Raw genomic sequence first — 57,243 nt, forward strand, 5'->3', positions numbered from 1 at the left:
CATGTGGCGGCGACCGGCGCGATCGGGATGATTAAGCTGCTGAAGACCGAGAAGCAGAAAGGGAATGTCCGGATCTTTTTCAAATGTGGATACCGAGCCTTAAGAGAGTTTCAGGAGCAGCAACATATCTTAGGCTCCATCACCGCCAAATTAAGAACAGGCCGGGACAGCATTCTAGAGCGCCTCGACAAATGGGAGGACGAGCAGAAGCGACTGCAACGGGAGTTCAATACGTTAAAAGAAGCGATGGACGAAATGACCGTTCGTGAGTTGCTTACCAAGCGGGAAGGCGGGATCATTGCGCAAATTTTCGCGGACAAGTCCTTGAAGGATTTGCAGAGCCTCGCACAAAAGCTGACGGCGCATAGTGATGCAGCGGTCCTGCTGGCAACGGAAGCCGAGCAGAAGGTGGTGCTGGCCCATAACGGCAGCCGTTCGCTGTCCTGCGGCGCATTCTTCAAGGAGCATCTCTCTGCATACGGAGGCAAAGGCGGCGGCAGCGACAAGCTGGCACAGGCCGGATTCAGCAGCTGGGAGGATGCGCTCACATTTTATGAGTTTGTTAAACAAGGGCTGTAATGAAAAATACCGGGCGTCAACCATGCGGATGCTCACGGATCAAATCGACAAAACGTTGAACCGCTGGAGACAGCGGTTCATTTTTTCGCGTATAGACCGAGATCGTATTCATCAGGTCCACGCCTTCAACGAAGACGCGGCTCAGTTGTCCGCGCTCCACGTATTCCCTCACCACCAGCGCTGAAACGAAGCTGGCCCCGTACCCGGCAATCACGGCTTTGATGGTTTCGTTTAACCCGTTAAACTGCAAGGCGATGCGTGGCGCAGGAGCATTGTAGGTACGGCATAACGCCATAAATCGCTCCCGCGTCGAGCTGCCGATCTCCCTCATAACAAAAGGTTCCTTGACCATGTCGTGTAAGGAGACGCGTTGTCCCGCATACCGGTGTTTTGGGGAGACCACAAACCACAATTCGTCCCGGAACATTTCCTCCGCGTAAACGGATTCGGGGTAGGCTTCCGGCAATCCGCCGTAGATCGCCAAATCCACCTCCAAATTCAGCAGTTGCTTTAGCGCATCCGTCGAATTTGTGGTGTTGATGCTCATCTCCACATGCTCGTATTGCGATTTGAATTTCGCGATCCAGGTCGGGACGAGGAAGTGCGCGGGCAAATAGGTGGCTGCCAGCCGGATATGACCCAGCTCCCCCATTTTGTAATTTTGTAAAAACTGCTCGATTTGCTGCTCTACCGCAAAGAGGCGTCTGCTGTATGTAAACAGCTTGTTCCCGACGTCGGTTAAGGCGATGCCGCGTCCCTGTGCTTTCAGCAGGGGCAACCCCAGCTCTTTTTCCAGCTTTCGGATCTGGGTAGAGATGGCCGGCTGGCTGATGTTTAATAGCTCCGAAGCGCGCGTCACACTGCCCGTCTCTGCAATGACGTGAAACAGCCGTAAAGCATGCAAATTCATTCCATCTAGCCCCTTCCATCGTGGAGGAGCGGCTTGTCCAACACTTGGCCGTCGCTTTGAAATCCGGGGAATGGGACCGCAAATACGGAGCTTACCGAACCATGCCCGCCATGACAGGTTCACTCCGGCTGATCGTTAGCGAATCCAAAGCATGATGAAAAAGTCCATTGTCTTATAAGCCGTCTTCACCGCAAATGCGCGTGAGGCGGCTTTTTTGCGTTTTCTTTACCGTGCGATAACGATTTTGACGCCCCCTTGATCTATGCCTAACGTTCCGCTGACATCCAAGCTATACACTGGCAGAGGAATTCGAACAAACCCACATCAACCTGCACAAAAAAGGAGGCTTCCGTCATGAGCGAGCTGGATCACCAGGTGAGTCTGCCATCTAGGGGCCATTCCGTGCCGTCTGCCTCTGCTGCGACTCGTCGCCCTGCCCATGCCGCAACCTTAAGACAACAGAAATATCGAGAACATGCGCTGGCCTACACGTTTCTAGCTCCATCGCTGCTCCTGTTCGGCGTATTTTTGTTCTACCCGCTGCTAAAGTCGGTGTACTTGAGCTTACACAGCACCGACCCGACTGGCCGGATCGCCTCATTTGTTGGCTTCGACAATTTTACTAGCCTTTTTACTTCCGGCTTGTTTGCCAGCGGCATGAAGGTGACGGCGCTCTTTGCCTTATTCACCGTGCCGACTGGAATGCTGATCGCCTTGGTGCTCGCGGCATTAACGCATCATCTTCGGCGGGGAAAACGGTTTTTCCAGTTCGCCTACTCGCTGCCGTTGGTGCTCTCCGTTGGTTCAGCGGCTGTCATCTGGAAGTTTCTGTTTCACCCTACATTAGGCATGCTTAACTACTTGCTTGGTTTGGCCGGTATTCGTCCGGTACCTTGGCTGATCAGTCCTGACTGGGCTTTGTGGTCCGTGTCGCTGATGACCGTTTGGATGAATATGGGCTTTAATTACATCATCCTGTCCAGCGGGATGCAGGGAGTTCCCGACGAGCTGTACGAAAGTGCCAAGATCGATGGAGCCGGACCGCTGACAACGTTTCGCAAAATTACGCTGCCGCTCCTGTCACCAACGTTATTTTTCCTCTTGGTTGTGTCCATCATCAGCGCTTTCCAGTCGTTTGGGCAGATCAACATTCTGACATCGGGTGGGCCGATGAACCGTACGAACGTATTCGTCTACACGATCTACCAGGAGGCATTCGTGAACTTCCGGTTTGGAACGGGCAGCGCCCAAGCGCTTCTGCTATTCCTGGTAATCCTGCTGTTGACCTTGATCCAGTTCAATTGGGTGGAAAGGAAAGTTCACTATCAATGAACAAGCTGACCTTAAGCCAAATTGTCGTTCTGTTGTTCATGACCGTTGCCGCCGTACTTGTGCTTTATCCGATTGTTTACAGCCTGTTTATGTCCGTGATGACGCCACAGGAAGCCAGCGCCTATCCACCGCATTTGGTGCCGCATTCGCTGCATTTGACCAACTTCACCGAGGTGCTTCGTATCGTTCCGATCGCCGTGTTTATCGGGAATACCTTCCTGGTCTCCGGCATTGTGATGGTCGGTCAACTGATCACCTCCAGCCTGGCAGCCTATGCCTTCGCCAAAATGGAGTTCAAGGGCAAAGGCCTGATGTTCAGCTTGTTTGTCGCCACGATGATGGTGCCTTGGGAAGTGACGATGATTCCCAACTATTTAACCGTACGCAGCTTAAATTGGCTGGACAGCTACCAGGGGCTGATCGTCCCGTTTTTGGCTACCGCCTTCGGGACGTTTCTGCTTCGTCAGTTTTTCCTGCAGCTGCCGAAGGAACTGTTCGAGGCTGCGAAGATCGATGGTTGCGGGCATGTCCGGTACTTCCTGTTTCATGTGCTTCCGCTGGCTAGACCGGCGCTTGGAACGTTGGCGGTGTACTCTTTTTTGAGCATGTACAACAGTTATCTGTGGCCGCTTCTGATCACAAACAGCAAATCGATGCGCACGGTGCAGATCGGTATCTCCATGCTGGAATTCCAGGAGACAACCTCCTGGAACCTCGTATTCGCGGGGATTACGCTGGTCATTCTGCCGTCCTTGCTGCTATTGGTGTTTGGACTCAAGCAGCTCGTTCGCGGGATGGCGGCGGGAGCGCTGAAAGGATAAGGGATATCCAAATCATTTGATGAGGGAGAGATTCGAATAATGAAAAGCTTTCGCTTCAAAAGTATTCTGCTGCTCATGGCAGCGTTGTTGATCGTTATAGCCGGATGCGGCGGGAATACGAATAACGCAGGAAGCAGCACGGCAACAGGGGGAACCAATACTCGCGGTGAAGATTCGGCCAGCGCCAGTTCTGGGAAGAAGCCGGTGCATCTAACCTGGTGGCACTCGATGTCGGGGGCGGGGGAGAAGGCGATTAACGGGCTAGTCTCGGATTTCAATGCCAGCCAATCCGATATTGAGGTCGAAGCGGTATTCCAAGGAAGTTACGACGAAAGCTTAAATAAGTTGAAAGCTTCACTTGGCTCAAAAAGCGGCCCGGACCTGATCCAGGTGTACGAGATCGGCAGCAAATTTATGATCGACTCCAAGGCGATCACGCCGGTGCAGAAGTTTATTGATGAGGATGGCTACGACCTCTCGCAGTTAGAGCCTAACATTATTCGCTACTACACGATCGGCGGCCAATTAAACGCAATGCCTTTTAATACTTCCAACCCGATTCTCTACTACAACAAGGACGCCTTCAAAGCGGCCGGACTCGATCCTAAAAACCCGCCGAAAACGTTCGAGGAGTTTGAAGCGGCAGCTACCGCATTGACCAAGAAGGGGCAGCCAGGCGCTGCGATCGCCGTTTATGCCTGGCTCATCGAGCAGTGGTTTGCTAGCCAAAATGCCGATTACGTGAATAACGGCAATGGGCGTGAAGGGGATGCCACCGAGTCGCTGCTCGCATCGGAGGCGGGCGTGAACATACTGGAATGGTGGAAAAGGATGGTGGACAATGGGGTGGTAGCCAATCTGGGCCGCAAAACCGATGATACGGACGCCGCCTTTGCTGCAGGCCAAGTGGCCATGACCCTAAATTCAACTGCGGCGCTGCGTAACATCGTGGGAGCGGTTGGCGACAAATTCGAAGTAGGCACCGCCTTCCTGCCAAGACCAGCCAGCGCCAAAGAAGGCGGCGTGATCATTGGCGGCGCCAGCTTGTATATCATGAACAACAAATCGGAAGAACAGCAAAAAGCGGCCTGGGAATTTATCAAATATGTAACCTCCCCGGCTGCGCAGGCGAAATGGAGCGTAAACACCGGCTACTTCCCGATTACGAAGGCGGCTTACGACGAGCAGGTGCTGAAGGATAATATGGTGAAATATCCGCAATTCCAAACTGCCGTAGATCAGTTGCATGCGTCGACCGAATCTACAGCAACCTCCGGTGCGTTGATGGGCGTCTTCCCGGAAGCGCGGCAATTCGTGGAAGCGGCAATTGAGGAAGTGCTGAACGGACAAAAAGCTCCGAAGCAGGCGCTGGAAGACGCCGCCAAGCAAATTACCGAGAAGATCAGGCAGTATAATGCAACGGTGCGAAAATAATCTTACATTTAGTAGTCAAGCCGGGAGATGTCCCGGCTTTTTTTTACGTGGGAAGCTTAACTGTAAATCCTACAGCTAATTTCTAACATTCTCCTCGTGTTCAGAAAATAACAGTAAATCCTACCGTTAATTTTGAGGAAATGTGCACTTCTGGGGAAAACCGCCTGAAATAACGTTACTTTTTCCAGTTAATTAAGCTAAAACAGCGGTTTGGCTTCAAAGTAACAGTAGGATTTCCAGTTAGTTGTCTCATTTCCCCGAGCAGAGAGATCGGCAACCGATATTATTCAAACATAAGCCGGGAGGCAGCCTGCAAATCTGCAGCTTACCTCGGCGCCGTCACCTTCGGCCGGGCGTACAGCTTCACGCGCACCCAGAGCATATTAATCAGCAGCAGGATGCCGGAGATCACAAACAAGCCCTCGATGCCGATGTACCCGGCGAGAAAGCCGCCAATCAGCGAGCCCATCATGTTGCCGAGGGCGAGGGTGCTGCTGTTGAAACCAAACGCCCGGCTCTCCATGCCGTCCGGGGTATAATAGCGGATCAGCGCATTGACGCTAGGCAGCAATCCGCCCATGAACACGCCCATCAGGAACCGAACGGCGATCAGCTGCCATACCGTCTGCACGAACGCCTGCGGGATCAGCGTGGCCCCCGCTCCAATCAGGCAATAGGTCAGAATGCGGTGGGCCCCCAGCTTGTCGCTGATTCTGCCGAGAACCGGCGAGGTAATCATATTGGAAATGCCCGTGACGGCGCTGACGAACCCGGCCCAGAATGCCACATCGGCGGTTTGTCCATGCAGCTTCTCTACATAGAGAGGCAGCAGCGACATCGGGCTCAGCATGGCGAACTGCAGCAAGAATGTTACGGCGAACAACGCGGTGAGCTGCGGTGTTTTGTTCAGCTCCAGGAAACCTTGCAACACAGAAGGCTGCGGCGTATGCAGCGCCTCCTCCCGGTCGAACTTCTCGCGTACGAAGAGGAGCGCCAGCATGGATGCGATAAACAGCAGCACCCCGGTAATGTAAAAAATCGGCCGAAATCCAATCCGCTCCGCCATAAGCCCGCCAATCAAAGGTCCGAGGATCGTACCGGCCACGTTGCCGGACTGGATCGTGCCCATCGCAAAGCCCATCCGCTCCTTCGGCGCCGTACCTGAGATCAACGCGACGGAAGCCGGGTTAAAGCCGGAGATCGTCCCGTTCAGGAGCCGCAGGCCAAGCAGGTGCCACGGTTGGGTGGCGAAGCCCATCAACGTAATGACGATGGCCATGCCGAAGCCGGAGCGCAGCAGCATAATTTTGCGGCCGTATTTGTCGGCGAGCTTCCCCCATATCGGTTGAAAAATAAACGAAGTCGCGAAGTTAGCGGCAAAAATCATTCCTGCCCACAGCCCAATCGCCTGCTCTCCCTGCACGTGCAAATCCCGCGCCAGGTACAGCGAGAGAAACGGTGTAATCATCGTCATCCCGGCGTTGACCAGAAACTGCCCGAACCAAAGCACAATGAGATTAATCTTCCAGGTATTCAATTGTGCTTTCACTTCCTTTCGCTGGGATTCTAGGATGCGAGAAACCAGATCAGAGTTATACCAGTATACACCATTGAAAACCGGGTCCGGGGCATTCTTCATAGCATCTTCATCCGATTGTCATAGGTTCGCCACGTTGTGATAGTTGTTACTTATTTTTAAGTAGGGCATAATGTAAATTAGAATGTTTATAGTGTAGCTTTAATAATTTGTTATCAAAATTTGGTTTCTACGAGTATTGGAGGCGTGCGGTTTGGTTTACAATGATCGCTTGATCCGGGCCCTGCGGAAGCAGGAGGTGGATCGCCTTCCGGTTTGGTACATGCGCCAGGCGGGCAGGTATGATCCCGATTACCGGAAAATCAAAGAGAAATACAGCTTATTGGAAATTTGCCGGCAGCCGGAGCTGGCGGCGGAAGTGACCATGATGCCCGTCCGTAAGCTTGGCGTGGACGCGGCTATTTTGTATTCCGACATTATGAATCCGGTTGCTTCGCTGGGCGTCAAATTCGACATCGTCAAAAATATCGGTCCGGTCATCGAACAACCGATCCGTACGCTTGCGGATATTGAGCGGCTTCGGCCTATCGACGTTCACAAGGATTTATCGCATATTTTGGAGACGATCGCGATTTTGGACAAGGAACTGGATGTGCCGCTGATCACATTTGCCGGCGCGCCGTTTACGATTGCCAGCTACTTGATCGAAGGGCGGCCGTCCAAGAGCTACAGCCGCACCAAAGCGATGATGTATGGCGATCCGGAAGCTTGGTTCAAGCTGATGGACAAGCTGGGCGATATGGTAATCACCTACCTGCGGGCCCATGTGGAAAGTGGAGGCAAGGCGTTCCAGCTGTTTGACAGCTGGGTGGGCGCGCTCGCTCCAAAAGATTTTCAGCGGTATGTACTCCCAACGATCACCCGTATTTTTACCGAACTTCAGGATTTGGATGTACCTAAAATTTATTTTCCTGGCGTCAGCTCGGGAGAGCTGCTGCCGACGTTAACGGATATCGCTGCCGATGCCATTGGTCTTGATTGGCGGGTATCGATCTCGGAAGGCCGACGCCGGACGGGCGGAAAGTTTGCAATGCAAGGCAATTTGGACCCGTATGTGCTGACCGCGCCAATGGACGTCATTAAGGCGCAGGCAAAGGAAATTATCGATGACGGCCTGAACGCCCCTGGATTTGTTTTTAACCTGGGCCACGGTCTGTTCCCGGAGGCCTCGCTGGATAAACTGCGCGAGCTGACGGAATTCGTGCACGAATATTCTGCGGAAGCGATCGTGCATCAACCTGTACGGCGTGCGTAAGAATAAGCCGCATTGGATGAAGGACACACAACTTTCAACTTGAGGTGAACTGATATCGTGAAAACAAAAATCGGAGTTTTGGTGATGTCTTACGGCACGCCGCAGAGCTTGGACCAGGTCGAGGCGTATTATACGCATATTCGGCGTGGACATCCCCCAACCGCGGAACAACTTCAGGAACTGGTCAGCCGGTATGAGGCGATTGTAGGCGGAGTGTTCCCGCTGCGTGCCAATACCGATAAGCAGGTCGCTGCTTTGCAGGAAACGTTGAACCGGATGTCTGCGGACATGGACGTCGAATTCATCTGCTATCAAGGATTAAAGCATGCTTATCCGTTTATTGAAGATGGTGTAGAGCAGATGGCGAAGGACGGCATCCGTGAGGCGATTGGCATCGTGCTCGCACCGCATTATTCCGTAATGAGCATCGGCGGGTATATCAAGCGGGCGCAAGCAAAAGCGGAGGAGCTGGGAGTGTCGGCACGCTTCGTGGAGAGCTATCATTTGCATCCGAAGCTGACCGAGGCTTTTGCCCAGCGTGTGTCCGCCAAGCTGGACCAGTTCGAGGAAGCCGGCGCATTGCGGGATGAGGTGAAAGTGCTGTTCAGCGCCCACAGTCTGCCGGAGAAAATCCTGCAAATGGGCGATCCTTACCGGGATCAATTGCTGGAGACCTCCCAAGCCGTCGCCGAGAAAGCCGGCGTGAAGAACTGGCAGTTTACGTGGCAAAGTGCCGGGCGTACCGCCGATCCGTGGCTCGGGCCGGATATTTTGGACACGCTGAAGGAATTAAGCGAGGAGCAGGTAGAGGACGTCCTGGTCGCTCCGGTCGGCTTCGTGTCGGACCATCTGGAAGTGCTGTACGATCTGGACATCGAAGCCAAAACGATCGCCAAAGAGCTGGATATGCGGCTGGAGCGGATCGAATCGCTGAACACCGAACCTTTGTATATGGAAGCGCTCAGCGACGTCATTATCAAATCTTGGGAAAAGAGATGAGAGGGCATGCGTGATTCTTCACGTCAAGTGGTCGTTATCGGCGGGGGGCTGACCGGTCTGTCTGCGGCCTTTTACGTTCGTAAATTCTACAAAGAACGGGGCGTGACCCCGCAAATTACGCTGCTGGAAAAGGGGAACACCCTCGGCGGCAAAATTGAAACGTTGGAGAAGGACGATTTCGTGATCGAGAAAGGTCCGGATTCCTTCCTGGCCCGCAAGACGGCCATGATTGACCTGGCGAAGGAGCTGGGGCTGGAAGGCGAGCTCGTGTCGATGAACCCAGAGGCTAAGAAGACGTACATCGTCAGCGAAGGGAAGCTGCATCCGATGCCTTCGGGGCTGGTGCTTGGCATCCCGACCGAGCTGGGACCGTTCTTGCGCAGCGGTCTTGTCTCTTGGAGCGGTAAAGCCCGGGCGATGTTGGACCTCGTGATGCCGGCACGGCAAAGCGAAGAGGATGAGTCGCTTGGCGCATTTATCGAGCGCCGGCTGGGTGCCGAGGTGCTGCAAAACATCACCGAGCCGCTGCTCGCCGGCATTTATGCGGGCGACACTTACAACCTCAGCCTGCAATCGACCTTCCCGCAGTTTGGCGAGGTGGAACGGGCATACGGCAGCCTGATTAAAGGCATGATGTCCGGCAAGAAGCCCACGGAGACGCACACCGGCACAAAACGCAGCGCCTTCCTCACGTTCCGCAAAGGGCTGAAGACCTTGGTCAACGGCCTGGTCGAGTCGCTGTCGGATGTGGACTGCCGCTTGCGGACCGAGGTGGTGGAAATTCGCCGCACCGGAACTGACGCGTACGAGGTCGTACTCGCCTCAGGCGAATCGCTCCCGGCGGATGACGTGATCGTTACGGTGCCGGCGTTTGCCGCCGCCGAGCTGCTGCGGCCGCATGTGGATGTGGCCGCGCTGGACGCAGTGAACTACGTGTCCGTGGCTAACGTTGTCATGGCTTTTGATCGCAAGGATGTCACCGGCCAGTTCGACGGCTCAGGCTTCCTCGTGCCGCGCAAGGAAGGCATGAACATCACCGCCTGCACGTGGACCGGCATCAAATGGCTGCACACGAGCCCGGAAGACAAAATGCTGCTGCGCTGCTACGTTGGCCGTTCCGGCGACGAGGAGAAAACGTTTTTGCCTGACGAGGAACTGCTGGAGCTGGTGCTCGACGATTTGAAGCGGCTGATGAACATCACGGCCCGGCCGTTGTTCACAGAAATTACCCGCCTGCCAAAATCGATGCCGCAGTATCCGGTGGGCCATCTGCAGCAGGTTGCTGAGCTGCGCAGCCAACTGGAGGAGAAGCTGCCTGGCGTATATGCGACGGGGGCGGCATTTTACGGCGTTGGCCTGCCCGACTGTATCAAGCAAGCGAAAGAGCTGGCGGAGCAGATGGCAGACCAGCTGAAGGTCGCTCAAGCTTAAGCCAAAGGCCGGCTAAACGGCCTGACATAGGACTTCCTGACCCCTTGCCCGCAAAATAGGCGAGGGGTTCTATTTATTTCCGGAGACCTGATATAATAAAATCAAACGGTCGGCTTTTAAGCACGAAGGAATGGAGACAGCGCCTTCCATCGTAACGATAGATCTATGCAAAAAGGAGTCCGTAATGTACCCATCAAGATCGGAAAAATACAAGAAGAAACAGCAGGAAAAAAAGCGGCGTCTAAACCGGATTTGGCTGACGTTAAACTTGACTCTCATCACTTTAATTTTCGTGCTGGGAGCTTACTTTTATTTGGAGGAACGCACCGGGCAGGCTGGATTGGACTCGGGAACGGAGCAGCAGCTGCCAGGCGCATGGAGCGACACCGGATCGGATGTTGGCGATCCGACGACCGGAGAGACGCCGATTGTGCAGCCGGATGATCGCGATGCTGCGTCGACGGAAACGGAAGACGAGAGCGAGCAGAATCCAACGAATACAGGTGAGAACTCATCCGGAGAAAATAACACCGATACAGGTAACGAGGATAAAGATGGAGCAACGAATTTGCCATCCAATGCTGGTGCAGACTTAAGCGAGGCAGGCGGCGATGCGGCTCGGCTGTTGGTTCATTTTGCAGGGGATACGATGTTCTCCGGCAAAGTGGAAGAGCGGTTAGAGAAAGCGGGATACGAGCTCCCGTATGAGTACGTGCGGGGATTGTTCCAGAACGACGATTTAAGCGTACTGAATTTAGAGACGCCTGTGACGACCGGCGGGGAGCCGGCGGAGGATAAAACCTATGTGTTTAAGTCGCCGCCAAAGGCGATTGAACCGATGGTTCAGGCCGGCGTGGACGCGGTGAATTTGGCGAATAACCATGTGTTGGACCAAGGCGTTCCCGGTCTCCTGGATACGATGAAAGCTCTGCGGCAGCAAAACGTGATGTATGTCGGGGCTGGCAAGAACAGCAAGGAAGCGTACGCTCCGGTTTATCTCGAACGTAGAGGAATCAAGATCGCCCTGTTTGGCTTTAGCCGGGTCGTCCCGGAGCCAGGGTGGGTCGCTGGAGCAAACAAACCGGGGGTAGCCTCCGTGTATGCGCCGGAAGCTGCGCTGAACGCCATTAAGGCGGCCCGCAAGAACTCAGATCTTGTGTTCGTGATCGCCCACTGGGGCAAGGAGCGGACGACCAAACTGGAGAAGCACCAGCAAGAGCTGGCGCACGCCTTCATTGATGCCGGGGCGGATCTGGTCATCGGCGGTCATCCGCATGTGATGCAAGGGCTGGAGCAATACAAAGGCAAATGGATTGCATACAGTACGGGTAACTTTATTTTTACGAAATCAAAGGATCCGAAGACGTGGGAAACTGCAGTGTTTGCCGCTTCCTGCACACGCGACGGGGATTGCGATCTCAAGCTGATCCCGTTTCGTACAGAACTGGGCCAGCCCGTGCCGATGAGCGCCGAGGACGGAAACAAACTGTTGAAAGAAATCGAAGGCTTCTCGCCGGGGGTACGGATCTCGGAGGACGGAGATGTGAGCGCCTCGAAGACCGGGCGGATTCAAGAATCCGGTACTTCGCTGTCAGCGGATGACCGGACATAAGTGGAAGGTTCGTTTCCGATAAGAAGGAGGCGAGAGCATGCGTAACCCATGCGTTGCCCATCGCGGTTTCTCTGGAATTGCCCCGGAGAACACGATGGCTGCGGTCCAGCTCGCCATGGAGCAGGAGGATGTCCACTGGATCGAAGTTGATGTACAATGTTCAAAGGACGGCGTGCCTTTGCTGATTCATGATTTTACGCTGAACCGCACGACAAACGGAAAGGGACCGGTCAAGGATAAAACCTGGGCGGAGCTGCAAACGCTGGATGCCGGGAGCTGGAAATCCAAGGCCTACCGTGGGGAACGGCTGCCAAGCCTTGATGAATTTTTGGATGCCGTTGCCGGACGACTGCGGGTTAATCTGGAAATCAAGACCGAAGGGAATATGTACCCGGGGCTGGAGGAAAAGGTGGTCGCTGCGGTCAAACGGCGGCATATGGAGCACGAGGTTGTACTGACTTCGTTTGAACCACGGATACTGGCGAAGATCAAGGAGATCGGCCGGGGGATCCGCACGGGTCTGATCATCGACCGGCAGCCCAAAGATTTGCTGCTGCGGCTGAAGCTGTTGCACTGTTCGTTCTTATCGATTTATTATCGCGCATTAACCGCAGAGATGGCTGCCAAAGCGTTTAAACACGGCATTGAGGTGATGGCTTGGACGATGGATGATGTGAAGTCGCTGCGGAAGGTGGCGGCGATGCATCCTGAAATCCTGCTATGCACGAACCGGCCGGATGTCTGGCGCCAAGCGATCGGTAACGGGAAAGTGAAAAATTCGATTGGGAAACCACAATCCCCTGGAGGAGAAGATGACGATGAACAAATTAATCGCTAATGTGTATTGCGTAGGCCGAAATTACCGGGCACATGCCGAGGAGCTTGGCAATGAGGTGCCTACTGAGCCGATGATCTTCCTGAAACCGTCCCATGCGGTGACCGCCATGGACGGCAGGGGGCTGGAGCTTCCGGCGGACCGGGGCTCGGTGCATTATGAAGCTGAGCTGGTGCTGCGTATCGCCCGCGATTATAAGCCGGGGATGACGGTCGACGAATTGGTGGATGTGATCGCGTTTGGGATCGACTTCACGCTGCGCGACGTACAGAGCATCGTCAAAGACAAGGGCAATCCGTGGACGCCGGCCAAAGGCTTCCTACAATCGGCGCCAATCACGCCATACATCGCTTTCCCCGGCGCGGTGGAGACGGCAAATGAAGATTTTGTGCTGCGGAAGAATGGGGAGATTGTGCAGCGCGGCAATATCAGCCGGATGATTTTCCCGCTGCAGCAAATCGTTGATTATATCGCTGAGCATTATGGGCTGGGCGAAGGCGATTTGATTTTCACCGGAACGCCTGAAGGGGTAGGCCCGGTATATCAAGGGGACAAGCTGGAGCTGTCCTACGGCGATAAAGTGCTTGGCAGCTGCACAGTGGCTGTCGGTCCTTCGGCAAAATGATGATGGATTGGATTATTGGGGCGCTTTGCGCCCTAATCGTGTCTGCAGCCGCCTATAAGAAGCGATCGTTATCGCTCTCCGGCATGCTGGCCGCATGGATCATGGGAACCGTATACTACGGGGCCGGCAACTTGTTCTGGTTTGGGATCTTGCTGCTATTTTTCGTCAGCTCGTCGGTCTTTTCGCATTTTCGCGGGGATCGTAAGGCGGAGCTAGAAAAATCGTATGCCAAGAGCGGCCGCCGGGACGCGGGGCAGGTGCTGGCGAACGGCGGACTGGGGATGCTAGCTTGCCTTGGCAACCTGTTTTGGCCAAATCCGGCGTGGGCCTACTTCTTCGTAGGCACGATGGCCGCAGTAACGGCGGACACGTGGGCAACGGAATGGGGCGGCCTTAGCAAAAGCGAGCCGCGTTCGATTCTGAACGGCCGCCGGGTTCCTCCGGGAACATCGGGCGGGGTGACGCTGCTGGGTAGCACGGCGGCGCTGGCCGGGGCCGTATGCATCGGCGGGGCTGCATGGCTGCTGCGCATGTGGACCGGAGATGACACTTATGCCGGAGTAGGTTCCGCGTTGCTTGCGCTGGTGAAATGGGGGCTGATCGGCGGGATTTCCGGCTTGGCCGGGGCTTTTGCCGACTCCTGGCTGGGCGCGACGGTTCAATATATGCATCGCTGCGTCGTTTGCGGCAAAGAGGTTGAGGTGGCGACGCATTGCGGTCAGGAGACCGTGGTGCTGCGAGGTTTTCGCTGGATGGATAATGATATGGTGAATTTACTCAGTTCCCTGGCGGCGGGTTTGCTGGCTTGGGGAATCGGGATGATAGGATAAAGTAGGGATTCGAGCATGAACATATTAACGGTGGAGCATCTGACCAAAACCTATGGGGAGAAAGTGTTGTTTCAGGACGCTTCCTTTGGCATGGACGAAAACGATAAAATCGGCATCATCGGCGTCAACGGAACGGGCAAATCCACGTTCCTGAAGGTCATCGCCGGTCTGGAACAAGCCGATTCCGGCAAAGTCGCCATCAACCGGGACGTCCGCGTGACGTTTCTGGCGCAAAATCCCGACTATGATCCGGACATCTCCGTGTTGCGCGGCGTGTTCCAAGGCGGCGGGCCTGAGCTCCAATTGGTGTCTGCTTATATGGAGGCAGAGGAAGCGATCGAACGGGAACCGGGGGATGCGGGGCGGCAAGCGGAACTGGCGCGGCTGTCCCAGGAGATGGACCGACTGCAGACATGGACCCTGGTCAGCGAGGCCAAAAGCGTCTTGTCCAAGCTGGGCATCACCGATTTTACCCAGAATATGGGCAGCTTGTCCGGGGGTCAGCGGAAGCGCGTTGCGCTCGCCTCAGCGTTAATTCTCCCATCGGAGCTATTGATTATGGACGAGCCCACCAACCACATCGACAATGAATCCGTCGCTTGGTTGGAGACGTATCTCCAGAAACGGCGCGGGGCGTTGCTCCTGATTACGCATGACCGTTATTTTCTGGACCGCGTCTGCAATGTGATGCTGGAGCTCGATCACGGCCGGTTGTTCCGCTACGAGGCGAATTACAGCCGTTTCCTGGAGCTCAAGAGCGAGCGTGAGGAGCGTGAAGCCGCCTCCGAACAGAAGCGGCAAAATCTGCTGCGGGGTGAGCTCGCTTGGATTCGCCGCGGAGCCAAGGCACGTTCGACCAAGCAGAAGGCGCGGATTGAACGGTTTGAGAAGCTGCAAGCGGCCAAGACGGAATACAAAAGCGACAACCTCGAAATCTCGGTGGCTTCAACTCGATTGGGGCGCAAAATTTTGGAGATCGAAGGGCTGCGTAAATCAATTGAAGGTCGGCTGCTCATCAGGGATCTGACCTACACGGCGGTCCCGGGCGACCGCGTGGGCATCGTGGGGCCTAACGGCAGCGGGAAATCGACGCTGCTGAACATGATCGCCGGTCGAATCGAACCGGATGCCGGCCATATTGTGCTGGGCCAGACGGTGAAGCTGGGTTATTTTACTCAGGAGCATCAGGAAATGGACAGTCAGCAACGGGTGATCGAATATATCAAGGAAGCAGCGGAGGTTGTGACGACGGCGGACGGCTCGCGGATTACCGCATCGCAAATGCTGGAGCGGTTCCTGTTCCCGCCGGAGATGCAATGGACGCCGATCGGCAAGCTGTCGGGCGGTGAGAAGCGGCGACTGTATCTGCTGCGTGTGCTGATGGGAGCGCCTAACGTTTTGCTGCTGGACGAACCAACTAACGATCTCGATATCCAGACGTTGACCGTGCTGGAGGCGTATTTGGATGAGTTCCCCGGCGCCGTCTTTGTTGTCTCCCATGACCGGTATTTCCTCGATCGGACCGTGGACAAGATTATGGCGTTTGAGGGCGGCGGAGTCGTTGCTGTACATGTGGGCGACTATAGCGATTACGAGGAATGGACGCAGGGGAGCGGTGCGAATGGCGCGGGTAAAGGGAGCGAAGGTAGTTCAGCGGCTTCGGGCTCGCGGAAGGCAGGTTCTTCGGACTCAGCGGCTGCCAGAGGTTCAGCCTCCCAAGCCAACACTGGCAACCGCAATTCAGGGCGCGGCGAGAAGCTGAAGTTCAGCTATAACGAGCAGCGGGAGTTCGAAACGATCGACGCGACCATCGAAGCAGCCGAGCAACGTCTTGCCGCTATTTCCGAGGAAATGGAAGCTGCGGCGAGCGATGCCGTTCGCCTGCAGGAGCTGATGCAACAGCAGCAGGAAGCGGAGGCCGAGCTGGACCGGCTGATGGAGCGCTGGACGTATCTGAACGAGCTGGCGGAGAAGATCGAAGCCCAGCGGAACGGGTGAAGGTGGTTGCAACTTTTTCGGGATACGGCGATGCAATTCAGCATTGGATGTTACACTTGCGGCAGGTACAGCAATGAGAGCAACAACATTGTATTCGATTTTTCGCATACAATTGTTCCCTTTTGCGGCGATAACCCGTATTCTATTCGATTTTTCATATAGAATTGAGGGATTTGTCCTTCGGAAGCCGAAATCTATATGAAATTTCATATACATTTCGTCGAAATCCCCAAAACGGGAGAATTCTGTTCGATTTTTCATATAAAATGAAAATTTGATGCGCAACATTTTGCGCAGTCCGGATACGATCATTACGGTGGCGATTACGCTCATCATGATGATGCTGTTGTTCGTCTACGTATTTGGCGGCGCCATTGAGTCAGGTACGGACAACTACGTGAATTATCTGCTGCCGGGAATCCTGTTGATGGCGATCGCTTCCGGCGTCGCGTACACCTCGCTGCGGCTGTTTAATGATATCAAAAGCGGACCGATGTCGCGATTCATCACCATGCCGATCAAGCGCTCGTCGGTATTGTGGGCGCATGTGCTGACCTCGCTCTTTTCCAATGCATTAACGCTCGTGGTGGTGTTCTTGGTCGCCCTCTTGATGGGCTTCCGCTCCAGCGCCTCTCTTCTGAAGTGGCTTGCGGTAGCTGGGACTAGGTCTGTTCACACTGGCATTAACCTGGCTTTCCATTATTCCTGGCTTGACAGCCAAATCGATGGAAGGGGCGACGGCCTACTCGTACCCGCTGATTTTTCTGCCGTTTATTAGTTCGGCTTTTGTTCCCACCGAAACCATGCCAAAAGTGATCCGCGCGTTCGCTGAGAACCAGCCTGTTACCTCCATTGTCGATGCCGTTCGTGCCTTGCTGTACAAGGGGACGGTTGGGAATGAGATCTGGATCGCGCTTGCCTGGTGTGTAGGCATCACGGTTATCGCATATTTCTTTGCGAGTAGAGTTTTTAAAAGTAAGTTAGGGTAATACGCGCTAAGATTTAAAGGAAACAAGGGCTATTTTTAGGCCAACTAGGATAACTTCATAGAATTAGAAAATCCTTGCAATCTCTTAAACAGGGAGAGTAAGGATTTTTTTACTTCCTATTAAATGCAAAATTGACCGCAGTATAAAAAGAAGATATATTTATTTCATACATATAATTCCAAACTCATTTTATCTAAAGAATGCGTGGTGAGAAAGCCAATGAGTACAGCTACGATTCTGGCGGAAGTTCACTCCTTTATGAAAGAAAATGAGCTAAGTTTAAGTCAATTCTCGGCAAAGTTAAATATTAATGCGGGTACGTTAAGTTATATTCTAAACGGTAACCGTACCTTGACCATCGATCATTTGGATCGGATTTCAGAGGTCATGGGCTTACCCATGGGGCATTATTATGAGCATTATATTAACGATTATCTCCAAGAGAGAAATCCAGATTGGCGGAGAGTGGCCCCTTTCCTTCGGAAATGTGCTGAATTGAACAAGCTGGATTGCATTCGCAGAACGATATGCATGCTGTTGGATAATTTGACGTACTCTACGTCCTTATTCGAGCTGGCCGAGGAGTTTTATGAGAAGGGATTATATGGTGCTGCGGAGATTCTGTATGAAAATGTGGCCATGAGCGAAACAAAGCAACATTCTGAGCGGTTAGCTTTATGCCAGTATCGGCTGTTTAAGATTCGGATTGGGTCGGACCAGGCTCACAATCTCAAAATTGCTTACCAATTTGAACCCTACGTAGATCGGCTGGATGAGGTTACGCAGTTGGACGCATTAAAGGACTTGGCTAACCTGTACCGCTCGCTTCGTGAGTGGGACCGGCTTGAGGTTCTAGCTCTCGAGATGGAGCGCAAGGCACGCCTCCTCTATTTCAGCAACAGACGCTCAGAAAAGGAATTTTACGAAATGCAACGTCGGCTTAGCAGACCGATGTTTGTATATATTGTTTATGCTAAACTATTATGTGCAGAAGCTTATGAGGGTAGAGAAGATTATACTAAAGCGTTGGAATATACTTATCAATATGTCGATTTAAGTTGGGTGCGGGAAAAGGACGAGGAGACTAAGCATTGGTTAAGTTTATTTGAAAAATGGTCGAGTGCCAATTTACATGTCAATCGACTCAAGAGCGGTGAAATCGAATATCTGCCTGAATACGTTACGTTTATGGAAGAAAACCCAGATGAGATTATACAGGCAATTTCGAACGTTATGTATGCTGCTAACCGGTACCAAATTGATGTAGATTATATTCTACTTCGATTTAAGTCAGAAATTGAAGCATATATCAACCGTAAACAAACGAATGACTTGTATAATGACCACGTTCTACCTGATAAGTATAATCAATTTTTATATGATCTTACTTATTACTATCTACGCAAAAAAGATTACACAATGGGTTTTAATTATTTGATGCAAGGACTAGAGAATTCGGTTAGAATTAATAACAAGGAAGTACTTCTTGATTTTATGATATTATTTGAGCAGCATAGACACATGGCCGCAGAAGATATTTGCCAGAAGTATAAGGAAGTCGTTTGTGAGGTGAAGAGAGGAATATGAAACCTAAAGTCCTTATTGTTTTAGCGATTCTTTTTTCTTTAATATTTACTACACCTGGTACTCTCCATCTTGATCAACCTGTTTATACTGCTTTTGGTCAACATGGTGGTGCATAAACAACTTACATAAGTGCACATAAGAAAAAACGCCTATTCGTTAAGTTTAACGAACAGGCGTTTTTTCTTTTACCGAATCACAATCATCTGCCGCAAATCCCGGGAATCGCCGTTTAGCTTGGTTTCGGCGGCGTTCAGCTGCGCGGAGCCGTCGCCGTCGAGGAAGATGCCGTCGACGAGCTGGCCGTCGGCTAACGCCGCCTTGACGGCGGTGCGGAACGCTTCGGCGGTGCAGCGGGTGGGGGTGACGATCAGCCACAGCTGGCCGTTCGCGTCATACGCGAGACCGGAGCGGAGCCGGTTCTCATCGGGATTCGGCAGGTGCTCAGCCTCCACCGCCGCAGCCCGCCATCCGGCGTCATCCGGCAGCTTCATGCTGACGCCGCCTTGGGCAAAATAGCGGGTGCGGTCCGTAACGGCCAGCTCGCTTGCGGCGGATACCACTTGCACCGAGAAGCTGCCCGTGGCGCCGTCCCACACGAGCGTGCCGCGGGCGTATTTAGCGTTGAACCACCCGGACCCGTAGGCGCCGGCCGTGCCTTGGACCGGCTGATCGTTGTTCACCGCCAGCGACAATACGGCTTCGTTGTAAAAGAATCCGCCGTTCATCCCATATACGCGGTAACGTCCCAGTGGCTGATCCGCCGCCCGCAGTTCAATGCGCTCCGGATCTACAACTAAGGCATGCAGTTTGACACCGTTTGCTGCGGTAGTCTCATGATATTCATAATGGCGGGGGAGCAGGTAGCGGCTGCCCCAACCGATCATCAGCAGGATGACGAGAAAAATCGCCATGACCGAAGCCATGGCGATTCCCCAGCGTTGCCCCTTAATCGGCAACATAAGCGGCTAGCAGGCGGGTCGTATTAATGACCGCCAGTTTATGTGTCCGCTCCATGGCGTGCGAGGCATGCACGCCCGGTCCGATCAGCGCAGCGCGGATATTGTGGCCGCCGCGCAGGGCAGCCGAGGCATCGGAGCCGTAATACGGATAAATATCAACCGCATGCGGGATGCCAAGGCCCTTGGCAAGCTCGATCAGCCGGGTGGTCATCTCGTAGTCATAAGGGCCGCTGGAGTCTTTCGCGCAAATCGAGACATCGGTCTCTTTGCAGCTCAGATCATCGCCCATAGCGCCCATGTCAACGGCGATCATTTCGTTCACGCCGTCCGGAATCCAGGAGGCGCCGTGCCCCACTTCCTCGTAGTTGGAGATGAGGAACACCAGATCATGTCTCGGCGTCCAGCCTTCACGGCGGATCGATTCGATCAGCCCGAACAGGGCCGCTACGCTGGCTTTGTCGTCCAGGTGGCGAGATTTAATGAATCCGCTTGGTGTGATCACGGCGCGGGCATCAAACGAAATGAAGTCGCCGACCCCGATCCCAAGCTTCAGCACGTCCTCTTTACTTTCCACAACCTCGTCGATCCGGACCTCCATGTTCTTCTCCTCACGTTTGAAATCGCGGGCATCGCTGTAGACGTGAACGGAAGGATGGGTCGACAGAATCGTGCCGGTATATACTCGGCCGCTGCGGGTGTGAATTTGGCAGTATTCGTTCTCGATACTGTTCATCATGAACCCGCCAACGGAGGTGATTGCCAGCGTACCGTTCGAACGGATGGCGCGCACCATGGCGCCTAACGTGTCAACGTGGCCGCTGAGTGCAATGCGCCGCGACGAATCGCGGCCAGGCACGGTCAGGATCGCTCCACCTTTTTCATTAAAGCTGCAAGGTACACCCAAGGCTTCGGCCTCACGCCCGATGAACGTCATGACATTGTGTGTAAACCCGCTTGGGCTTGGGGTGTCCAGCAAGGATTTGAGCAAATTTAAAATATAGGTTTCATTCGGTTGGATATTCATGGGAAACCTCCTTTATGGGTTAGGTCGGACTCTTCATTACGCGTTAAGGCTGGATGGGGGAGTCCTCCTCCGCCGATTCGGCTCCCGCTCCAGCTTCAGCTTCATTGCCGGCAGATTTCTTCTTCTTGCCGCGCTCTGGCTTCTCCGGTTCCGGGAAAACATAGCCGGTAGCCTCCTGGATATGTACAAGCTTGGCATGCAAGCCTTTGACTTCACGCTGCAGCCGGTAACCGCGGTAAATGCCAAACGCCCCGACGATAATACCGCCAAGCAGCGTACTGCCAAGGATCAGCAAAATCAACGGAAGGCTGACGGAGCCAAACAGCAAATTGACCTGCACCGGATCGACGTTAATCACCGCAAATACGGCGGTAATCAAGGCAAAGAACAAAGCCAGAATTAGGGACCATTGGATTTTCATGAGGGTACACCTCCTTCTAGGACAGTATAAAATCCCTTGTCCGCTTAGGGCAAGGGATTTTGTAGTCGCTATGGCCCAGGACATGTTAGCTCGTCAACTGTTCCATTTGCTCGATCACGTTCTCGAACACGCTCATCGCTTCACGGATCGGCTGCGGCGAGGACATGTCGACCCCGGCTTTCTTCAGAATGTTAATCGAATAGTCGCTGCCGCCGCTCTTTAGGAAGCCGAGGTAACGGTCAACCGCCGGTTTGCCTTCCTCAAGAATTTGCTTCGAGAAGCTGGTCGCTGCAGAGAAACCGGTAGCGTATTTGTAGACGTAGAAGCTCGTATAGAAATGAGGGATCCGTGCCCATTCCATTTCGATATCCTGGTCAACGACCATGTCTTTGCCATGGTATTTCACATTCAAGTCGTAATAAATTTCCGACAGCTCCTGCGGTGTGAGCGATTCGCCGGCTTCCGCGCGCTCATGGATGAGCTTCTCAAATTCGGCGAACATCGTTTGCCGGAACAACGTCGTCCGGAACTGGTCGGCGTAGTAGGTCAGCAGGTACAGCTTCTGCTTCGGATCGGTGGATTTCTTGAGCAGATAATCCATCAGCAACGCTTCGTTGGTCGTCGAGGCGACCTCAGCCAGGAAGATAGTATATTGGGCATCACGGTACTTCAGGGCTTCATCCGAAAAATAGGAATGCAACGCGTGCCCCATCTCATGCGCCAAGGTGAACATGCTGTTCAGATTGTCCTTATGGTTCAGCAGCACGTAAGGATGGGTGCCGTAAGCGCCCCAGCTATAAGCGCCGGTGCGTTTACCTTCGTTCTCGTACACGTCGATCCAGCGGTTTTCGAAGCCTTCACGCAGGACCTTCAGGTATTCCTCGCCCAGCGGCTTCAGCCCTTCCTCGACCATTTTCTTAGCGTCTTCATAAGGGATTTCCCACTTATATTCCTCAACGAGTGGAGCGAACAAATCGTACATATGCAGTTCGTCAACGCCCAGCAGCTTCTTGCGCAGCTTCATGTAACGTTGCAGGAGCGGCAAGCTCTCATGCACCGCGTCGATCAGGTTCGTATACACTTCCTTCGGAATGTTGTCGCCATATAGGGACATTTCCAGCACGGAAGGATATTTGCGGACCCGCGAGTAGAACATGTTCTTGTTCACGTTCGCGCTCAGTGTAGCGGCGATGGTATTTTTCTGCTTCCGATAGGTTTCGTAGACAGCTTTGAATGCCCGCTCGCGTACTTCGCGGTTGGGGTTCTCCAGGAACTGGATGTAGCTGCCGTGGGTTAAATCCACTTCGTTCCCGTTTTCGTCTTTGATTTTCGGGAATTTCATATCGGCATTGTTAATCATGCCAAAAATTTGCTGAGGCGCCTGCGACAAATTGCCTACTTGGGCCAGCAGCGCTTCTTCCGTTTTGCTCAGGACATGCGCCTTTTCGCGTTTGATTTCCTGCAAGGTGAACTTGTAATCCGCCAGCACAGGGTCGTTGATCAACTTGTCGAGCTCCTGCTCCGGCAGGGCCAAAATTTCTGGCGTAATAAAAGACAAGGCCTCGCTGACTTCAACGCTTAACTTCTTCGCTTTTTGCACAAGGGCTTGATATGTAGGGTTAGTGGTATCCTCATCGTGATGAAGATGGGCGTATACGTAAAGCCGCTCAATTTGCAAAGAGAGTTCATCTTCCAGCTCGAAAACGGCTTTGATATGTTGTGCATCCGTGAGTTTGCCTTCGAATTCGGCGGCTTTGTCTTTCAGCGCCTTGAGGTCGTTATACGATTTGTCCCAAGCGGCTTGATCAGGGAATAAATCCTGGAGCTGCCATGTGTGCTCCTTCGGTACTTCAGAACGTTTCATTACGGTGCTCATCGGAATCCTCCTTTGGACTGGGTAAAATGATGATGCCGGCTGGCCCATCGCAGCACTGCCAGGGAATGCGGCAGCTAGCAGGGCGCCGGTGAGCAACAGGGGAATCGCACGTGAGATGCGCTTAGGTCGCATACCAAGAAAACCTCCCTTATGGATGTCGGGAGCCCAACGCGATTTTCGTACCTTAGGGTCCGGTTAGCTTTGGGCATTTTCCTAGTATGGCCGCCTGCTGCGGGAAATATAGGGGATCAAGCAAGGAAGCTGTAGATCATCAGCCCAAACGCCAGTGCAATTAGCACGACGGAGGCCAGGGCCAGACTGCGCCTTAGACGCGGCTCCAGCCGATCCTTGTTCAGGATGACCACGACGCCCAGCGCAAAAGCGCAAATGATGAAGATCAAGAGATTGGAAGTGTCCATCAAAATCAATGCTCCGTTTCGTACGAGATTGGACGGCGGGCTACACCTGCTTAAACGCGTTCATAATTTCATTCCATTCCGCCTCGTTGCCGGCATATTCCTCTTTTGGGAACCGGCGCTTCACCCAATCCATCATGGCAGGGCGGCTGAGGAACGTATGCGATTCCTCGCCCCATTGGTCGGAAATTTCGCGGAGAACGATGTATCTGCCTTGAACCTCTACCGTCATCATATTCCATTTGTCTTTTTTGTATATTTCGTGTTTTTTGATCATCTCTGACGTTCTCCAATCTTTGGCTTTGCACCACAGGTATGAAACCCGCGGGATATTGGGAATATTTTATGTAAAATGATAACTCACGCCCCCGAGGAAAGCAAATGAAACCATACGATTCTGGCGGCGGTTTTTGGCGCGAAAAGTTATGGGCGAACTGACACGTTGCATTGTCGGTGGGCATAGAGTATAATATGGGTATTCGTCAATGATGGCGATTATTTTTAGGAGGTTGTTCATTTGAAAGGTACAGTTAAATGGTTTAACGCAGAAAAAGGCTATGGCTTCATCCAAGTTGAAGGTGGCGAAGACGTATTCGTACACTTCTCCGCTATTCAAGGCGAAGGTTTCAAAACTCTAGAAGAAGGCCAAGCCGTTGAGTTCGAAATTACTGACGGCAACCGTGGTCCTCAAGCTGCTAACGTAATCAAATTATAAGATCACTTCCGTATTAGCGGATCACTTATAAAGTTTGGTACTAAGCGCGATAATGAAAGGCACAGCTCTTTATAGGGCTGTGTTTTTTTGTATACATAGATAGAATGAAATTAATTGGTGACAATCTGTTGTCACCATTACTCTGCTATAGTGATGTTAACGGGAGGGGAACCAAACGCGATGAAGCGAATGGACCGGATGATGGCGATTGTGATGGCCTTGCAGCAGCGCCCGGAGACCGCACAATCCTTGGCGGACAAGCTGGAGGTGTCCAAGCGGACGGTGCTTCGCGATATGCAGGCTTTGGCGGAAATCGGCATTCCTTTGGTTGCGCTTCCAGGACCGGGCGGCGGCTACCGCCTCATGGACGGCTTTCGGCTGCCTCCGCTGCAGCTTGACGCCGGCGAGGCGCTGACCGTCCTGCTGGCTTTGGACGGCATCGGCAAATACGCCGACAGCCCCTTTCGCGAGGCGAAAAGGACTGTCGCCGACAAGATCCGCTCCGCTTTGCCCGAGCAAATGCTAGGGCAAATTGCTCCATTGCTCCGGCACGTGGAAATGGAGGTGCCGGAGCGCGGCATCCAGGCGCCGTTCCTCAGCGCCTTGATGGCATATGCTGCCGGCGGGAAGTGGATCCGAGCAGAGTACCGCTCGCTGAATTATCGCCGGCAGCTGACGTTGAAGCCGCTGCGCGTGTACGCCGCGCATGGCTTCTGGTACTGCGAAGCCGAGTCGCTGGAGCATGGGGAGAAGCGAACGTTCCGCGTCGATCGCTTCGTCGAGGCGGCCGAGACGTCTCCCCCACCGGGTGCGGGTGCCGGAAGGGGAGAGGCCGCCAAAGGGACTCCTCCCCGGGCGGCAACCGGGAGAGAGGATTTCCGGCTGCGCGTGAAATTGACGTATCGCGGTTCGCTGCTGGCGGAGCAGGATCCGCATTTTGGTCAGGAGGTGCAGCAGGTGGGGAAGGCCGAGTGGCAGCTCGACTGCACCCTGCCGGGTTCGGAATGGGATTGGGCGGTTTCCTATTTCTTTGGTCTTGGCCGGGATGCGGAAGTCCTCGAGCCCCAGGCGATGCGCGAGGAGCTGCATCAGCGCGCGGTGGAGCTGGCCGAGCGGTACCGGACTTAAGCTGATACCGCCGACTTGAACGCTTAGCTTAGACCTATTTATTTCGAAGAAGAACGGAGGGTGGATGCATGAAACCTAGAATGTCGGTGTTAACGATTGGTGTGGAGGATTTGGAAAGAGCGGTGCAATTTTATCGAGATGGCCTTGGCTGGGCGACGGAGGGGATCGTAGGTCAAGAGTTCGAGCACGGGGCGGTTGCCTTCTTCGATTTGCAGGCGGGACTGAAGCTGGCGCTGTGGAAGCGGGCGGATATCGCCCATGACACTGGTCTAACGCTTCATGCCCCAAGTCCAACGGAAATTACGCTGGGTCATAATGTGGCGAGCAAAGCGGAAGTGGATCAAGTGATGGGGCAAGCGAAAGCAGCTGGAGCTAAGATCGTGGTTCCGCCTCACGATACGTTTTGGGGAGGGTACTCCGGATATTTTCAAGATCCCGACGGGCATTTGTGGGAGGTTGTCTTCAATCCTGAATGGGTATTCGAAGCCTGAGTGGCGAAGGGGACGAGAGTTTTATGAAAAAACGGGACGTATTGGAACGGGCCAGTACTTTTATTTATTCGCATGCCCGGCTGTTGGATCGCAAGCGGTTTGCTTACCACTTTGAAGGAGGGAGCGCGGAGGAGGTGCTTCGCGCGCTTCGCCCGTACCAGAACGGGGATGGCGGATTTGGTCATGCGCTGGAGCCGGATATGCGCGGTCCGCATAGCCAGCCGGTGGCAACCGAAACGGCGTTGCTGGTGATTCGCGAGGTGGGCGGATTCGGGTCGGATCTGCTGGACGGAGTGATCCGTTATCTGCGCAGTTTGACACTGCCGGGAGGCGGCTTGCCGCGGGCAACGACGGAAGTGAATCGATATCCGCATGCGCCGTGGTGGACGACCGAGCAGGACGGGGGTCCCTCGATCAACCCGACGGGAAGCATCATCGGCATGCTGCTGGGGCAACAGGAACGCACCGATTTTTTCCGTGAGGATTGGTTCCAAAATAATGTCGCCTATCTGTGGGGATGTGTAGAGCAAGGCCTTCCCGAGGATTATCATGACGCGGTTCAGTGGATTTCCTTCCTGCAGCATGTGCCAGATCAGGAGCGGGCGGCGAAGGCGCTATCCAGGTTGGATGCCTGGCTGACCGGACCAAACGGGATTGAGCGGGATCCGCTGGCGGAGGGGTACGTCCATAAAGTGCTGGACTACGCACCAACGCCGGAGAGTTACGCGGCGAAGCTCATCTCGGAGCAAGACATCGAGAAGCACTTGAATTGGTTGATAAGCACGCAGCAGGAGGATGGCGGTTGGGCGCTCACGTTTCCGGCAGTAAGCCCGGCGGGCGAGCAGGAATGGCGCGGTTGGCTGACCATAGAGAATTTGAAGACGCTGAAGGCTTACGGCCGCTTGTCCTAAGCCAGATTAGAAAGAGGCTCGTTTCCAACATGTTGCTGGAAAGAGCCTCTTCATGTATGGACTTTACTCAACGATCCGCAAAATCTCGGATACTTCCTTCCGCGGCACCGGCTTCGGTGAGATCGCCGGATGGCCCAGTGCGATCACCATATTCACTCCGCGATCGGCAGGAATGTCGAGGAATTCGCGCAGCTTATCTTCCGCGAGCAGTACCGGTCCGGTCATCGGACAAGTGGCGAGGCCTTTGGCATGCGCGGCCAGCATCAGGTTCTGCGCGGCCAGACAGCTGCTCTTGAGGCCTTCTTCGTCCCAAATTTCAGGAGTGACGAAGGAGATCGGGTCAAAAATTCGCTCACGGAACTTCGAGGTGTACGGCGTAGACAAAACTACGATTAACGCCGGAGCGCCGGAAAAAGCAGTAGCATAAGGACCAAACGATTTCACAAGCAGCTTGGCTTCCCGATCCTTCCCCTGTGCTGTGGCGCGTGCTGCGATTTCATGCAGGCTTTCCCAGGTAAAATCCTCGATCTGCTTGATTTTATCTGCGTTCATGACGACGATGAATTCCCAGGTTTGCGAATTCGTGTCGCTGGGCGCATAGCGAGCGCAGTCGATGAGATCCTTGATATCGGAGACGCTGACAGGCTCTTGGGTAAATTCCCGGATACTGCGGCGGGTTTGAAGGATGTCCCGAAACAAAGCGAAATCCATGCGTTTTCACCTGCTTTATCAAATTTAACACCAGGTACTATCATCTGATAATAACTATTATATAGGAAGACTTGTCCTTTGAACAGAGACAAACAAGAGGCGAAGCGCCGTGACGGCACTTCGCCTTGATTCATTAGGCTTTATGCTCGAATTTCGAGGGGGTGTTCTCTCCCGGCCCCTTCTGAAAATAACGGCTGGCGAACCCGACGCACGCGACCAGCGCCGCGCCCATCGCCGTCAGGTAGAACGGCTGTCGGCCGAACTGCTCAAACATCACGCCGCCGAAGGTTCCGCTGAGCAGTCCGGCGAGGCTCGACCAGACGATGGTGTACAAGGCCATGCCCGTTGCCCGAAATTCGTCGGGGATCAGCCGGGTGAGCATGCGGATAGCCGTGACATAGAAGATGCCAAACGTCACGCCGTGCATCGCCTGGATCGCGAGGATGCCGTATGGCGACCCCGTCAGCCCCATCAGCAGGAACCGGACGGCGAACAGCAGGCTGGCTAGCAGCAGGAGCGGCAGCTCTTTATATTTTTCCCCATGGAAGCTGAGGTAGATGAATACGGGGATTTCTGACAGCGACGAGGCCAGCATCGCCCAGCCGATCAGATTCTCGTTAGCCCCCAGCTCCTTCAGGCTGATCGAGATAAACGCTTCGTTCATCCGCATGCCGATCGCCAGACAGAAGACGCAGCCAAAGAACCATAGCAGCTCTTTTTGCCGCAGAATGCCCCATATGCCCGACAGGTCCATCTTCGCCACGGTTGTTGGCTGGTCCTTGACGAACAGGATGAACCCGAGTGCAAGTCCGGCGATGGCAATCGACACCCACATCGTATTGGAGGAGCCGATCCGGGCGAGCACGTAACCGATAAGCAAGGCAAAGAAAGCATATCCAAACGAGCCAAACAGCCGGATGGAGATGAAATGGATGCCATGCTGCTTGGCGGTTGTGATCGAGATTGTATCCGACAGCGGAAAGACCGGATAGAAGAAAAAGTAAAACAACGTAATAACCGCCATGATAAGAGAAAACGAGGTCGACGCCGATAAAAGAAACGTCAGCGCAATTTGCCCGATCAACAGGATGAGCAGGACTTTCTTAATCGTTTGATAACGGTCGCTGGCCAGACTCCATAGCAAATTGGAGACGACGGAGATCATGGGTCCCAGCGCGTACAGCAAGCCGATCTGGCTGGTCGAAAATCCAAGCTGGGCGTAAAACAGCGGGAAGTAGGAGGAAACAAGGACACTTGTTCCGTATATTGTAAAGGTAAAGGCGCGCAGCCATGCGATATCCATGCGGGCCGTGGTTTTCCGATTCATGGGGTTTACGTACTCCGTTTCTGCAGTCACATCATTTTTTTGCGTTATGCTAGCAAGTATACCAGAAATCCAGAGGTTCGGCGGCAATAAAAATTCCTTTTCATTAACGAAAATCCTTTATACTAAATCTTAAGAAGGAGGCGAAACGCCATGATCGAAGGATTTGTATACGATGAGCGGCTGGATATCCATGTGCCGATGCTGGAGCGCCCTTTTGACGAATATGAGCTGGATGAACGGCTGGCGATGATCGCCTACTGGGAGGAAGTCCGCGGCCGGATTCCAACGAAAGTGATGGTGCTGGAACAGTCCATTGAGCACAAGCTGAACGAAATGAACGAGGAGACCGACTTTGAGCGCAGCTGCCGTCTGAATGGGGAGATTGCCGAGCTGGCCAGCCGGATCAACGATTTGCTGATTTGGTACCGTACGGTCCAGGAAGAGCCCTCGGCCAAAAGACATATGTGATTTTGTTTATTTGTGCTTAAAGTTGGATCATATTATAATATAGAATGGTTTTCAGACAGGCCGTATTAACAACGCAGTGGAGGCAAGCCATTGATAGAACTTGAGCAAAGCCGAAACCAATTCCCGAAGGAGCCGCTCCGGCTGATGAGTCGGGTTTATAAATTTATTTTGCCGGATGTCCATAAGGAGTTGGAGCGTTGGCGGAAGGATGCCGATGCGATTCCCGATCCTGAGCTAAGGCGACAGGCTTTGGCCAGCATCGCGACGAAGAAGTTCCATTGCCAGGGCGGTTCCGTGTATGCGGCCGCCAATTTACCGATGCGTCACGTCTTGATTCCGCTTATCGTTGCGTTTCAAACGATCAGCGATTATTTGGACAATTTATGCGACCGAAGCACCTCCAAGGATCCTGAGGATTTCCGGCTGTTGCACCAGAGCATGCTCGACGCGGTGAATCCAGCGGCACAGCTGCGAAATTACTACGCCCTTCGCGAGGAGCAGGACGATGGAGGTTATTTGCACCGGCTGGTGAAGACTTGTCAGACGCAAATTGCCGAGCTGCAGGGTTACCTGGCTGCCATGCCGTACATCGTTGATCTTGTAGGACTTTATACCGACCTGCAGGTGTACAAGCACATCGATCCGCAGGAACGCGAAGCGAAGCTGCTGAGCTGGTGGGCTGAGCACGAGCACCGTGCCCCGCATTTGCGATGGAATGAGTTCGCGGCAGCGACAGGCTCCACCCTTGGGGTGTTTATGTTGTTCCTGGCGTCTAGCCACAAAGGGCTGGATGAACGAAGCGCACAAACGATCCACGCGGCTTATTTTCCGCATGTCTGCGGGCTGCATATCCTGCTGGACTACTTGATTGACCAAGCGGAGGATGAGCTTGGTGGGGACTTGAACTTTTGCAGTTACTACGATAGCAAGGAAACGATGTTGAGCCGAATCACATTGATCGTCGAGGGAGCGCGGCAGGATATCCGGAAGCTGCCGGCTTCCTCGTTTCATAAAATGATCATTGAAGGCCTGCTGGCCTTGTATTTATCTGATCCGAAGGTCAGCCAGCAGGACGAAATCCGCGAGGTATCCAAACGGTTGATGCGCCGGAGCCCGCTGATGCGGTTGTTCTTTTTCGCTAACAGCCTGTGGATTCGCAAGCATCTTTAAGATTTAGTGCATTGTTAACTTACTTACAACTGAATTAGGAGGAATTATCATGTCAGCAGTTAAAAAAATCGCAGTGCTTACCAGCGGAGGAGACTCCCAGGGGATGAACGCAGCTGTACGCGCCGTTGTCCGGAGCGGGTTGTACTACGGCCTGGAAGTGTACGGGATTCAACGCGGCTATCAAGGCTTGCTGAATAATGACATTTTCCAAATGGACATCCGCAGCGTTGGCGATATCATTCAACGCGGGGGGACAATTCTTCAATCCGCACGCTGCCTGGAGTTCAAGACACCGGAAGGCCAACAACGCGGCGCGGAAATTTTGCGTGAGCACGGCATCGACGGCCTTGTCGTCATCGGCGGCGACGGCTCCTATCAAGGGGCAGAGAAGCTGAGCAAGCTGGGCATTAAGACGATGGGACTGCCGGGGACGATCGACAATGACATCTCCTTTACGGACTACACCATCGGTTTTGATACCGCAGTAAGCATCGTCGTGGACGCGGTCAACAAGCTGCGCGACACGATGTCCTCTCACGAACGGGCTTCCGTCGTTGAGGTTATGGGCCGTCATTGCGGCGATATCGCGCTGCATGCCGGTTTGGCTGCAGGGGCGGAGACGATCCTTGTACCGGAAGTACCGTTTGACCTGGACGAAGTAGCGGATCGCATGAAGCAAAACTTTGAAAAAGGGAAACGCCACAGCATCGTGATCGTAGCCGAAGGCGTTGGCAGCGGCGAGGACGTTGTGCAGGCGATCAAGCAGCGCCAACCTTCCGTTGAACCGCGCGCGACGGTTCTTGGTCACATTCAACGCGGCGGATCGCCAACGCCGTTTGACCGTAACCTGGCCAGCCGTCTCGGTGACTTCGCCGTGCGCAGCCTCATTGCCGGCGAATCGAACAAAGCCTGCGGCGTGATCGGCGGCGAAATGGTATTGACCGACATCGAGAAGGTTGTCAGCACGAAGAAGCCGTTTAACATGGAACTGTACGAGCTGGCGTCGCGGTTGTCGCAGTAAGCATCCGCACGGATTGCTCAGAGTTAGGCCTAATTGACTAAGGGGAGTCAGGTTTATAACCTGGCTCTTTTTTTGTAAATGCAAATCTATAGAGGGGTTGACAATGAAATCCAAAATGTTAATATAATCACATCGAAATAGTTGGAATTTGAAATATCGCTGACCGGGTCACCGGAGGCTCAGCAGACAGACGCTTGCGTCTTGTCTTCTGGGCTTTTTTTGTTCCAAAAAACTGTGGGGAGGTAGATGGGATGTCAGACAACGCAAAAATCAGGTTCGAGAACGTGACGAAAACTTTCACCGTCCGTGACCCTAAAAAAAGCGGGGCAGCTCAACTGTTTACGGCGGTCAAAGATTTGAACTTCACCGTCAGGGAAGGGGAATTTCTAACGCTAGTCGGGCCAAGCGGTTGCGGAAAATCTACGCTGCTGGATATGATCAGCGGGTTGTCCGCTCCGACCCGCGGGAGAATTCTGATGGACGGCGAGGAAATTACAGGTCCCGGCTTAGATCGCGGCATCGTGTTTCAGCAATATGCCTTATTTCCTTGGAAGACGGCCCGGGGCAACATCGAGTTTGGATTGGAGGCCAAAGGGGTACCCAAGCAGGAACGGAAGGAACAAGCCGATCATTTCCTCTCCCTTGTCGGGCTTGCTTCCTTCGGCGACCGATATCCGCATGAGCTGTCCGGCGGGATGAAGCAACGTGTCGCCATCGCTCGCAGCCTCGCGTTTAACCCGGATGTGCTGCTTATGGATGAACCGTTTGCAGCATTGGATGCTCAGACGCGGGAATCTTTGCAGGGGGAATTGCTGAGAATCTGGGAGCAAACAAAAAAGACGATTATTTTTATCACCCATGGGATTGATGAGGCCGTTTATCTGGGGGAACGCGTTGTCGTTCTTACACCGGGCCCCGGTACGGTTAGGCATATCGTCGATGTCCCGCTTAATTCGAGACTCGACGATGCGGATGTTCGCTCCCATCCCGATTTCGTAAAGATCCGTCATGAAGTCTGGAATCTGCTTCACGAGCCGGTGTATCAAGGAGCTTATATCTAAACGAAAAAAGGAGTGGATACAAATGGAAACCGCAAAGTCCGTCCCAGCAAGCCTGCCGGCAAGGAATTTAAAAGTAGCTCTGGTTGCAGGTCTGCGCAAATTGGTACGGCAATCGATTGTTCTGATTGGCTTGTTTCTGCTATGGGAAGCCGCTCCCCGATTGGGGCTGGTCGATCCGGCATTTTTGCCGCCGTTCACTGAGGTGGTGAGGTCCCTGGTTCACTTGATCACTTCGGGTGAATTGCTCCAACACTTTTCGGCAAGTATTGTCCGATCGCTGACCGGATTTCTGTTGGCCTTGATTGTGGCCATTCCGTTAGGACTCATCATTGGCTGGTACCCTACAGCGCGGGAGCTGCTAAATCCGATCCTTGAACTGTTCCGGAATACCGCAGCGCTGGCCTTGCTTCCGGTGTTTATGCTGCTGCTTGGTATTGGGGAGACCTCCAAAATTGCGATTGTCCTCTTTGCTTGCGCCTGGCCGATCCTTCTGAATACGATCGCGGCCGTTGGCAACGTCGACCCCTTGCTCATCAAGTCCGCCAAGTCGATGAAGTTATCCTCTTCCAAGCTGTTCTTGAAGGTGATTTTGCCGGCCTCCGTGCCAACGATTTTTACCGGAATCCGCATGGCTGGGACAGGGGCGATTCTCGTATTGATTGCCGCTGAGATGGTCGGGGCGAAGGAAGGGCTCGGGTATCTGATCACGTATTCGCAGTACAATTTCGAAATTCCTAAAATGTATGCGGGGATTCTCGCCATCTCCTTGCTTGGTCTGATCATTAACTACGGTTTAGTGAGTTTGGAGCACAAGTTATCGAAATGGAATACGCAGACGAACAGTTAATTGGCGAGATTATGGGTTTGGAATAACGTCAATCGACGTTTTTCTTATAGTCAAAATATGACTAAACAAATTGGAAAACTAGGAGTGGTGAACGATGTCAAACAAGCAAATGAAATTGGGAGCTTTCTTTAATTTGCCGGGGCATCACGTGGCGAGCTGGCGGCATCCGCGAACTGTTGCTCATCGTACGTTCGACCTCGAGTACTTGCAGGACTTGGCACGGTTAGCTGAGCAAGGAAAGTTTGATATGATCTTCTTCGCCGACGTCCTTGGTCTGCGCCCTTCCGGTAACCAGGCAGCATCGGCCCTTAAGCTGGATCCGCTGATTATTCTCGCTGCGCTTGCGTCCGTCACTAAACATATCGGCCTCACCGCGACGTTGACGACAACCTATAACGAACCTTATCAAGTGGCACGAAAATTCGCGGCGATCGATCACTTATCGAAGGGGCGTGCGGCTTGGAATGTCGTCACCTCTGCCAATGAGAGGGAATCGCTGCTGTTCGGCAAGCCCAAGCATCTCGAGCATGCCCGCAGATATGAACGGGCGGATGAGTTTGTGGAAGTCGTGAAGAAGCTCTGGCTTTCCATCGAACGGGAGGCGATTGTCCTTGACAAGGAAGGCGGTCGAATCTTGGACGTCGAGAAACTTCATCCGTTGGATTTTGAAGGCGAGTGGTTTAAAGTTCAGGGGCTGCTGGACGCACCTTCCACGCCGCAGGGGCACCCAGTCATCGTACAAGCGGGTTCGTCGGAGGCAGGCAAAGAGCTGGCAGCCAAAACCGCAGAGGTCATCTTCACCGCATGGCAGACGCTGGAGGAAGCCCAAACGTTCTATCGGGATGTGAAGGGCCGACTGGCGAAGTATGGACGTAAGCCGGATGATCTAAAAATCATGCCGGGGGTGTTCATCACGGTGGCGAAGACGGAGGCAGAAGCGATTGCCAAGCGGAAGGAGCTGAACAGCTACATTTTGCCGGAAGTTGGCTTGGAGTATTTGTCTAACTTCATCGGGACCGATCTGACGGGCTATGATGTGGATGCCCCGCTGCCGGAATTTGCAGCGTCCGAGGACAAGACGAATCCGCAGATTCGCTCCAATCTGATCCGGGCGCTGGCCGAACGTGAAGGATTAACCACGATCCGCGAGGTGTATGAGCATATTGCCGGAGCACGGGGGCACCGGGAAATCGTAGGTACGCCGGGGCAGATCGCCGACCAACTGGAGGAATGGTTCCTGAATGAAGGGGCGGACGGCTTCAACATCATGCCGCCTACGTTCCCGGAAGGATTTCGCGATATCGTCGAGCTTGTCATTCCGGAGCTGCAGCGGCGGGGTTTGTTCCGTACGGAATATGAGAGCACCACATTACGAGGCAATTTAGGATTATCGGTTCCCGCTTATCCTTCACGCCAAGAAGCGCCATCCGCTTTGATCTAATTCCAAACGAACATAAAGGTCGGTGTGAGCAAATGCATAAATCAAGGAGACAATCCATAACACTGCTGGCAGTGGCGCTGGTTGCCGGGGCCTTGCTGGCGGGTTGCGCTGGAGGCAAAGCCGGGGCAAACGGGGGCGAAGATAAGGTGCTCCAATACAATTCATCCCCGGGTGCGGTGTCATTTCCGGAGCTGGCTGAGGATCTTGGGTTTCTGGGGGATGTGAAGCTGGAGTCTATCGGCAGCACAACAGGTGGTCCAGAGAGCATTCAATTAACGGCGACGAGGCAGACCGATTTTGGGTCGGCGTTTAACGGGGCGATCATTAAATCGGTGGCCCAGAACGTCAAGATCAAATCGGTGGTCGGTTCGTACGGCAGCGATAAAGATACGTACATCGGCGCTTATGTGCTGGAGGAAAGCCCGATCCGGACGGCTAAAGATTTTATCGGCAAAAAGGTTGGTGTTAACACGTTAGGCGCGCATTTGGAATTTATGACCAAGGATTACTTGCGATTCGGCGGATTAACCGATAAAGAAATCAGCCAAGTAACCCTGGTTACCGTGCCTTCGGGAAATGCGGAGCAAATTTTGCGCAGCGGTCAGATCGATGTTGTTCTCTTAAGCGGCGTAGCGAGAGACCGGGCTTTGGAAAAAGGCGGTCTCGTGGAATTATTCAAGGATATCGACGTTTATCAGACGGAGTTTACGGCAGGGGATTACTTTTTTACTGAGGAGTATATTAAGAACAACCCGAATACAGTAAGGCAATTCGTTGAAGGCGTCGCGAAAGCGATCGAGTGGGAGCGCACCACGCCGCGAGAAGAAGTGATCAAGCGAATGGAGAGCATCGTTGAGAAGAGAGACGGCAAAGACGCAACCCTGAATCTGAAATACTGGAGGAGCCCGGGGATTGCTACGGAAGGAGGGGTGATCACTCCGGATGAATACCAGCGCTGGATCGATTGGTTGGTTAACGAGGGCGAACTGAAGGAGGGACAGTTGAAACCGGAGGAACTGTATACCAACGAATTTAATCCCTATGCGAAGTAACCGTTAGAGATGATGGGGGCCGTTCCGTTGATGGGGCGGCTTCTTCTTTCTGCCTGTTGATGAACCTCCACGATATGGGTAAGTCTGCTATCATGCTATAATAAGTTGAGCTTAAGGATTAGAGGGGGATCACACATGTACCTGTATCGATTGGAGGCCGACACTTCCGCCGGTCCGTTTACGATTGTCATTGCCGCCGATGGGGAGGAAGAGGCGTTTGCCGCGGCGGAAGAGCATTTGCAGCGGCAAGTGCTGCCCGCTCCTACAATCACGGAGCTGACGATTGTGGAGAAGAAGCGGCTGGTGCCTGGGGCAGGGTACGTCGTGGCCATCAGCGAACCGCGCTAAGGACAGAAGCCCGTGACCGAAGGAAGGTCACGGGCTTCTCTTATGGCGATTCCGCCGGATGAATCAGGCGGCTGGCTATACGGCGTTGGATCATGATTAGGCGATATAGCAGCAAGACAGCGGCCACAGCCAGCCCGGTAATGAGGCCAATCCAGTATCCGTAAGGGCCTTGCGACGTGTAGTTGGCCAGGAAGTATCCCAGTGGCAGGCCGATGATCCAGTAGGCAAGCAACGAGATCCAGAAGCCGGGACTGACGTCCTTATACCCGCGCAGCACGCCTTGGGTGGGCGTCGCAATGGCATCGGACATCTGGAAGAAGATCGCGTATACCAGGAAGTGCTTGATTAGCGATACAACTTCGGGTTCGCTGGAGTAGAGCTGGGCGACACCTGTACGGAACAGCATCAGCAGGACAGCGGTGGCCAATGCCATAGCGGCAGCGGTGCCGATGCCAAGCGCCGCGTATTGCCGGGCGTCCTTGAGCCGGGCAGCACCGGTCTCGAAGCCGACGAGGATCGTCAGCGCCAGACAGATGCTGAGCGGGATCATGTACAGCGTTGAGGCGAAGTTGTTCGCCGCTTGGTGAGCTGCGATCGTGACGGTATCGAACCGGCTCATCAGCAGCGTCACCGCGGCAAAGACCGCCGTCTCGAAAAAGATCGCGAAGCCGATCGGGACGCCGATTCGCATCAGCTCCCACCATTTGGTCAGCGATACGCGATGCAGCTTGCCGAACACGCCGTACGCCGCGAACGGTTCCTTCCGATGCACGATCCACAAGGCAATCAGGAAAATGCACCAATACGTAAAAGCCGTAGCGATTCCGGAGCCGATGCCGCCAAGACGGGGGAAGCCGCCGCGGCCAAAAATCAGCAGGTATCCGGCGCCTACGTTTAACGGAAGCGAGATCAGCGTAATCATCATCGATATGCGCGTTTGCCCGAGCGCATCGATAAACGAACGCAGCACGATATAACCAAACAATGGAACGATTCCTGTGGAAATCGCCACGAGAAAATAGAAAGCCACATGGTGAACCTTGGGCTCGAGGCCCATCGAATTCAGCACAGGGGAGACCGACAGTGCACCGGCCAGCAGGACAACCAGGCTCACGGCTACCGATAACCAGATTGCCTGAATAACATGATAGCCTACTTTATTCTTCTCTCCGGCCCCTACGAGCTGAGACACGATGGGCGTGATGCCCATCAGGATCCCGCTGAGACCGGTTTGCACCGGAATCCAAAGGCTTGATCCGATCGCTGTTCCCGCCAGGTCTGCCGGACTTGCATGGCCGGACATCATCGTATCGAAGAAGGTCATTAACGACATCGTGACCTGGGTGATCAGAATCGGAACTAAAATGCGTAAAAATTGAGCGTATTTCTGCTTCAGGGTATACGTTTGTTTCATAAAACCACTTAACTCCGATCATAGTAGTTACTTGAGTACAAGCCCAACCAAACCCGAACCCGGGCAACAGGCCCGGGTTCGACGGCGGTGCAGCTTTATTATTCATAATCGACGCCGGAAGTATAACGGTTGGAGGCGTTCCAGAGCAGGAACTCATCCACCTTCATTTCCTTCAGCGCCCGAATTTGTTCTTCCACTTCATGCTTGCCGTATTTGATATAATGACCGCTTCCCAGCCAGCTGGCCGTAAAGTCTTGAATCCACGGACGAATGATCGGCTGCTTCTCGCCAAGTTCCGCGAGCTTGGTCTGAGTATCCTGCACCGCACCCTTAATGGTCTGGTAAGGAGCTTTGTCAGGGTCCTTCGCATTAAACCATCCGGTTGTATAATGGCTTGGATAAATCATCGGAGAAATGACGTCCACGTTGTCGGAGATCTTCACAAAATCCTGGCCGATGCCTTCGGCCGCAGGCACAGATGCGGCGTACCCGAAAATATCAACGGACACCCGAACCCCCAACGGTTCCAGCTGCTCCTTGGCGTATTTAACGAATGAGGAGACGGCATCAACGCGGCTCATCTCATTTTTGGTATAGATTAGGCTGTCTGCTCGCTTCTCGAAGCCTTCCGGGAACCGCACGTAGTCGAATTGAATTTCCTTAAAGCCTAATTTTGCTGCTTCCTTCGCAATCTCAATATTATAATCCCAGACCTCTTTGTTATAAGGATTTACGAAGCTGTCGCCCTTGCCGTTGCTCCATACCGATCCGTCCTTATGGCGGAAGGAGAGCTCCGGATGCTTCTTGGCTAAAATCGTATCCTTAAACACGACGATCCGGGCGATTGGATAAATATCATGCTTCTGCAAACGGGCCATTAACGCATCGATGTCGCGGATGAACGGCTGCGGTTTCCCCCATTTGATGAGATCGGAATTATCCGTCTTGTATGTGATATACCCTAAATCGTCCTTAATGTCGATGACCATCGCATTCAGCTCGGTCTGATCGACGAGATCAACAAGCTGATCCATGCGGGATCCCCCGGCACTGTAAGCTGTAACGTAAATCCCCTTCACTTTCGGAGCATCTACCTGCGGGTCTACCTTCAAATCCGATGGTTTGATAGGATTGTCCAGGCGACCTTCTGCTAGATTAACCTTAAAAGTGTGCGCGACCGATGTCCACATCGTGTTCGCCTGCACGGCTTCGTTCCCCGCAGCCTGCTCTTGAGGCGCTGCTCCGCTGCCTGTTCCCAAGGCCAGAAGTAGTAATGTCCAGATGATGTTCACATGATATCTCTCCCTTGTATGCACTCGCTGTTAATTATATCGGAAGAGGGGCCCCTAGAGGGAACAGGAATGTCATAATTGGTAAAAAGTTTCAGAGTTTCATAGACGAGAAAAGCGCAAAAAGTCGTTTCTTCTGCATAAGCAGAAGAAACGACCTCATCCTGCATGGAAGCGTTACATATTTTAATGAAGCAACGCCGGGTTTTGATGTTCGCAGATGCTGAATTGAATAATCTCCAGTGCATCCTGCGGTTCCAAGATGGTTAAGCCATCTCGGAGGAGAATCGTAGAGTTCAGTTCCTTTTGATTCAGAAAAGGCAGCATATCCGGAAACCACTTCTTTACGATTTGTTCCAGTCTTACCGTTTCCATTTCCACACCCATCACCCTTTCCTTTCAGAATCATTCGCCGCGGAATCAATCCTAAATCGGAAAAGCAAAAAGCCTGTGAAATACGGGGTAAAGCTGAACCCTTTAAAATTGTGAAGGAACCGCTGTGATTATTATAACAAAGAAGCAGCCGTTTGAAAACGGCCGCTTCTTTCAAGAAAACGCTTAACGACGCCGAAACGCGCCCATCACCCCGACCGTTTCCACGATATTCACGAAAGCGGCGGGATCGGTTTGCTTGATGATTTCCCGCAGTTCAGCCAGTTCATAGCGGGTCGTGACGGTCATCAGCATATCTTTTTCTTTGTGGGAAAAAGCGCCCTGAGTTTTCATCAACGTAACCCCGCGCGGCAGCGTCAGCAGTCGTTCCAGCAGTGCTTCCGTTTTATCAGTGATAATAAACAACGTGACTTTGATATGACTGATATGAATCAGGTCAACGACTTTGCCGGTAATATAGATCGAGACCATGGATGCCAGAGCAAGATCCCAGTTGCCTTCGAGATACCCCATCGCAAGGATGACAATGCCGTTTAGTCCGACGATCACATTGCCGACGGGGAAATCGCGGAAGCGGGTCACGATCGAACCTACGATATCGAAGCCGCCAGACGAGCCGCCGACGCGGAACGAGATCCCGCAACCGATGCCGACGAGCACACCGCCGAAGACCGCAGAGAGCAGGGTATCCGATGACAGCAGCTTGTCCGGCGACGGGATCAAGGCGATGAACCAGGTCGTGGCGGCAACCGACAGGATGCTAAGTCCGATAAATCGTCTCCCTAGCAGAAACAATCCGGCGATCAGGAGCGGCACGTTATAAGCCAGATACATCGTGCTAATATCGAGTGGAGTGAAGTAGGCTGTCAGCATCGCTAACCCCGACACGCCGCCGCTGAGCAAATGAAGCGGTACAAGGAACAGATTAAAACCCGCAGCGATCAAAGCCGCCCCGAGTACAATGACAACCGCATTTCGAATTTCCTTTAACACCATCGTTCACCTCACGAAAATAGAGGAAGTATCCCAACCTGCTTGCTGGTATTCCATTTATGTTTTGTGCTATAATGTTTGAGATATTCTTGAGTAGGTACTCTTTTCCATTTTTCAAGCTAGTACCAAGCTAGTACTATGTAAAATTTACAGGCGGATTGGACAGCCTATATACGTTTGAAGGTCCCCGAGGTCAGGTTTTGAGTGTGGGCAAAGCAGGACTAAACGCTACTTAAGAATACCGTTAAGCTGGTGGAATGTCCACTATATAGAAGGAGTATGATACATTGAACACATTTGCAGATTTCGGCCTAGAGCCTAAAGTATTGCAAGCTATTACGGAACTTGGATTTGAAGAAGCAACACCGATCCAGGCGAAATCCATCCCGATCGCATTGTCCGGTCGCGATTTAATCGGACAAGCCCAGACGGGTACGGGGAAAACCGCGGCCTTCGGCCTGCCGCTGATCAACAAGATCCCTAAGGAAGAAGACCGTATCGTTGCGCTGGTTATGACCCCAACTCGGGAGCTGGCCATTCAGGTCGCTGAAGAAATCGGCAAGCTGTCCCGCTTTAAGGGTACCCGCTCTCTTCCCATCTACGGCGGACAAGACATCGTACGCCAAATTCGCGCATTAAAGAAGAAGCCCCAAATTATTATCGGTACGCCGGGCCGTTTGCTTGACCACATCAACCGGAAAACGATCAAGCTTGACGATGTGAAAACCGTCGTTCTGGACGAAGCTGACGAAATGCTCGACATGGGCTTTATGGACGATATTCAATCGATCCTGAAGCTGGTTCCAGAAGATCGTCAAACGATGCTATTCTCCGCAACTATGCCGGCTAATATCCAGAAGCTGGCTCAGCAGTTCCTGAAAAATCCGGAGCACGTGTCCGTTATTCCGAAACAGGTCAGCGCGCCGCTCATTGATCAAGCGTACATCGAGGTTCATGAACGGCAGAAATTTGATGCTTTGACCCGGTTGCTGGATATGGAGTCGCCAGAGCTGGCGATCGTGTTCGGCCGGACGAAGCGCCGCGTCGATGAATTGTCCGAAGCGCTGCAGAAGCAAGGCTATTCCGCCGACGGCCTGCACGGGGACCTGTCGCAGAACCAACGTGACAACGTCATGCGTAAATTCCGTGACGGCAGCATCGACGTTCTCGTTGCAACCGACGTGGCTGCGCGCGGTTTGGACGTCTCCGGGGTTACCCATGTCGTGAACTTCGACCTGCCGCAGGATCCGGAAAGTTACGTTCACCGGATCGGCCGTACGGGCCGTGCCGGGAAAGAAGGGGTAGCGTGGTCCTTCGTGACGCCGCGCGAAATGGATCACCTGCGCTTTATCGAACGGATTACCCGTCATAAGATTGCTCGCAAGCCGCTGCCAAGTATTGCTGAAGCGATCGAAGGCAAGCAACGGATTATTGCGGAACGCTTGATCGAGCTGGTGGAGAACGGTGAACTGAACGAGAACAAGGGCATTGCGATCCAGCTCTTGGAGCAATACGATTCGGTGAACCTGTTGGCGGCTGCGTTTAAGCTGATCACGGGTGACAAGAATGAGAAAGTCAGCATCGAGCTGACACCGGAAGAACCGATCCGCGTGAAACGCCGCAACCCGGACATCCGTTCCAGCGGGCGGAAACCGTCAGGTTACGGCAATCGCGGCGGTGGATACCGGCGTGATTCCCAAGGCGGCCGCGGAGGTTATGGCAAAGGCGGATACAACCGCGACGGCCGTGACTATCGTTCCTCCGACCGCAAGCCGCGTACCAGCTCGGGCGGCGGAGACCGCAGACCTTCGAAATACGACGACAACTCCTCGTTCGACAATTAAGCGGATCCTGGAGGTTGTTCGAATATCCTAAATGAAAGAAGACGGAGGAACCTCCGTCTTCTTCTTGTTTGTTCATTACAGATGAATTGTACGGCTCACGATTACGAGCAGAATGAACAGAACCAGAATCGTACCCGTGGAAGTCCAGAATCCACCGCCATATCCTACGCCGGACATGTGATAACCTCCTTTGATGATGTTGATGGTTTGAAGTTACGGTATATACTATGGCACAGCGGCCTGTTGAGATTAGACGCTTACCCAAAGCAGTACAAATTAGGCGCTGGAACGAGCTGGACGAATCATGTATAGTTAATATAGGCAGAGCGATCCACTATACAACGCTTGAGAGGGGAACTTTACTTGGAATACAAAGGTTTAATGGGCGGATTTTATAAAATTACCGAATGGATTATGCGGATTGCCGGCAGTAACCTGCTGTGGCTGCTGTGCTCATCGCCATTTATGATCGTCCTTGCGATGAAGCTGCTCTTGGTGTTGCAATCACCGACGCCTCAGCCGGAGACGCTGACGATTTGGGTTATGGGTGTTTTGGCACCGTTTACACTGTTTCCAGCAACCGCCGCTTTATTTTCCGTGACTCGGAAATGGGTGATGGGGGAAAGCGACTTGAGTATTATCAAAGTCTACTTCAAAGGGTACAAAGAGAACTACAAGCAAAGCATGGTCGGCGGTATTTTCTATACGATCCTGTTCGCGATTATGTATGTGGACTATGAAGTCTACATGAACCAGATGAACAACCTGCAGATGATTGGCATGGTGATGCTGTTCTTCCTGTTGATCTTATCCCTGTCGTTGTTTAACTTCTTCTCGCTGGTGGCGCATTACCATCTGGGTGCGCTTCAGTTGATCAAGAATGCGATCCTGTTTACGATTCTTCGGCCGTTTCGGACCTTGTCCACGCTGATCTGCGCGGGTGTGCTTGGTTTTCTGACTTTACGCTTCGGCTGGTTGATCTTCTTCGGGTTCGGCAGCTTAACTGCCTTCGTGGCGTTTTATAACTTCTACATCGCTTATAACAAGATCCAGGAGAAGGTGGAGCGGATGCGCCAAAACGAAGACGCTTCGAATAATGGTAGCACCCAGCAAGACGACGAGGACCTGGCGCTTGAACTTCCTTCGAGTGAGGAAAAAGAGAAGGATTGAAAAATGGCTTAAATTGCCATCATCTTCCTTGTTAGATGAGTTTACATTTGCTTAATGAAGCCGTATAATAGGTGTACGTCCTGCGATGTGCGTTTCGGTTTCCGTTATTTTGAACCAATGACAGTTATCTCGGGAGACCTACATTGCGCCGCCGCTGAAAGGCCCTATCCATCGGATGAGGGGACTTCAAAAGCGTCGTTGCGGTCACCCACCTGCGGGTGCAGGTTCGAGATAATGTAATCGGACGGCATAGGCGGGTCTATGATGAAGCATGAGAATGGTACCTTGTACTCTTTTCGCTTGAGAAAAGGGACAAGGTGCTTTTTTGTTTGTGCCAAAATGTTCAGCCTCGCTTTTGTTTGTCTGCCAAGAATGTTAAACTAGAAATTAAGAAAAACGCATACCCAAGTCACATGGGGCAGGATCGTGAAGGAGGAAGAACAGTTGTCATTCAAGCGAACGTTAATCGGCATTTTCCGCAGCCAAGAAGGGACCAGCGACCGTGCGAAGATGCCCGAACTCAAAACAAGATATTATCAATTATCCAAAGAGAAATGCTGGGAGGAAGTTTCCTCAACCTTAAAGAAAATTCCGGGCTATAAGGTGCTGCATGAAGTGCCGTCCGTCGGCGAGATTACGCTGGAGAAACGGACCAGCCTCGGACGCGTGATGGACATTACCGTATCGATCGTGGGCACCGGGCCGGTACGGAGCGCGATTGATATTTACTCGGCGACACGTGGATCGATGGGGGATCTCGGCGCAAATTACCGTAACATTCTTCAACTTTTCTCTGTGCTGGATAAGAAGCTGGCGGCTTATAAAGTGTCCTCGAACCAGTAAATCCGCTTGACTACGACAAAAAAAAAGCGAGCAGGGAGATTCCTCTCCTACTCGCTTTTCGTTTGTGCCGAAGGGCCTTCGATTAAGAAAGCAGCGCTTTAACGGCAGCCACCGGTTTTTCATAATCCGGATGCTCGGTCATTTCCTTCAATACTTCGACGTATTGGATCTTGTTGTCTTTATCGACGACAAACACGGCACGCATGTCGAGCGCGAACTCTTTGATGAGCACGCCGTAGGCTTTGCCAAAGGAGTTGTCTTTGTAATCCGACAACGTGATGACGCGATCCACGCCAGCGGCGCCGCACCAGCGGGCTTGGGCAAAAGGCAGGTCGGCACTGACCGTCAGCACAACGACGTCATCGCCAAGGCCGGCAGCTTCTTGGTTAAACCGGCGCGTTTGCGCGTCGCAGACGCCTGTATCCAGCGAAGGAACCACGCTGATCAGTTTGATTTTGCCGGCGAAGTCCTGGAGTGTGGCTTCTTCCAGCAGGTTTTTATTCAAGCGGAAATCCGGAGCCGTATCGCCAACTTTAAGTTCCGGTCCGATCAGCGTGATCGGATTGCCTTTAAATGTAGCTACATTTGCGCGTTCTTGGGCCATGTTTATTTCCTCCTAGTCAGATGGATTTATTCAATCAAATTTAATTATAATCGTTTTGAAAAGAAAATGTCCAACATTAGGAAAAACAACGGTAAGGAGGATCCGATGATTTTCATACGATACGAAAACTGGCGAAGTTACCTGCGATATTATCCCGTTACCTGCTTGCTCCTGGCGGCCAACATCGTGATGTTTATCGTGCTTACGCTGAATGGGGGATCGAGGAACGGGCTCACCCTGCTAAGGTTCGGGGCAATGAGCGACATCGAGCCCTTTGCCGGACAAAGCTGGCGGTTGTTTACGGCGATGTTTCTTCACAACGGGTTTGATCACCTGTTTTCCAACTCGTTTGCGATCCTGGTATTTGCGCCGCCGCTGGAGCGTCTGCTCGGCTGGTGGCGATATGCCTTGGTCTATTTGGGCAGCGGACTGGTCGGAAACCTCATCAGTATGGGTGTGTACCAGTTTAGCTCGGTCCCTCATATCTCGGTTGGGGCCTCAGGCGCTGTCTATGGTGTGTATGGCGCGTTTCTCTACATTGCCTTGCTGCAGCGTCACCTGATGGATGAAAGCTCGCGAAAAACGCTGTACAGCCTTCTCATTATCGGGGTGATCTATTCGGTATTGGTTCCCAAGATCAACCTGGCCGCTCATTTTGGCGGGCTTGTCGGCGGCTTTTTTATCTATGGACTCATTGTCCGCTTGTTAAAACGGCGTTGAACCAATGGATTGTAAATGGTACATTAAATTTAGAGTATTATGTCATCAGAAGATGTTCGATGTTCGTAGCACATGCGAAATGGAGCGATCAGATTCGTGGAATTAAGACAACTGCAGTATTTTGTAAAAGTGGCGAGGAAAGAGCACGTGACTCAGGCTGCCGAGGAACTGCACGTCGCCCAATCGGCGGTAAGCCGGCAAATTCACCAGCTCGAGCAGGAGCTTGGCGTTAATTTGTTTATGCAGAAGGGCAGGAATCTCCACCTTACCGCTGTGGGGCAGCTATTCTGCAGCCGGGTGGAGATGATTCTGAAGGATCTCGACCGGGCCGTGAGCGAGGTGCACGAATTTCTCGATCCGGAGCAAGGGGAAATTCGCTTAGGCTTCCCCAATAGCCTAGGTATTCATATGATTCCCAGCGTGGTGGCGGAATTCCGCAAGCTGTATCCCAATGTGAAGTTTCGTTTTAGGCAAGGCACTTATCCTACGTTAATTCGGGATGTGGTTTCAGGGGAAGTGGATTTAGCCTTTATTTCTCCGTTTCCGGAAAATCATGATCAAGTCACCGGCAATGTGGTATTAACCGAGGATTTGGTGGCCATCCTTCCGCCGGGGCATCCTTTGGCTGGTGAGCAAAGCATCAAGCTCAGCCAGCTTAAGGACGAGAAGTTTATTTTGTTCAGCAAAGGCTATTCCTTGCGGCCAATCGTTTGGCATGCCTGCCTGGAGGCAGGGTTTACGCCAAAAATCGCCTTCGAGGGCGAAGAGACCGATACGATCCGGGGGCTGGTTGCGGCTGGGATGGGCGTAAGTCTGCTGCCGGAAATGGCGCTGTTTCAGAGCTTTACGCTTCAGCCGATCCGTGTGCGGATTTCGGAACCTAAGGTCACCCGCACCATTGGGCTGATTCATCGGGTCGACGAGAAACTGCCGCTGGTAGCCCAATCGTTCCGAATGTTCCTGCTGGAATACTTTGGGCTTCAGGTGGATACGCCGCCAAACCAGCAGCAGTAATTGAATCATCATGGAACGTTCTCCGAGATGTGGGGACGAAAAAAAAGGCTGCACGATCTCGAGCCCATGGGCTCGGTACCGTGCAGCCTTTTTGTTTGGTTTACTTGTTATTCGCGGTTGCTTGTGAAAATCAGGATGTAACGCAGCAGCTCCAAAATGGAGATCAAAGCGGCAGCTACATAAGTCAAAGCCGCGGCGTTTAATACTTTGCCAACTCCGCGTGCTTCATTAGGCGAAATAAAGCCTTGTTGAAGCATGATCTTGCGGGCCCGGTTGCTGGCGTTAAACTCGACCGGCAGCGTCACGATCTGGAACAAAACGGCCGCGGAGAAGAAGATAATCCCCAGACCGATCAGGTTCAGCGCGCCGAACAGGAAACCAGCCAGAAGCAAGAAAGGAGCAACCCCCGAGGCGAAGTTCACCACCGGGAACATCCGATGACGCAGCACCAGCATCGGGTACTTCTGCTTGTGCTGGATTGCGTGTCCTACCTCGTGGCAAGCGACGGCTACCGCAGAGATGGAGCTCTCATAATACACCGGCTCTGACAAGCGGACCACGCGGTGAATCGGGTCGTAGTGGTCCGTCAGGGCGCCGTGCACAGGCTCGATCGGGACATCATAGAGACCGTTCGCATCCAGCATACGTCTTGCGGCATCATGGCCGGTTAAGCCATAGAGGTTCTGGACCTTCGCCCATTTGTTAAATGTGCCTTTGACCCGAAACTGCGCCCACAGGGACAACCCAAATGCGAGCAGAATGGGGATCAGCATCACGTCTGAATACATGAATCATTCCTCCATATGATTTAGTTATCAAAGAAGTAACTGAGGTTGTTTCAGGAGTAAAAGTTAGGAAAAGGGTCCGTGATTCAATAACAGCCGGATGGCTTCCATGCAGGCCAAGCTTTGCGGCAGCAAATTCGCGAAGGCGCGTTTGGCCTGGTTGGGCTGCAAGCTGGAAATGAGCGGCTCCAGCTCTTTGACTTCGCGTTCCAGCTGCTGCATATGGAGCTCTAATGAGCTTAGCTTCTCCGTCACTTGTTCTTCCGGAGAAACTCGGTGCCACTGGTCCAGCTTCTCACGGATCTCTTCCAACGTATATTTCTCCTGTTTCAATTGATTAATACGTTCCAGCCTGATCAAGGTTTCAGCACTGTATAAACGATAATTTGTCTGGGTTCGCTTCTCCGGGGAGATCAGCCCGAGCTTCGTATAATAATCGATCGTACGCTCACTCACATCAGCTGCCTTCGCTAACTCTCCGATCCGGTACAGTTTCTTTACTCCAAGTTCATCACCTCTCCCGACAATTCCAAAGGATTGAGTTCTATATTTATTCTATTTATCCCCATAATACTTAACAACAAGCATACAGTCAAACGTCATACTTTATTTTTGTCAGTAACTATAGGAGGATTCGTTAAAGGAGGATTCATTAAAAAACCTTACATTCAATGTAATAATACATACAATTTAGCGGTTTTTTTTGAAAAAAGTATTGTCATCCCTGAAGCTTTCTCTTATAATCACATTAACAATTCATTATGTGTTAGGAAACTTAACATTAGGGGAGTGTTCAAAATGAAGAAGAAATGGCTTTACGGAGTACTCATTTTTCTTACATCGTTTGCGTTTCCGGTCTCGGCATTCGCAGCGGAGGGAGAGGTTACCGCTCCGGTTCTGGAGCTCGGCCTGAACTCGCTTTTCGTATTCGTCGCAGCCATGCTGGTATTCTTCATGCAAGCAGGCTTTGCTCTTCTTGAAGCAGGTACGGTTCGGATGAAGAACGCCGGACACGTTGCCGGCAAAACCGTCCTCACCTTGGGAATTGCTATTCTTGCTTGGTGGCTATTTGGTTTTGGCTTCGCTTTTGGCGACGGCAACAGCTTCCTGGGTACAACCGGGTTCCTGTTCGGCGGCGAAGGGGATATCGGTTCGTTCAGCGTATTTGCTGAAATTGGCGTACCGTTAAATCTGATGTTCCTGTTCCAAATGGCATTTGCTGCTGTATCGCTGGCGATCGCTTGCGGCGGGATGGCAGAACGTGCGAAGCTCAGCGTTTATATTATCTTCGGCACGATCTTTATCGTTCTGATTTATCCGATTGTCGCTCACTGGGTATGGGGCGGCGGCTGGCTTGGTAACTTGGGGATGCAAGACTACGCTGGTTCGACGGTAGTTCACTTAACTGGTGCTACAGCGGCGCTTGCAGCAACCATTCTGCTCAAACCGCGTCTTGGCAAATACAATAAAGATGGTAAACCGAACAACATTCCAGGTCACAACCAAGTGTTGACGGTACTTGGTGTGATCATTTTGTGGATTGGCTGGTTTGGTTTCAACCCAGGTAGTGCATTAACTCCTTTGGGTGATGGATTCTTTGGTTATGTGTTGATGACAACAAACCTGGCTGCTGCAGCTGGTGCAGTTGCTGCACTGCTCATTTCCTGGGCAGTTCTGGGCAAGTCGGATATTCCAAGCATGCTGAACGGTGTGCTGGCGGCTCTCGTAGCGATTACTGGTTCTTGTGCGTTCGTTGATGCTTGGGCTTCCGTCATCATCGGTGCGGTTGCTGGGATCTTGACCTTCTTTACGGCTAGATGGTTTGAACGCGCTGGTGTGGATGATCCGATTTATGCCTTCTCTGTACACGGGATCGCCGGGGTATGGGGGGCGATTTCTACCGGTCTCTTTGCAACGCCGGAGCTGGCTGAGACTACAGGTGTAGGTAAAGCAGGCTTGTTCTATGGCGGCGGTTTTGGACAATTAGGGGTTCAGCTGCTTGGCGTGATCGGGACTTTCGCCTTCGTATTGGTACTGTCGTTCCTGATTCTCGGAATTATGAAATGGACGATGGGGCTGCGCGTCACGGAAGAAGAAGAAACGATGGGTCTGGATATCAGCGAACACGGTACTTACGGATATCCGGAGCAAATGAGCTTACTGAATAAAACAACTTCGTCTGGTATTCCTGCAGAATAATTGAAGATTGATATCCTGACGTGAGGCGTCCGGAAGAGAAAGGAAGTTGGGCTTATGAGTCATGAGACGGCCATGAACAACGCAAATTTAAGCGAGATCCGGTCCGCCGCAACTCCCGGTTTGCTAAGAGCGGCCAGAATCGATGAGCAGAATCGCTTGTATAGCAAGCTGACATCGATGCCGATTCAGGATTGGAACCGTGAGGTCTCGGACCTGCATGATGCCGTCATGACCCAAGCTTGCCGATGCTGTGAAGAAGAAATGATCCAGGAGGGCTTCGGCCCTCCTCCTTCGCATTATGCCTTTATTGCGTTTGGAAGCGCCGGTCGGGCGGAACCCACGTTATGGAGCGACCAGGATAACGGTTTGATCTACGGGGATGGTGATGCGGATCAGCTGGAAGTCTACTTTGAGATCTTTGGTCAGAAGCTGTCAGAGATTCTCGAGCAGGTTGGTTATCCCCCATGCCCGGGCAGGGTCATGGTGTCCAATCCGTTATGGCGCGGCAACTTCGCTTCGTGGGAGAAGCAACTGCTGGAATGGCGGGACATTCTGGCTTGGGAACAGGTTCGCTACTTGATGATTGCCGCCGATTTGCGCCATATCTGCGGGAATGCGGAGCTAACCGCTGGCTTGCGCAAGACCATGAAGCGGATTATGGAGGCGGATCAAGGCGGAGAACGCGATGTGGTGGCGGCAATTCTGCGTAATACCGTCCGTCACAAAGCGGCACTAAATGTGTTGGGGCAAGTGATCACAGAGCAAAGCGGTGAACATGCCGGGGAATTTGACGTGAAATACGGGCTGTACATCCCGATCGTGAACGCCGTGCGTTATTTGGCTTTGCAATACGGGATCGAAGCCTCGAACACCTGGGAACGGATCGCTCAACTGCTTCAGCTTGAGGCTGTTCCGACGCGGTGGCTGGAATCGTGCAGTCGCGCGTTTAACACGGCGGTCAAGTTGAGATCGCTTGTATCGCCGGTTATCGAAGACGGCTTGCTCACGGGTTCTCACTACTTGCCCCAAGACATGCTAAAACAGAAAGAGCTCCGGCGCGAGCTGCGGGAATCGCTCAGTACGGTCAAGGTCATGTACCGCACACTCCAAAGGCAGCACCGGTATGCGGAAAGGAAATGGTTATGAAAGAACCGATGAAGGGAAATGGTGGTTTTTGGGATGCTTTTAAGGGCGGCGGAGTGTCGCCAAGGATCGCCTCGATGCTTGGTGCTCCCAGCGCACAGCAGATCGCTTTCGTTCGTTCATTAACCAAAGGACAGCGCCGTCCGGAGACGCTTCACGTTCCGCTGGCTGAATTAAAAACGGCCGTCTTCGATTTGGAGACAACAGGATTTCATTACCATTATGGTGATGAAATCTTGTCCTTTGGAGCCGTGAAAGTGGAAGGGGAGCGGATCACCGATGAGGTGTATTACTCGCTTGCCAAACCCGCTTGCCAAATTCCTGAGCGGATTATAGAACTAACCGGAATTACGCAGGAGATGGCCCAGTCGGCTCCATCCTTGCTGGAGGCGTTGCGCGAATTTATGGCATTTGTGGATGACCGGGTGCTTGTTGCCCACGGCAGTGCGCATGACAAAGCTTTTCTGGACGTGGCGTTATGGAAAACAAGCAAAGCTCATCTCGGGCATCGGGTGCTGGACACGATGATGATCGCCCGTAAGCTGGAACCGGATCGGCGGATCTCCGGCAGCCTGGACGATTGGCTGGAAGTGTATGGGATTCCAGTGGCCCAGCGCCATCACGCGCTGGAGGACTCCAAGATGACGGCTCAGCTGTGGACCGCGTTAATCGCACGGTTGAAAGAACAAAACGTGATTACTTTGGGTGATCTGTACACTTTTTTAAGCAGAACGTAAGCCTTTGCCGTCTTAGTCTTCCCGAAGCTTGACGGGCAGCAGACTATAACCTCCTGTATGAGCACTTATACCATACGCTTGAAGCGTGAAGCCGTCCGGTTCGCCGGGCGGCTTATCGTTTGACGGATTTGCGTTTGGCTTGTCGTTGAACGAGTGCATCCGACCACCGATCAGGTACAAGCGAAGGCGATCGGCAAAATTCGGAAGCTGGCGCAGATCCTCTGGCGAAGGACGCGGCGGTGAGTTGGGGTGGGTATGATAGACGCCGATCAACTGCGGATCAAAGCAGCTTCGGACCCAGGCGACCGGGTCGAGTTCAAAAGCGTGCAACGGAGTCTGCGAATGGTTCGCCACGGGGAAAAAACGTTCGATTCTGCCGATGCGGCCGTCAAATGTTCCGAGCAACAGCCCGCAGGCTTCCTCCGGGTAACGCTGTTGCCCATCCTGCAGCATTTCGTCACGAATATCCGGCGGCAATATCCAGGATTGATTCATTTTGCATGCTCCCGTCGATGAAATGATAGAGTTCACCTTTTTCTCGATCCATTGTAACAAATCGTTAAAAAAGGGTACAATAATTACGGTAAACCTAAATCTTCAAAACCAGATGAGGTCATAAAAGGACGGGCAAAAGATGAAACGTAATCGATGGATACTCGCCGGGTTGCTGGTGTTGCTGGTTATCGCCTCGCTGGACCGCGGGGGGCAGGAGGGCTGGTTTGGCAGCTTCCTCAGCGGCTCCAAGGAGGACAATAACGAACCTTCGCTTAGCGCTATGGCAGCAGAAGGGGCTCCAAAGCCGGGAACGGCTGCGCCAACTTTCGCGTTGGCAGGATTGGATGGCAAGACATATGAGGTTGGGGGCAAGCGGGATAAAGTGCTGCTTCTGAACTTCTGGGCTTCCTGGTGTGATCCGTGTAAGGAGGAAGCGCCCGAGCTGAAGGCGTTATCTGAGAAATACAAGGATTCGCTGGACATTTATGCCGTGAACGTTACATTGTACGATAATCTGGATGAGGCTAAGGCCTTCGTCAAAAAATATGGCTACACCTTCCCGGTCCTCTTGGACGAAAAGGAGGAGCTTTACCGGAAATATAACGGGATTGCCTTTCCAACCAACGTGCTGATCGACGAGCAAGGCGTGATTCGCGACGTCATCGTTGGTGTCATTTCGCCGGAAGAGTTGGAAGCCAAGATTAAAAGCCTGATTTAACAAGTAAAAAGCCCGAATCGCCGTCAGTAACGGAGATTTGGGCTTTTCGCTTAAGAGGTGATGCTTAATGGTTGACGAGTCCCCATCCGGCGGAAGGAATCTCTTCATAGTCCTCCCGTTTTGTCTGCCCCAGCAGCGCGTAACGGATCGAGTCAACGAGCGCTTCCCAGCTCGCTTCAATGACGTTGCTGGACACGCCAACGGTATTCCAGGAGTTGTGATAATCCTGGGATTCGATCAGTACACGTACCTTCGAAGCGGTGGCATCTTTGTCGTCAAGAACGCGCACCTTGTAGTCCGACAGATGCATATCCTTCAAGCCCGGGTAATAAGTGATCAAGGCTTTGCGAAGCGCATTGTCGAGAGCGTTAACCGGGCCGTTGCCTTCGGCAGCGGTGTAGACACTGACTCCGTCAATCTTCAGCTTGACGAAGGCTTCGGAAACGACAGGACGGTCAGCGGTTTTCTCAACGAGCATCTTAAACGATTCAAAGACGAACAGTTCCTTCATATCGCCATTGGCCTGACGCAGCAGCAATTCGAGCGAGGCGTCCGCACCTTCGAATTGATACCCTTGATGCTCCAGTTCCTTAATCTTGGCGATCACTTGTTTGGTGTTCTCGTTCTCCGGATTGAATTCGATTCCCATCTCCTGCGCCTTGGACAGGATGTTACTTTGCCCGGCCAACTCGGAGACAAGCACGCGCTGGCGGTTACCGACCAATTCGGGAGCGATGTGCTCATATGTCCGCGAATCGCGGAGGATGGCGGAGACGTGAATGCCTCCTTTGTGGGCGAACGCGGCGTTCCCGACATACGGCTGGTTGACCGGCATGTGCACATTAGCGATCTCGCTGATGTAACGGGCGGTATTGGTCAGCTGCTTTAACCGGTCGGGCTCGAGCACTTCGTAGCCCAGCTTCAGCTGCAGATTTGGAATAATCGAGCAAAGGTTGGCATTGCCGCAACGCTCCCCGTACCCGTTCATCGTCCCTTGGATTTGGGTTACGCCGGCCCGGACGGCGCTAAGCGAGTTGGCGACGGCCAGCTCACAGTCGTTGTGGGTATGGATGCCCAGCTTCGAGCCGGGAATCACTTCGCACAATGCGCTGACGATATCATACACCTCATGCGGCATCGTTCCGCCGTTCGTGTCACACATGACCAGCCAGTCGGCACCAGCCTCCTCCGCTTTGCGTAAGACGGAGAGGGCGTATTCCGGATTGTTTTTATACCCGTCAAAAAAATGTTCCGCGTCAAAAATGACCTCCAGCCCCTGCCGCTTCAGATAAGCGATCGAATCGGAGATCATGGCGAGGTTTTCCTCTAGCGTGGTTTGCAGCGCGGTATGCACATGGAAATCCCACGATTTTCCGACCAGCGTCGCCGCTGGAACACCGGCTTCGATCATCTTATTGAGACCAGCATCATGTTCGGCTAGGCTGTCTTTTCGGCGTGTGCTGCCAAAAGCGGTAATCTTGGCCTGCAGCTTCAGCTCCATGACCCGCTTAAAAAATTCAATGTCCTTCCCGTTACTGCCCGGAATTCCACCTTCAATATAATGGACCCCAAGGTAATCCAGCTTTTTGGCGATCTTCAGCTTATCGTCCGCCGACAGGCTGATGCCCTCGCCTTGGGTACCGTCGCGTAAGGTTGTGTCGAAGATGGATATTGGCTTTGACATGATCGAAGTATCCCCCTTTAGCCGTGGATGAGGGTGGTTAGCTCTCCCCGAATGTTTAGTTTTTAATTAATAATTATAACATCAACATGTTAAATGGAACACGCTTTTTTAAGATATCAGGCGATATTGACCGTCTTTCCGGGGACAGGTATGCTGAACTTAGGAGTAACGTATGATAAACGAGGGGTAGGAAATGAGAGATACCGCTGATTTTTACCCGGCGCGGGGAAGAGTCATTTTGCATGTCGATATGAACGCCTTTTATTGTTCGGTCCATGAGGCGGAAGAACCGGAGAAATATCGGAACCGTCCTACGGCGGTAGCGGGAAGCGTGGAGCTGCGCAAAGGAGTGATCGTCACCTGCTCGTATACCGCGCGTAAAATGGGAGTGTCGACCGGAATGACCGTCAGCCAAGGGCTGAAGAAATGTCCCGAGCTGATCGTCATCCAGCCGGATTTCCATCTATACCGCAAATATTCCCGGGCGTTTATGGACATTGCGTACGAATACACGCCGCTCCTTCAAGCGGTTTCCATCGACGAATGTTATCTCGATATCACCGGCTCCAAGCAATTTGGAACCCCGCTCGAAATTGCGAGTCAAATCCAACAGCGGATCCGTCACGAGCTGGGCCTTCCCTGTTCGATTGGGATTGCTCCCAACAAGCTGTTAGCCAAGATGGCTTCAGATATGAAAAAACCAAACGGCATCACCGTATTGCGCATCCGGGACGTGCCGAAGCTCCTTTGGGACAAACCGTGCAGCGACTTGTTTGGCATCGGCCGAAAGACGGCCGAGAAGCTGAAGTCGATGCGGATCTATACGATCGGGCAGCTGGCGGCTGCGGACGAGCGCAAGCTGATCGAGCGATTTGGGGTGGCCGGTTCTTGGATGAAACAGGCGGCGAACGGCAGAGATGATTCGCCGGTGAGCGATGAGCGCGAGCGAAATAAATCGATTGGCCACACCACCACACTGCCGCGCGATATTAGCCGGATGGAGGACGTGCAACGCGTGCTGTTGAACATCGCGGATCAAGTCGCGCGCCGACTGCGGCGGCAAAATCTGATGGCACAGACGATCCAAATTACGATCCGCACCCCGGACATGAAGACGATCACCCGCTCGCACAGTCTGGATACGGTAACCGAGCAGGCGGAGGTGATTTACCGGGAAGCCTGTGAGTTGTACCGCCGCCATTGGAGCGAAGACAAGTCGGTTCGTCTCCTAGGGATCACTTTACAAAATTTGGTTCCAAAGGAGGAATCCGCGCTGCAGCTCGATCTGTTTGATTATGAGCGGCAGCCCAAAAAAGAGTCATTAACGCGCACAATGGACATGCTAAGAGACAAGTTCGGGGAAGACGCCGTGCTGACGGCAGGAATGCTGACCGATGATCCATCGGCATTGATCCGCAATCATCGCATTCGCGGGACTTCGCTGCAAACCGACTTTCTTCGCCAGAACCGGGACGATTCGGACGGTCCACGTTCGGAGTAGGAATGATCACGTATTGGAATTGGAATAATACGGAAAACGCATTGAAATTGTAAACTATTTATATTATATTGGTCATGGTGATATAAAAAGCACCGGACTCGTACCGTTTATTCAGGAGGCAGATAAGAGATGGCGAAATATACTTGGGTTGAGAAGGACACATGCATCGCTTGCGGCGCTTGCGGCGCAACAGCACCGGATATCTACGATTATGACGATGAGGGTTTGGCCGAAGTGATTTACGGTAATGACGGCAACCGCGGGATCACGGAGATTCCGGAAGATTTGTACGACGATCTCCAAGACGCTTGCGACGGCTGCCCAACGGATTCCATCAAAGTTGCAGATGAGCCATTTAATAAAGAAGGCTAAACCTTTGGAATAACTGGGATAAGGAGCACCCTGCGCCGATTTTGGCGGGGGTGCTCTTTTTTTAAGATATCAGAAAGTATAAACTTCGGGCGATTGGCATCCTGATATCGCAAGAAAAACTTCCGCTAAACGCGGTCTGTCTACTTTGAATGTACGTCGATAGACGTTTTTCTTATTAGATGATGCGGTGATCGCGATCGGGGGCTGGGGTCTACTACCTCTGCTGCCCCCCTTTGCACGATTATCCCGCTGGCTCAGGTCGCTTTGTGCGGCTCTTTGAGGGATTATCCCGTTGGGTCCTGATGAGTTCTGAACGAAAGGGATAATCATGCAAAGAGCTGTGCAGTGATACGACTGAGGAACGGCGGCGTTTTTACCTTGATACCGACCTGCTGGTAGGTACTAAGTCGCAAAATTGCGGGATTGGCGAGAATTGGGTTAGGAACGCGGATTTTTTTGCCGATATAAGTAATGAAAGGGGATTTCTCAACTACTCTCTAATCTGGAGGAACTGATGGGGAACTCGGCTTACCTTAAAAAATACGTGGAAAACCACCCGAACAATAAAATGGCCTGGTACCTGCTGGGCAAAGAATATGAAGCGAACGGGCAAGCGGGGAAAGCCCACTATTGTTATATTCAGGCGGGCAACGTGTATGAGGCATTTGAATCCAGCAAAATTCCGCTACCGGAGGAAGTGCTGGCCGGCTATAAGGAAGGGCTGTTGCAGGAGTCACACCGGAAGGAGAAACGAAGCCGCTTCCTGCGCAAGCTCAGTCTTGCGCTGTTGATTGCGCTGCTGGTGTGGATTCCTTCCGCCCATGCGCCGGGGGATCGGCAGGCGGCGGTGCCCGTGAACGCCGCCGATGCAGGTGCCGGTGACGATGCCGACCTCGGGGAGGCATCGGCGGAAGCGCAGAAGCCCGCCGGGGATGAGGCGGGCGAAGGTGCGCCTGCGGGGACGCCGGCCTTCTCGGAGCCGGCGTTCACCGCCATCGGCTTCGGCGGCGACCCTGCCGGGACGCAGGCGGAGGCCTTGGGCGGTTTGCTCGCGCTGCAGCGGCAAACCGCCGTTCCCCTGCTCCATGCCGCAGCGCTGGGCAT

At 53.0% G+C, this 57,243-nt stretch carries 57 protein-coding genes, 1 other RNA gene and 1 pseudogene (2 of these 59 cut by a window edge); 39 read left to right on the forward strand and 20 right to left on the reverse strand.

From position 1 onward, the window contains the following. Window positions 1-579, forward strand: the 3' portion of a protein-coding gene (locus U9M73_RS02960; RefSeq protein ID WP_323076227.1) for an alanyl-tRNA editing protein. It extends 588 nt beyond the left edge of the window; only the last 579 of its 1,167 coding nucleotides appear in the window; the start codon falls outside the window, past its left edge; it ends in the stop codon at window positions 577-579. Window positions 580-595: 16 nt separating this feature from the next. Here the strand turns inward: U9M73_RS02960 and U9M73_RS02965 are convergent, their stop codons facing one another. Further along, the gene (locus tag U9M73_RS02965) at window positions 596-1,489 is read right to left on the reverse strand and encodes a LysR family transcriptional regulator (protein WP_323076228.1); all 894 of its coding nucleotides are present in this window, start codon (window positions 1,487-1,489) and stop codon (window positions 596-598) included. 354 nt (window positions 1,490-1,843) lie between these two features. Here U9M73_RS02965 and U9M73_RS02970 point away from each other — a divergent pair, with 354 nt between their 5' ends. From U9M73_RS02970 to U9M73_RS02980, 3 genes are read left to right on the forward strand one after another with little or no spacing between them, the layout of a single operon-like run. Continuing rightward, entirely contained in the window at window positions 1,844-2,821 is a 978-nt protein-coding gene (locus tag U9M73_RS02970; protein ID WP_009222748.1) for a carbohydrate ABC transporter permease, read from the forward strand. Continuing rightward, entirely contained in the window at window positions 2,818-3,642 is an 825-nt protein-coding gene (locus U9M73_RS02975) for a carbohydrate ABC transporter permease (RefSeq protein ID WP_009222749.1), read from the forward strand. Before U9M73_RS02970 ends, U9M73_RS02975 begins: the two co-directional genes overlap by 4 nt. A 39-nt stretch (window positions 3,643-3,681) precedes the next feature. Further along, window positions 3,682-5,076, forward strand: coding sequence for an ABC transporter substrate-binding protein (locus U9M73_RS02980; RefSeq protein WP_323076229.1), 1,395 nt, complete (start codon window positions 3,682-3,684; stop codon window positions 5,074-5,076). A gap of 325 nt (window positions 5,077-5,401) precedes the next feature. Here the strand turns inward: U9M73_RS02980 and U9M73_RS02985 are convergent, their stop codons facing one another. Then, a complete protein-coding gene (locus tag U9M73_RS02985; RefSeq protein WP_323076230.1) occupies window positions 5,402-6,613 on the reverse strand; it encodes an MFS transporter in 1,212 nt (403 codons plus the stop codon). A gap of 253 nt (window positions 6,614-6,866) precedes the next feature. On the opposite strand from U9M73_RS02985, the gene hemE reads away from it, so the two are divergent. The 10 genes and pseudogenes from hemE to U9M73_RS03035 all read left to right on the forward strand — a co-directional run bounded on the left by hemE (window position 6,867) and on the right by U9M73_RS03035 (window position 18,834). Next, window positions 6,867-7,928: a uroporphyrinogen decarboxylase gene (gene hemE, locus U9M73_RS02990; protein ID WP_323076231.1), complete on the forward strand. Its 1,062-nt coding sequence runs from the start codon at window positions 6,867-6,869 to the stop codon at window positions 7,926-7,928. A gap of 57 nt (window positions 7,929-7,985) precedes the next feature. Next, the gene (gene hemH / locus U9M73_RS02995; protein WP_323076232.1) at window positions 7,986-8,927 is read left to right on the forward strand and encodes a ferrochelatase; all 942 of its coding nucleotides are present in this window, start codon (window positions 7,986-7,988) and stop codon (window positions 8,925-8,927) included. Window positions 8,928-8,933: 6 nt separating this feature from the next. After that, on the forward strand, window positions 8,934-10,358 hold the full coding sequence (gene hemY, locus U9M73_RS03000) for a protoporphyrinogen oxidase (protein WP_323076234.1): 1,425 nt from the start codon (window positions 8,934-8,936) through the stop codon (window positions 10,356-10,358). 184 nt (window positions 10,359-10,542) lie between these two features. Further along, entirely contained in the window at window positions 10,543-11,970 is a 1,428-nt protein-coding gene (locus U9M73_RS03005) for a CapA family protein (RefSeq protein WP_323076236.1), read from the forward strand. Window positions 11,971-12,007: 37 nt separating this feature from the next. Then, a complete protein-coding gene (locus tag U9M73_RS03010) occupies window positions 12,008-12,808 on the forward strand; it encodes a glycerophosphodiester phosphodiesterase (RefSeq protein ID WP_260070028.1) in 801 nt (266 codons plus the stop codon). Then, a complete protein-coding gene (locus U9M73_RS03015; RefSeq protein ID WP_323076237.1) occupies window positions 12,789-13,430 on the forward strand; it encodes a fumarylacetoacetate hydrolase family protein in 642 nt (213 codons plus the stop codon). The genes U9M73_RS03010 and U9M73_RS03015 overlap by 20 nt, the downstream gene beginning before the upstream one ends. A gap of 2 nt (window positions 13,431-13,432) precedes the next feature. Beyond that, window positions 13,433-14,260, forward strand: coding sequence for a DUF92 domain-containing protein (locus U9M73_RS03020; protein WP_323076239.1), 828 nt, complete (start codon window positions 13,433-13,435; stop codon window positions 14,258-14,260). 15 nt (window positions 14,261-14,275) lie between these two features. Further along, window positions 14,276-16,258: an ABC-F family ATP-binding cassette domain-containing protein gene (locus U9M73_RS03025; protein ID WP_323076241.1), complete on the forward strand. Its 1,983-nt coding sequence runs from the start codon at window positions 14,276-14,278 to the stop codon at window positions 16,256-16,258. Window positions 16,259-16,535: 277 nt separating this feature from the next. After that, window positions 16,536-17,247, forward strand: a pseudogene (locus U9M73_RS03030) (ABC transporter permease). Window positions 17,248-17,466: 219 nt separating this feature from the next. Next, window positions 17,467-18,834: a helix-turn-helix domain-containing protein gene (locus U9M73_RS03035; RefSeq protein WP_323076242.1), complete on the forward strand. Its 1,368-nt coding sequence runs from the start codon at window positions 17,467-17,469 to the stop codon at window positions 18,832-18,834. Window positions 18,835-19,019: 185 nt separating this feature from the next. On the opposite strand, the gene U9M73_RS03040 is transcribed toward U9M73_RS03035, so the two are convergent. From U9M73_RS03040 to U9M73_RS03065, 6 genes are all read right to left on the reverse strand, one after another. Next, the gene (locus tag U9M73_RS03040; RefSeq protein WP_260070033.1) at window positions 19,020-19,757 is read right to left on the reverse strand and encodes a hypothetical protein; all 738 of its coding nucleotides are present in this window, start codon (window positions 19,755-19,757) and stop codon (window positions 19,020-19,022) included. A gap of 22 nt (window positions 19,758-19,779) precedes the next feature. Further along, a complete protein-coding gene (locus U9M73_RS03045) occupies window positions 19,780-20,817 on the reverse strand; it encodes a M42 family metallopeptidase (RefSeq protein WP_009222763.1) in 1,038 nt (345 codons plus the stop codon). A gap of 43 nt (window positions 20,818-20,860) precedes the next feature. Next, window positions 20,861-21,238 (reverse strand): LapA family protein, encoded by a 378-nt coding sequence (locus U9M73_RS03050; protein WP_323076244.1) that lies wholly within the window; start codon window positions 21,236-21,238, stop codon window positions 20,861-20,863. 85 nt (window positions 21,239-21,323) lie between these two features. Beyond that, window positions 21,324-23,114 (reverse strand): oligoendopeptidase F, encoded by a 1,791-nt coding sequence (pepF, locus tag U9M73_RS03055; RefSeq protein ID WP_323076245.1) that lies wholly within the window; start codon window positions 23,112-23,114, stop codon window positions 21,324-21,326. Window positions 23,115-23,362: 248 nt separating this feature from the next. Next, on the reverse strand, window positions 23,363-23,533 hold the full coding sequence (locus U9M73_RS03060) for a hypothetical protein (protein ID WP_009222766.1): 171 nt from the start codon (window positions 23,531-23,533) through the stop codon (window positions 23,363-23,365). Window positions 23,534-23,573: 40 nt separating this feature from the next. Then, on the reverse strand, window positions 23,574-23,807 hold the full coding sequence (locus tag U9M73_RS03065) for a hypothetical protein (protein ID WP_009222767.1): 234 nt from the start codon (window positions 23,805-23,807) through the stop codon (window positions 23,574-23,576). 240 nt (window positions 23,808-24,047) lie between these two features. Here U9M73_RS03065 and U9M73_RS03070 point away from each other — a divergent pair, with 240 nt between their 5' ends. The 4 genes from U9M73_RS03070 (at window position 24,048) to U9M73_RS03085 (ending at window position 26,775) form a co-directional block, all read left to right on the forward strand. Continuing rightward, window positions 24,048-24,245 carry a cold shock domain-containing protein gene (locus U9M73_RS03070; RefSeq protein ID WP_009222768.1) on the forward strand — a complete coding sequence of 66 codons (198 nt, stop codon included), beginning with the start codon at window positions 24,048-24,050 and terminating at the stop codon, window positions 24,243-24,245. Between the two features lie 180 nt (window positions 24,246-24,425). Beyond that, window positions 24,426-25,373 (forward strand): helix-turn-helix transcriptional regulator, encoded by a 948-nt coding sequence (locus U9M73_RS03075; protein ID WP_323076247.1) that lies wholly within the window; start codon window positions 24,426-24,428, stop codon window positions 25,371-25,373. A 68-nt stretch (window positions 25,374-25,441) separates the two neighbouring features. Next, complete coding sequence (locus tag U9M73_RS03080) at window positions 25,442-25,864, forward strand: VOC family protein (RefSeq protein ID WP_009222770.1); 423 nt, start codon at window positions 25,442-25,444, stop codon at window positions 25,862-25,864. Between the two features lie 23 nt (window positions 25,865-25,887). Beyond that, window positions 25,888-26,775 (forward strand): prenyltransferase/squalene oxidase repeat-containing protein, encoded by an 888-nt coding sequence (locus U9M73_RS03085; protein WP_036643681.1) that lies wholly within the window; start codon window positions 25,888-25,890, stop codon window positions 26,773-26,775. 63 nt (window positions 26,776-26,838) lie between these two features. On the opposite strand, the gene U9M73_RS03090 is transcribed toward U9M73_RS03085, so the two are convergent. Continuing rightward, window positions 26,839-27,486 carry a nitroreductase family protein gene (locus U9M73_RS03090; RefSeq protein ID WP_323076248.1) on the reverse strand — a complete coding sequence of 216 codons (648 nt, stop codon included), beginning with the start codon at window positions 27,484-27,486 and terminating at the stop codon, window positions 26,839-26,841. 133 nt (window positions 27,487-27,619) lie between these two features. Continuing rightward, window positions 27,620-28,813, reverse strand: a complete 1,194-nt coding sequence (locus U9M73_RS03095) for an MFS transporter (protein ID WP_083791390.1) — start codon at window positions 28,811-28,813, stop codon at window positions 27,620-27,622. 150 nt (window positions 28,814-28,963) lie between these two features. On the opposite strand from U9M73_RS03095, the gene U9M73_RS03100 reads away from it, so the two are divergent. The 8 genes from U9M73_RS03100 (at window position 28,964) to U9M73_RS03135 (ending at window position 36,221) form a co-directional block, all read left to right on the forward strand. After that, window positions 28,964-29,281: a hypothetical protein gene (locus U9M73_RS03100; RefSeq protein ID WP_323076249.1), complete on the forward strand. Its 318-nt coding sequence runs from the start codon at window positions 28,964-28,966 to the stop codon at window positions 29,279-29,281. 90 nt (window positions 29,282-29,371) lie between these two features. Further along, window positions 29,372-30,451 (forward strand): tetraprenyl-beta-curcumene synthase family protein, encoded by a 1,080-nt coding sequence (locus tag U9M73_RS03105; protein WP_323076250.1) that lies wholly within the window; start codon window positions 29,372-29,374, stop codon window positions 30,449-30,451. A gap of 49 nt (window positions 30,452-30,500) precedes the next feature. Next, window positions 30,501-31,472 (forward strand): 6-phosphofructokinase, encoded by a 972-nt coding sequence (gene pfkA / locus U9M73_RS03110; RefSeq protein ID WP_009222776.1) that lies wholly within the window; start codon window positions 30,501-30,503, stop codon window positions 31,470-31,472. A 251-nt stretch (window positions 31,473-31,723) separates the two neighbouring features. Then, on the forward strand, window positions 31,724-32,533 hold the full coding sequence (locus U9M73_RS03115) for an ABC transporter ATP-binding protein (protein WP_323076251.1): 810 nt from the start codon (window positions 31,724-31,726) through the stop codon (window positions 32,531-32,533). 22 nt (window positions 32,534-32,555) lie between these two features. Further along, a complete protein-coding gene (locus U9M73_RS03120) occupies window positions 32,556-33,380 on the forward strand; it encodes an ABC transporter permease (protein ID WP_323076252.1) in 825 nt (274 codons plus the stop codon). A 94-nt stretch (window positions 33,381-33,474) separates the two neighbouring features. Beyond that, the gene (locus U9M73_RS03125; RefSeq protein ID WP_085169852.1) at window positions 33,475-34,821 is read left to right on the forward strand and encodes an LLM class flavin-dependent oxidoreductase; all 1,347 of its coding nucleotides are present in this window, start codon (window positions 33,475-33,477) and stop codon (window positions 34,819-34,821) included. Between the two features lie 32 nt (window positions 34,822-34,853). Further along, window positions 34,854-35,873, forward strand: a complete 1,020-nt coding sequence (locus tag U9M73_RS03130) for an ABC transporter substrate-binding protein (protein ID WP_085169851.1) — start codon at window positions 34,854-34,856, stop codon at window positions 35,871-35,873. 135 nt (window positions 35,874-36,008) lie between these two features. Further along, window positions 36,009-36,221 carry a DUF3906 family protein gene (locus U9M73_RS03135; protein WP_085169850.1) on the forward strand — a complete coding sequence of 71 codons (213 nt, stop codon included), beginning with the start codon at window positions 36,009-36,011 and terminating at the stop codon, window positions 36,219-36,221. Between the two features lie 40 nt (window positions 36,222-36,261). Here the strand turns inward: U9M73_RS03135 and U9M73_RS03140 are convergent, their stop codons facing one another. The 4 genes from U9M73_RS03140 to U9M73_RS03155 form a co-directional block, all read right to left on the reverse strand. Then, the gene (locus U9M73_RS03140) at window positions 36,262-37,635 is read right to left on the reverse strand and encodes an MATE family efflux transporter (protein WP_028538741.1); all 1,374 of its coding nucleotides are present in this window, start codon (window positions 37,633-37,635) and stop codon (window positions 36,262-36,264) included. A gap of 98 nt (window positions 37,636-37,733) precedes the next feature. Then, window positions 37,734-38,927 carry a putative glycoside hydrolase gene (locus U9M73_RS03145; RefSeq protein ID WP_028538740.1) on the reverse strand — a complete coding sequence of 398 codons (1,194 nt, stop codon included), beginning with the start codon at window positions 38,925-38,927 and terminating at the stop codon, window positions 37,734-37,736. A 183-nt stretch (window positions 38,928-39,110) separates the two neighbouring features. After that, window positions 39,111-39,311, reverse strand: a complete 201-nt coding sequence (locus tag U9M73_RS03150; protein WP_176222413.1) for a hypothetical protein — start codon at window positions 39,309-39,311, stop codon at window positions 39,111-39,113. A 171-nt stretch (window positions 39,312-39,482) separates the two neighbouring features. Continuing rightward, entirely contained in the window at window positions 39,483-40,310 is an 828-nt protein-coding gene (locus U9M73_RS03155) for a YitT family protein (protein ID WP_323079050.1), read from the reverse strand. A 287-nt stretch (window positions 40,311-40,597) separates the two neighbouring features. Here U9M73_RS03155 and cshA point away from each other — a divergent pair, with 287 nt between their 5' ends. Next, entirely contained in the window at window positions 40,598-42,154 is a 1,557-nt protein-coding gene (gene cshA, locus U9M73_RS03160; protein ID WP_009222786.1) for a degradosome RNA helicase CshA, read from the forward strand. Between the two features lie 75 nt (window positions 42,155-42,229). Here cshA and U9M73_RS03165 read toward each other — a convergent pair whose 3' ends face one another. Further along, a complete protein-coding gene (locus U9M73_RS03165; protein WP_009222787.1) occupies window positions 42,230-42,331 on the reverse strand; it encodes a hypothetical protein in 102 nt (33 codons plus the stop codon). A gap of 186 nt (window positions 42,332-42,517) precedes the next feature. On the opposite strand from U9M73_RS03165, the gene U9M73_RS03170 reads away from it, so the two are divergent. From U9M73_RS03170 to U9M73_RS03180, 3 genes are all read left to right on the forward strand, one after another. Then, window positions 42,518-43,324 (forward strand): YesL family protein, encoded by an 807-nt coding sequence (locus U9M73_RS03170; RefSeq protein ID WP_009222788.1) that lies wholly within the window; start codon window positions 42,518-42,520, stop codon window positions 43,322-43,324. Between the two features lie 74 nt (window positions 43,325-43,398). Then, a non-coding RNA gene (gene ssrS / locus U9M73_RS03175) (6S RNA) lies at window positions 43,399-43,588 on the forward strand. A gap of 180 nt (window positions 43,589-43,768) precedes the next feature. Then, complete coding sequence (locus U9M73_RS03180; protein ID WP_016312740.1) at window positions 43,769-44,167, forward strand: DUF1499 domain-containing protein; 399 nt, start codon at window positions 43,769-43,771, stop codon at window positions 44,165-44,167. An 82-nt stretch (window positions 44,168-44,249) separates the two neighbouring features. Here U9M73_RS03180 and tpx read toward each other — a convergent pair whose 3' ends face one another. Continuing rightward, complete coding sequence (tpx, locus tag U9M73_RS03185; protein ID WP_009222790.1) at window positions 44,250-44,771, reverse strand: thiol peroxidase; 522 nt, start codon at window positions 44,769-44,771, stop codon at window positions 44,250-44,252. Window positions 44,772-44,876: 105 nt separating this feature from the next. Here tpx and U9M73_RS03190 point away from each other — a divergent pair, with 105 nt between their 5' ends. Together U9M73_RS03190 and gltC are read left to right on the forward strand one after the other, a co-directional pair. Continuing rightward, window positions 44,877-45,491 (forward strand): rhomboid family intramembrane serine protease, encoded by a 615-nt coding sequence (locus tag U9M73_RS03190; RefSeq protein WP_260070048.1) that lies wholly within the window; start codon window positions 44,877-44,879, stop codon window positions 45,489-45,491. Between the two features lie 96 nt (window positions 45,492-45,587). After that, complete coding sequence (gltC, locus tag U9M73_RS03195) at window positions 45,588-46,505, forward strand: glutamate biosynthesis transcriptional regulator GltC (protein WP_009222792.1); 918 nt, start codon at window positions 45,588-45,590, stop codon at window positions 46,503-46,505. A 107-nt stretch (window positions 46,506-46,612) separates the two neighbouring features. Here gltC and U9M73_RS03200 read toward each other — a convergent pair whose 3' ends face one another. Beyond that, window positions 46,613-47,293, reverse strand: coding sequence for a zinc metallopeptidase (locus U9M73_RS03200; RefSeq protein WP_009222793.1), 681 nt, complete (start codon window positions 47,291-47,293; stop codon window positions 46,613-46,615). A 63-nt stretch (window positions 47,294-47,356) separates the two neighbouring features. Then, window positions 47,357-47,782 carry a MerR family transcriptional regulator gene (locus U9M73_RS03205; RefSeq protein WP_198136143.1) on the reverse strand — a complete coding sequence of 142 codons (426 nt, stop codon included), beginning with the start codon at window positions 47,780-47,782 and terminating at the stop codon, window positions 47,357-47,359. Between the two features lie 306 nt (window positions 47,783-48,088). On the opposite strand from U9M73_RS03205, the gene U9M73_RS03210 reads away from it, so the two are divergent. From U9M73_RS03210 to U9M73_RS03220, 3 genes are read left to right on the forward strand one after another with little or no spacing between them, the layout of a single operon-like run. Further along, entirely contained in the window at window positions 48,089-49,489 is a 1,401-nt protein-coding gene (locus U9M73_RS03210; RefSeq protein ID WP_323076253.1) for an ammonium transporter, read from the forward strand. A 54-nt stretch (window positions 49,490-49,543) separates the two neighbouring features. Continuing rightward, window positions 49,544-50,635 (forward strand): DUF294 nucleotidyltransferase-like domain-containing protein, encoded by a 1,092-nt coding sequence (locus U9M73_RS03215; RefSeq protein WP_323076254.1) that lies wholly within the window; start codon window positions 49,544-49,546, stop codon window positions 50,633-50,635. Further along, window positions 50,632-51,369 carry an exonuclease domain-containing protein gene (locus U9M73_RS03220; protein ID WP_323076255.1) on the forward strand — a complete coding sequence of 246 codons (738 nt, stop codon included), beginning with the start codon at window positions 50,632-50,634 and terminating at the stop codon, window positions 51,367-51,369. The genes U9M73_RS03215 and U9M73_RS03220 overlap by 4 nt, the downstream gene beginning before the upstream one ends. Before the next feature lie 12 nt (window positions 51,370-51,381). Here the strand turns inward: U9M73_RS03220 and U9M73_RS03225 are convergent, their stop codons facing one another. After that, window positions 51,382-51,864 carry a M67 family metallopeptidase gene (locus U9M73_RS03225; RefSeq protein WP_323076257.1) on the reverse strand — a complete coding sequence of 161 codons (483 nt, stop codon included), beginning with the start codon at window positions 51,862-51,864 and terminating at the stop codon, window positions 51,382-51,384. Window positions 51,865-52,003: 139 nt separating this feature from the next. Between U9M73_RS03225 and U9M73_RS03230 the strand changes: the two genes are divergently transcribed. Further along, complete coding sequence (locus tag U9M73_RS03230) at window positions 52,004-52,582, forward strand: TlpA family protein disulfide reductase (RefSeq protein WP_323076258.1); 579 nt, start codon at window positions 52,004-52,006, stop codon at window positions 52,580-52,582. Between the two features lie 64 nt (window positions 52,583-52,646). On the opposite strand, the gene cimA is transcribed toward U9M73_RS03230, so the two are convergent. Beyond that, window positions 52,647-54,266, reverse strand: a complete 1,620-nt coding sequence (gene cimA, locus U9M73_RS03235) for a citramalate synthase (protein WP_260070054.1) — start codon at window positions 54,264-54,266, stop codon at window positions 52,647-52,649. 193 nt (window positions 54,267-54,459) lie between these two features. Between cimA and U9M73_RS03240 the strand changes: the two genes are divergently transcribed. The 3 genes from U9M73_RS03240 to U9M73_RS03250 form a co-directional block, all read left to right on the forward strand. Then, window positions 54,460-55,767 carry a DNA polymerase IV gene (locus U9M73_RS03240; protein ID WP_260070055.1) on the forward strand — a complete coding sequence of 436 codons (1,308 nt, stop codon included), beginning with the start codon at window positions 54,460-54,462 and terminating at the stop codon, window positions 55,765-55,767. A 129-nt stretch (window positions 55,768-55,896) separates the two neighbouring features. Continuing rightward, a complete protein-coding gene (locus U9M73_RS03245; RefSeq protein WP_009222802.1) occupies window positions 55,897-56,139 on the forward strand; it encodes a ferredoxin in 243 nt (80 codons plus the stop codon). A gap of 514 nt (window positions 56,140-56,653) precedes the next feature. Further along, window positions 56,654-57,243, forward strand: partial view of a L,D-transpeptidase family protein gene (locus U9M73_RS03250; RefSeq protein WP_323076261.1) — the start only. Its footprint extends 871 nt past the window's final position; the window shows 590 of its 1,461 coding nt (coding positions 1-590); it begins with the start codon at window positions 56,654-56,656; its stop codon lies beyond the right edge, outside the window.

It is taken from the genome of Paenibacillus phoenicis (genome assembly GCF_034718895.1).
GTDB lineage: Bacteria > Bacillota > Bacilli > Paenibacillales > Paenibacillaceae > Fontibacillus > Fontibacillus phoenicis.

Bases quoted from the DNA above. Each gene is read 5' to 3' on its own strand.
- U9M73_RS02965 (WP_323076228.1), bottom strand. From the start codon at position 1,489: ATGAATTTGCATGCTTTACGGCTGTTTCACGTCATTGCAGAGACGGGC.
- U9M73_RS02970 (WP_009222748.1), top strand. From the start codon at position 1,844: ATGAGCGAGCTGGATCACCAGGTGAGTCTGCCATCTAGGGGCCATTCC.
- U9M73_RS02975 (WP_009222749.1), top strand. From the start codon at position 2,818: ATGAACAAGCTGACCTTAAGCCAAATTGTCGTTCTGTTGTTCATGACC.
- U9M73_RS02980 (WP_323076229.1), top strand. From the start codon at position 3,682: ATGAAAAGCTTTCGCTTCAAAAGTATTCTGCTGCTCATGGCAGCGTTG.
- hemY (WP_323076234.1), top strand. From the start codon at position 8,934: ATGCGTGATTCTTCACGTCAAGTGGTCGTTATCGGCGGGGGGCTGACC.
- U9M73_RS03005 (WP_323076236.1), top strand. From the start codon at position 10,543: ATGTACCCATCAAGATCGGAAAAATACAAGAAGAAACAGCAGGAAAAA.
- U9M73_RS03010 (WP_260070028.1), top strand. From the start codon at position 12,008: ATGCGTAACCCATGCGTTGCCCATCGCGGTTTCTCTGGAATTGCCCCG.
- U9M73_RS03015 (WP_323076237.1), top strand. From the start codon at position 12,789: ATGAACAAATTAATCGCTAATGTGTATTGCGTAGGCCGAAATTACCGG.
- U9M73_RS03020 (WP_323076239.1), top strand. From the start codon at position 13,433: ATGGATTGGATTATTGGGGCGCTTTGCGCCCTAATCGTGTCTGCAGCC.
- U9M73_RS03025 (WP_323076241.1), top strand. From the start codon at position 14,276: ATGAACATATTAACGGTGGAGCATCTGACCAAAACCTATGGGGAGAAA.
- U9M73_RS03035 (WP_323076242.1), top strand. From the start codon at position 17,467: ATGAGTACAGCTACGATTCTGGCGGAAGTTCACTCCTTTATGAAAGAA.
- U9M73_RS03040 (WP_260070033.1), bottom strand. From the start codon at position 19,757: ATGGCTTCGGTCATGGCGATTTTTCTCGTCATCCTGCTGATGATCGGT.
- U9M73_RS03045 (WP_009222763.1), bottom strand. From the start codon at position 20,817: ATGAATATCCAACCGAATGAAACCTATATTTTAAATTTGCTCAAATCC.
- U9M73_RS03050 (WP_323076244.1), bottom strand. From the start codon at position 21,238: ATGAAAATCCAATGGTCCCTAATTCTGGCTTTGTTCTTTGCCTTGATT.
- pepF (WP_323076245.1), bottom strand. From the start codon at position 23,114: ATGAGCACCGTAATGAAACGTTCTGAAGTACCGAAGGAGCACACATGG.
- U9M73_RS03060 (WP_009222766.1), bottom strand. From the start codon at position 23,533: ATGGACACTTCCAATCTCTTGATCTTCATCATTTGCGCTTTTGCGCTG.
- U9M73_RS03065 (WP_009222767.1), bottom strand. From the start codon at position 23,807: ATGATCAAAAAACACGAAATATACAAAAAAGACAAATGGAATATGATG.
- U9M73_RS03075 (WP_323076247.1), top strand. From the start codon at position 24,426: ATGAAGCGAATGGACCGGATGATGGCGATTGTGATGGCCTTGCAGCAG.
- U9M73_RS03080 (WP_009222770.1), top strand. From the start codon at position 25,442: ATGAAACCTAGAATGTCGGTGTTAACGATTGGTGTGGAGGATTTGGAA.
- U9M73_RS03085 (WP_036643681.1), top strand. From the start codon at position 25,888: ATGAAAAAACGGGACGTATTGGAACGGGCCAGTACTTTTATTTATTCG.
- U9M73_RS03090 (WP_323076248.1), bottom strand. From the start codon at position 27,486: ATGGATTTCGCTTTGTTTCGGGACATCCTTCAAACCCGCCGCAGTATC.
- U9M73_RS03095 (WP_083791390.1), bottom strand. From the start codon at position 28,813: ATGAATCGGAAAACCACGGCCCGCATGGATATCGCATGGCTGCGCGCC.
- U9M73_RS03100 (WP_323076249.1), top strand. From the start codon at position 28,964: ATGATCGAAGGATTTGTATACGATGAGCGGCTGGATATCCATGTGCCG.
- pfkA (WP_009222776.1), top strand. From the start codon at position 30,501: ATGTCAGCAGTTAAAAAAATCGCAGTGCTTACCAGCGGAGGAGACTCC.
- U9M73_RS03115 (WP_323076251.1), top strand. From the start codon at position 31,724: ATGTCAGACAACGCAAAAATCAGGTTCGAGAACGTGACGAAAACTTTC.
- U9M73_RS03120 (WP_323076252.1), top strand. From the start codon at position 32,556: ATGGAAACCGCAAAGTCCGTCCCAGCAAGCCTGCCGGCAAGGAATTTA.
- U9M73_RS03125 (WP_085169852.1), top strand. From the start codon at position 33,475: ATGTCAAACAAGCAAATGAAATTGGGAGCTTTCTTTAATTTGCCGGGG.
- U9M73_RS03130 (WP_085169851.1), top strand. From the start codon at position 34,854: ATGCATAAATCAAGGAGACAATCCATAACACTGCTGGCAGTGGCGCTG.
- U9M73_RS03135 (WP_085169850.1), top strand. From the start codon at position 36,009: ATGTACCTGTATCGATTGGAGGCCGACACTTCCGCCGGTCCGTTTACG.
- U9M73_RS03140 (WP_028538741.1), bottom strand. From the start codon at position 37,635: ATGAAACAAACGTATACCCTGAAGCAGAAATACGCTCAATTTTTACGC.
- U9M73_RS03150 (WP_176222413.1), bottom strand. From the start codon at position 39,311: ATGGGTGTGGAAATGGAAACGGTAAGACTGGAACAAATCGTAAAGAAG.
- U9M73_RS03165 (WP_009222787.1), bottom strand. From the start codon at position 42,331: ATGTCCGGCGTAGGATATGGCGGTGGATTCTGGACTTCCACGGGTACG.
- tpx (WP_009222790.1), bottom strand. From the start codon at position 44,771: ATGGCCCAAGAACGCGCAAATGTAGCTACATTTAAAGGCAATCCGATC.
- U9M73_RS03190 (WP_260070048.1), top strand. From the start codon at position 44,877: ATGATTTTCATACGATACGAAAACTGGCGAAGTTACCTGCGATATTAT.
- U9M73_RS03200 (WP_009222793.1), bottom strand. From the start codon at position 47,293: ATGTATTCAGACGTGATGCTGATCCCCATTCTGCTCGCATTTGGGTTG.
- U9M73_RS03210 (WP_323076253.1), top strand. From the start codon at position 48,089: ATGAAGAAGAAATGGCTTTACGGAGTACTCATTTTTCTTACATCGTTT.
- U9M73_RS03215 (WP_323076254.1), top strand. From the start codon at position 49,544: ATGAGTCATGAGACGGCCATGAACAACGCAAATTTAAGCGAGATCCGG.
- U9M73_RS03220 (WP_323076255.1), top strand. From the start codon at position 50,632: ATGAAAGAACCGATGAAGGGAAATGGTGGTTTTTGGGATGCTTTTAAG.
- U9M73_RS03225 (WP_323076257.1), bottom strand. From the start codon at position 51,864: ATGAATCAATCCTGGATATTGCCGCCGGATATTCGTGACGAAATGCTG.
- U9M73_RS03230 (WP_323076258.1), top strand. From the start codon at position 52,004: ATGAAACGTAATCGATGGATACTCGCCGGGTTGCTGGTGTTGCTGGTT.
- cimA (WP_260070054.1), bottom strand. From the start codon at position 54,266: ATGTCAAAGCCAATATCCATCTTCGACACAACCTTACGCGACGGTACC.
- U9M73_RS03240 (WP_260070055.1), top strand. From the start codon at position 54,460: ATGAGAGATACCGCTGATTTTTACCCGGCGCGGGGAAGAGTCATTTTG.
- U9M73_RS03245 (WP_009222802.1), top strand. From the start codon at position 55,897: ATGGCGAAATATACTTGGGTTGAGAAGGACACATGCATCGCTTGCGGC.